This window comes from Ralstonia pickettii, assembly GCF_001699815.1.
Lineage (GTDB): Bacteria > Pseudomonadota > Gammaproteobacteria > Burkholderiales > Burkholderiaceae > Ralstonia > Ralstonia thomasii.
In genome coordinates this window covers 55,727-112,100 of sequence record NZ_MCGB01000092.1, presented here as the reverse complement: position 1 = coordinate 112,100, position 56,374 = coordinate 55,727, and the positions used below count along the sequence as shown (strand labels likewise).

55 protein-coding genes and 2 pseudogenes (2 of these 57 cut by a window edge) are annotated in these 56,374 nt (G+C 65.1%); 23 read left to right on the top strand and 34 right to left on the bottom strand.

The window, feature by feature from the left end:
- The 9 genes from BEK68_RS19570 to BEK68_RS19530 form a co-directional block, all read right to left on the bottom strand.
- Positions 1-662 carry the 5' end (the start) of an MATE family efflux transporter gene (locus BEK68_RS19570; protein WP_012430239.1) on the bottom strand. The gene continues 706 nt to the left of window position 1, outside the view, so the window shows 662 of its 1,368 coding nt (coding positions 1-662); its start codon is at positions 660-662; its stop codon lies off the left edge, out of view.
- Entirely contained in the window at positions 659-1,273 is a 615-nt protein-coding gene (locus tag BEK68_RS19565) for a DUF2239 family protein (protein ID WP_012430238.1), read from the bottom strand. Before BEK68_RS19565 ends, BEK68_RS19570 begins: the two co-directional genes overlap by 4 nt.
- A 110-nt stretch (positions 1,274-1,383) precedes the next feature.
- A complete protein-coding gene (locus BEK68_RS19560; protein WP_024542589.1) occupies positions 1,384-4,137 on the bottom strand; it encodes a nitrate reductase in 2,754 nt (917 codons plus the stop codon).
- A 293-nt stretch (positions 4,138-4,430) separates the two neighbouring features.
- The gene (locus BEK68_RS19555; RefSeq protein WP_012430236.1) at positions 4,431-5,663 is read right to left on the bottom strand and encodes an NAD(P)/FAD-dependent oxidoreductase; all 1,233 of its coding nucleotides are present in this window, start codon (positions 5,661-5,663) and stop codon (positions 4,431-4,433) included.
- Between the two features lie 39 nt (positions 5,664-5,702).
- Positions 5,703-6,041, bottom strand: coding sequence for a nitrite reductase small subunit NirD (nirD, locus tag BEK68_RS19550; protein ID WP_012430235.1), 339 nt, complete (start codon positions 6,039-6,041; stop codon positions 5,703-5,705).
- 26 nt (positions 6,042-6,067) lie between these two features.
- On the bottom strand, positions 6,068-8,623 hold the full coding sequence (nirB, locus tag BEK68_RS19545) for a nitrite reductase large subunit NirB (protein ID WP_012430234.1): 2,556 nt from the start codon (positions 8,621-8,623) through the stop codon (positions 6,068-6,070).
- 14 nt (positions 8,624-8,637) lie between these two features.
- On the bottom strand, positions 8,638-9,960 hold the full coding sequence (locus BEK68_RS19540) for an MFS transporter (protein ID WP_012430233.1): 1,323 nt from the start codon (positions 9,958-9,960) through the stop codon (positions 8,638-8,640).
- A 384-nt stretch (positions 9,961-10,344) separates the two neighbouring features.
- A complete protein-coding gene (locus BEK68_RS19535; protein WP_012430232.1) occupies positions 10,345-10,638 on the bottom strand; it encodes a hypothetical protein in 294 nt (97 codons plus the stop codon).
- A gap of 161 nt (positions 10,639-10,799) precedes the next feature.
- The gene (locus tag BEK68_RS19530; RefSeq protein ID WP_012430231.1) at positions 10,800-11,054 is read right to left on the bottom strand and encodes a GlsB/YeaQ/YmgE family stress response membrane protein; all 255 of its coding nucleotides are present in this window, start codon (positions 11,052-11,054) and stop codon (positions 10,800-10,802) included.
- Positions 11,055-11,262: 208 nt separating this feature from the next.
- Here BEK68_RS19530 and BEK68_RS19525 point away from each other — a divergent pair, with 208 nt between their 5' ends.
- The 4 genes from BEK68_RS19525 to BEK68_RS19510 all read left to right on the top strand — a co-directional run bounded on the left by BEK68_RS19525 (position 11,263) and on the right by BEK68_RS19510 (position 14,932).
- A complete protein-coding gene (locus tag BEK68_RS19525) occupies positions 11,263-11,823 on the top strand; it encodes a GbsR/MarR family transcriptional regulator (protein WP_009240564.1) in 561 nt (186 codons plus the stop codon).
- A 15-nt stretch (positions 11,824-11,838) separates the two neighbouring features.
- A complete protein-coding gene (locus BEK68_RS19520; RefSeq protein WP_012430230.1) occupies positions 11,839-13,212 on the top strand; it encodes a cytochrome ubiquinol oxidase subunit I in 1,374 nt (457 codons plus the stop codon).
- Positions 13,209-14,240 (top strand): cytochrome d ubiquinol oxidase subunit II, encoded by a 1,032-nt coding sequence (locus tag BEK68_RS19515; protein ID WP_004627546.1) that lies wholly within the window; start codon positions 13,209-13,211, stop codon positions 14,238-14,240. The genes BEK68_RS19520 and BEK68_RS19515 overlap by 4 nt, the downstream gene beginning before the upstream one ends.
- Positions 14,241-14,500: 260 nt before the next feature.
- A complete protein-coding gene (locus tag BEK68_RS19510) occupies positions 14,501-14,932 on the top strand; it encodes a PGDYG domain-containing protein (protein ID WP_012430229.1) in 432 nt (143 codons plus the stop codon).
- A 4-nt stretch (positions 14,933-14,936) separates the two neighbouring features.
- Here BEK68_RS19510 and BEK68_RS19505 read toward each other — a convergent pair whose 3' ends face one another.
- Positions 14,937-15,866 (bottom strand): hypothetical protein, encoded by a 930-nt coding sequence (locus tag BEK68_RS19505; RefSeq protein WP_012430228.1) that lies wholly within the window; start codon positions 15,864-15,866, stop codon positions 14,937-14,939.
- Positions 15,867-16,050: 184 nt separating this feature from the next.
- Between BEK68_RS19505 and BEK68_RS19500 the strand changes: the two genes are divergently transcribed.
- A complete protein-coding gene (locus BEK68_RS19500; RefSeq protein ID WP_012430227.1) occupies positions 16,051-16,947 on the top strand; it encodes an oxygenase MpaB family protein in 897 nt (298 codons plus the stop codon).
- A gap of 11 nt (positions 16,948-16,958) precedes the next feature.
- On the opposite strand, the gene BEK68_RS19495 is transcribed toward BEK68_RS19500, so the two are convergent.
- Positions 16,959-18,539: an MDR family MFS transporter gene (locus BEK68_RS19495; protein ID WP_012430226.1), complete on the bottom strand. Its 1,581-nt coding sequence runs from the start codon at positions 18,537-18,539 to the stop codon at positions 16,959-16,961.
- A gap of 90 nt (positions 18,540-18,629) precedes the next feature.
- Positions 18,630-19,577 carry a LysR family transcriptional regulator gene (locus BEK68_RS19490; RefSeq protein ID WP_012430225.1) on the bottom strand — a complete coding sequence of 316 codons (948 nt, stop codon included), beginning with the start codon at positions 19,575-19,577 and terminating at the stop codon, positions 18,630-18,632.
- Positions 19,578-19,704: 127 nt separating this feature from the next.
- On the opposite strand from BEK68_RS19490, the gene BEK68_RS19485 reads away from it, so the two are divergent.
- On the top strand, positions 19,705-20,331 hold the full coding sequence (locus BEK68_RS19485; RefSeq protein ID WP_004627558.1) for an FMN-dependent NADH-azoreductase: 627 nt from the start codon (positions 19,705-19,707) through the stop codon (positions 20,329-20,331).
- A 143-nt stretch (positions 20,332-20,474) separates the two neighbouring features.
- Here BEK68_RS19485 and BEK68_RS25840 read toward each other — a convergent pair whose 3' ends face one another.
- Entirely contained in the window at positions 20,475-20,621 is a 147-nt protein-coding gene (locus tag BEK68_RS25840) for a hypothetical protein (RefSeq protein ID WP_012430224.1), read from the bottom strand.
- 425 nt (positions 20,622-21,046) lie between these two features.
- On the opposite strand from BEK68_RS25840, the gene BEK68_RS26405 reads away from it, so the two are divergent.
- A complete protein-coding gene (locus BEK68_RS26405; protein WP_004627564.1) occupies positions 21,047-21,178 on the top strand; it encodes a hypothetical protein in 132 nt (43 codons plus the stop codon).
- A 37-nt stretch (positions 21,179-21,215) separates the two neighbouring features.
- On the opposite strand, the pseudogene BEK68_RS19480 reads toward BEK68_RS26405, so the two are convergent.
- The 3 genes and pseudogenes from BEK68_RS19480 to BEK68_RS19470 form a co-directional block, all read right to left on the bottom strand.
- A pseudogene (locus BEK68_RS19480) lies at positions 21,216-21,575 on the bottom strand (peptidase S1); the annotation flags it as partial.
- Between the two features lie 111 nt (positions 21,576-21,686).
- Complete coding sequence (locus BEK68_RS19475; RefSeq protein ID WP_049768053.1) at positions 21,687-22,781, bottom strand: protease pro-enzyme activation domain-containing protein; 1,095 nt, start codon at positions 22,779-22,781, stop codon at positions 21,687-21,689.
- Between the two features lie 48 nt (positions 22,782-22,829).
- Positions 22,830-23,888 (bottom strand): hypothetical protein, encoded by a 1,059-nt coding sequence (locus BEK68_RS19470; RefSeq protein ID WP_012430222.1) that lies wholly within the window; start codon positions 23,886-23,888, stop codon positions 22,830-22,832.
- A gap of 889 nt (positions 23,889-24,777) precedes the next feature.
- On the opposite strand from BEK68_RS19470, the gene BEK68_RS19465 reads away from it, so the two are divergent.
- Entirely contained in the window at positions 24,778-25,119 is a 342-nt protein-coding gene (locus tag BEK68_RS19465) for a DUF1488 family protein (protein WP_004627574.1), read from the top strand.
- A gap of 76 nt (positions 25,120-25,195) precedes the next feature.
- On the opposite strand, the gene BEK68_RS19460 is transcribed toward BEK68_RS19465, so the two are convergent.
- From BEK68_RS19460 to BEK68_RS19450, 3 genes are all read right to left on the bottom strand, one after another.
- Positions 25,196-26,893, bottom strand: a complete 1,698-nt coding sequence (locus tag BEK68_RS19460) for an AMP-binding protein (protein ID WP_012430221.1) — start codon at positions 26,891-26,893, stop codon at positions 25,196-25,198.
- Positions 26,894-27,042: 149 nt separating this feature from the next.
- Positions 27,043-27,564, bottom strand: a complete 522-nt coding sequence (locus BEK68_RS19455; protein ID WP_004627577.1) for a hypothetical protein — start codon at positions 27,562-27,564, stop codon at positions 27,043-27,045.
- A 144-nt stretch (positions 27,565-27,708) separates the two neighbouring features.
- The gene (locus tag BEK68_RS19450) at positions 27,709-28,593 is read right to left on the bottom strand and encodes a LysR substrate-binding domain-containing protein (protein WP_012430220.1); all 885 of its coding nucleotides are present in this window, start codon (positions 28,591-28,593) and stop codon (positions 27,709-27,711) included.
- Positions 28,594-28,723: 130 nt separating this feature from the next.
- On the opposite strand from BEK68_RS19450, the gene BEK68_RS19445 reads away from it, so the two are divergent.
- Together BEK68_RS19445 and BEK68_RS19440 are read left to right on the top strand one after the other, a co-directional pair.
- On the top strand, positions 28,724-29,482 hold the full coding sequence (locus BEK68_RS19445; RefSeq protein WP_012430219.1) for a sulfite exporter TauE/SafE family protein: 759 nt from the start codon (positions 28,724-28,726) through the stop codon (positions 29,480-29,482).
- Between the two features lie 17 nt (positions 29,483-29,499).
- The gene (locus BEK68_RS19440; RefSeq protein ID WP_004627584.1) at positions 29,500-29,778 is read left to right on the top strand and encodes a hypothetical protein; all 279 of its coding nucleotides are present in this window, start codon (positions 29,500-29,502) and stop codon (positions 29,776-29,778) included.
- A 233-nt stretch (positions 29,779-30,011) separates the two neighbouring features.
- Here BEK68_RS19440 and BEK68_RS19435 read toward each other — a convergent pair whose 3' ends face one another.
- From BEK68_RS19435 to BEK68_RS19420, 4 genes are all read right to left on the bottom strand, one after another.
- The gene (locus BEK68_RS19435; protein WP_012430218.1) at positions 30,012-30,518 is read right to left on the bottom strand and encodes a redoxin domain-containing protein; all 507 of its coding nucleotides are present in this window, start codon (positions 30,516-30,518) and stop codon (positions 30,012-30,014) included.
- A complete protein-coding gene (locus tag BEK68_RS19430; protein ID WP_024542563.1) occupies positions 30,515-31,768 on the bottom strand; it encodes a sialidase family protein in 1,254 nt (417 codons plus the stop codon). The genes BEK68_RS19435 and BEK68_RS19430 overlap by 4 nt, the downstream gene beginning before the upstream one ends.
- Entirely contained in the window at positions 31,768-34,086 is a 2,319-nt protein-coding gene (locus BEK68_RS19425; protein WP_012430216.1) for a TonB-dependent receptor, read from the bottom strand. Before BEK68_RS19425 ends, BEK68_RS19430 begins: the two co-directional genes overlap by 1 nt.
- Positions 34,087-34,168: 82 nt before the next feature.
- A complete protein-coding gene (locus BEK68_RS19420; RefSeq protein ID WP_012430215.1) occupies positions 34,169-34,570 on the bottom strand; it encodes a DUF2946 domain-containing protein in 402 nt (133 codons plus the stop codon).
- A gap of 187 nt (positions 34,571-34,757) precedes the next feature.
- Here BEK68_RS19420 and BEK68_RS19415 point away from each other — a divergent pair, with 187 nt between their 5' ends.
- The 6 genes from BEK68_RS19415 to BEK68_RS19390 all read left to right on the top strand — a co-directional run bounded on the left by BEK68_RS19415 (position 34,758) and on the right by BEK68_RS19390 (position 40,716).
- A complete protein-coding gene (locus BEK68_RS19415) occupies positions 34,758-35,939 on the top strand; it encodes a hypothetical protein (protein WP_012430214.1) in 1,182 nt (393 codons plus the stop codon).
- An 83-nt stretch (positions 35,940-36,022) separates the two neighbouring features.
- A complete protein-coding gene (locus BEK68_RS19410) occupies positions 36,023-37,045 on the top strand; it encodes a TraB/GumN family protein (protein WP_012430213.1) in 1,023 nt (340 codons plus the stop codon).
- Positions 36,981-37,586 carry a PfkB family carbohydrate kinase gene (locus BEK68_RS19405; RefSeq protein WP_249262943.1) on the top strand — a complete coding sequence of 202 codons (606 nt, stop codon included), beginning with the start codon at positions 36,981-36,983 and terminating at the stop codon, positions 37,584-37,586. The genes BEK68_RS19410 and BEK68_RS19405 overlap by 65 nt, the downstream gene beginning before the upstream one ends.
- Before the next feature lie 82 nt (positions 37,587-37,668).
- Positions 37,669-38,001 carry a YnfA family protein gene (locus tag BEK68_RS19400; RefSeq protein ID WP_012430211.1) on the top strand — a complete coding sequence of 111 codons (333 nt, stop codon included), beginning with the start codon at positions 37,669-37,671 and terminating at the stop codon, positions 37,999-38,001.
- 146 nt (positions 38,002-38,147) lie between these two features.
- On the top strand, positions 38,148-38,465 hold the full coding sequence (locus BEK68_RS19395) for a hypothetical protein (RefSeq protein ID WP_012430210.1): 318 nt from the start codon (positions 38,148-38,150) through the stop codon (positions 38,463-38,465).
- Positions 38,466-38,565: 100 nt separating this feature from the next.
- Complete coding sequence (locus BEK68_RS19390; RefSeq protein WP_012430209.1) at positions 38,566-40,716, top strand: ATP-dependent helicase; 2,151 nt, start codon at positions 38,566-38,568, stop codon at positions 40,714-40,716.
- A 25-nt stretch (positions 40,717-40,741) separates the two neighbouring features.
- Here BEK68_RS19390 and mdtD read toward each other — a convergent pair.
- Positions 40,742-42,110: pseudogene (gene mdtD, locus BEK68_RS19385) on the bottom strand (multidrug transporter subunit MdtD).
- Between mdtD and BEK68_RS26250 the strand changes: the two are divergent.
- From BEK68_RS26250 to BEK68_RS19375, 3 genes are all read left to right on the top strand, one after another.
- Positions 42,004-42,234, top strand: a complete 231-nt coding sequence (locus BEK68_RS26250) for a hypothetical protein (protein WP_249262944.1) — start codon at positions 42,004-42,006, stop codon at positions 42,232-42,234. The pseudogene mdtD and the gene BEK68_RS26250 overlap by 107 nt on opposite strands.
- A 116-nt stretch (positions 42,235-42,350) precedes the next feature.
- Entirely contained in the window at positions 42,351-43,736 is a 1,386-nt protein-coding gene (gene fumC, locus BEK68_RS19380) for a class II fumarate hydratase (protein ID WP_012430207.1), read from the top strand.
- A 100-nt stretch (positions 43,737-43,836) separates the two neighbouring features.
- A complete protein-coding gene (locus tag BEK68_RS19375; protein ID WP_012430206.1) occupies positions 43,837-44,883 on the top strand; it encodes a sensor domain-containing diguanylate cyclase in 1,047 nt (348 codons plus the stop codon).
- 1 nt (position 44,884) lies between these two features.
- Here the strand turns inward: BEK68_RS19375 and speD are convergent, their stop codons facing one another.
- From speD to BEK68_RS19350, 5 genes are all read right to left on the bottom strand, one after another.
- Entirely contained in the window at positions 44,885-45,310 is a 426-nt protein-coding gene (speD, locus tag BEK68_RS19370; protein WP_004627613.1) for an adenosylmethionine decarboxylase, read from the bottom strand.
- Positions 45,307-45,495 carry a hypothetical protein gene (locus tag BEK68_RS19365; RefSeq protein WP_004627616.1) on the bottom strand — a complete coding sequence of 63 codons (189 nt, stop codon included), beginning with the start codon at positions 45,493-45,495 and terminating at the stop codon, positions 45,307-45,309. The genes speD and BEK68_RS19365 overlap by 4 nt, the downstream gene beginning before the upstream one ends.
- On the bottom strand, positions 45,492-46,937 hold the full coding sequence (locus tag BEK68_RS19360; RefSeq protein ID WP_012430205.1) for a DUF4178 domain-containing protein: 1,446 nt from the start codon (positions 46,935-46,937) through the stop codon (positions 45,492-45,494). Before BEK68_RS19360 ends, BEK68_RS19365 begins: the two co-directional genes overlap by 4 nt.
- Positions 46,938-47,024: 87 nt before the next feature.
- Positions 47,025-48,074, bottom strand: coding sequence for an SPFH domain-containing protein (locus BEK68_RS19355; RefSeq protein WP_004627620.1), 1,050 nt, complete (start codon positions 48,072-48,074; stop codon positions 47,025-47,027).
- A gap of 49 nt (positions 48,075-48,123) precedes the next feature.
- Positions 48,124-48,522, bottom strand: a complete 399-nt coding sequence (locus BEK68_RS19350) for a DUF350 domain-containing protein (RefSeq protein ID WP_012430204.1) — start codon at positions 48,520-48,522, stop codon at positions 48,124-48,126.
- A 177-nt stretch (positions 48,523-48,699) separates the two neighbouring features.
- On the opposite strand from BEK68_RS19350, the gene BEK68_RS19345 reads away from it, so the two are divergent.
- Together BEK68_RS19345 and BEK68_RS19340 are read left to right on the top strand one after the other, a co-directional pair.
- Positions 48,700-50,277, top strand: a complete 1,578-nt coding sequence (locus BEK68_RS19345; RefSeq protein WP_012430203.1) for a polyamine aminopropyltransferase — start codon at positions 48,700-48,702, stop codon at positions 50,275-50,277.
- Positions 50,277-51,899, top strand: a complete 1,623-nt coding sequence (locus BEK68_RS19340; RefSeq protein ID WP_012430202.1) for an NAD(P)-binding protein — start codon at positions 50,277-50,279, stop codon at positions 51,897-51,899. Before BEK68_RS19345 ends, BEK68_RS19340 begins: the two co-directional genes overlap by 1 nt.
- 23 nt (positions 51,900-51,922) lie before the next feature.
- Here BEK68_RS19340 and BEK68_RS19335 read toward each other — a convergent pair whose 3' ends face one another.
- On the bottom strand, positions 51,923-52,195 hold the full coding sequence (locus tag BEK68_RS19335; RefSeq protein ID WP_012430201.1) for a hypothetical protein: 273 nt from the start codon (positions 52,193-52,195) through the stop codon (positions 51,923-51,925).
- Between the two features lie 420 nt (positions 52,196-52,615).
- Complete coding sequence (locus BEK68_RS19330) at positions 52,616-53,332, bottom strand: dienelactone hydrolase family protein (protein WP_012430200.1); 717 nt, start codon at positions 53,330-53,332, stop codon at positions 52,616-52,618.
- A gap of 185 nt (positions 53,333-53,517) precedes the next feature.
- Between BEK68_RS19330 and BEK68_RS19325 the strand changes: the two genes are divergently transcribed.
- A complete protein-coding gene (locus BEK68_RS19325) occupies positions 53,518-53,880 on the top strand; it encodes a DUF1304 domain-containing protein (RefSeq protein ID WP_012430199.1) in 363 nt (120 codons plus the stop codon).
- Between the two features lie 218 nt (positions 53,881-54,098).
- Complete coding sequence (locus tag BEK68_RS19320; RefSeq protein ID WP_004627634.1) at positions 54,099-54,578, top strand: YbhB/YbcL family Raf kinase inhibitor-like protein; 480 nt, start codon at positions 54,099-54,101, stop codon at positions 54,576-54,578.
- Between the two features lie 32 nt (positions 54,579-54,610).
- Here BEK68_RS19320 and BEK68_RS19315 read toward each other — a convergent pair whose 3' ends face one another.
- The 3 genes from BEK68_RS19315 to BEK68_RS19305 all read right to left on the bottom strand — a co-directional run.
- Positions 54,611-55,135: a hypothetical protein gene (locus BEK68_RS19315; protein ID WP_012430198.1), complete on the bottom strand. Its 525-nt coding sequence runs from the start codon at positions 55,133-55,135 to the stop codon at positions 54,611-54,613.
- Between the two features lie 74 nt (positions 55,136-55,209).
- Positions 55,210-55,995 (bottom strand): hypothetical protein, encoded by a 786-nt coding sequence (locus BEK68_RS19310; RefSeq protein WP_012430197.1) that lies wholly within the window; start codon positions 55,993-55,995, stop codon positions 55,210-55,212.
- A 125-nt stretch (positions 55,996-56,120) separates the two neighbouring features.
- A protein-coding gene (locus BEK68_RS19305; RefSeq protein WP_012430196.1) for an NmrA family NAD(P)-binding protein crosses the window boundary here: on the bottom strand, positions 56,121-56,374 show its final stretch. It continues 637 nt past the right edge of the window; only the last 254 of its 891 coding nucleotides appear in the window; the start codon falls outside the window, past its right edge — the gene reads right to left on this strand; the stop codon is at positions 56,121-56,123.

The window sequence follows — 56,374 nt, the reverse complement described above, 5'->3', positions numbered from 1 at the left end:
GGATGGTTGCGGCGGCGCAGGAAGAATGCGAGCCACACCAGCGCGATCGTGAACGAAATGATGGTCGCCGCGGCGCCGCTTGCCACGCCCAGTTGCGGCAGGCCGAACCAGCCGCGAATGAAGGTCGGCGTCAGCACCAGCCCGATCGACGTCGACAGCGCGAGGGTGCGCAGCGGCGTGCGCGTATCGCCCACGCCGCGCATCATCGCCGTGGCAAGCAGGTAGACGAACAGGCCCGGCATGGCATAGAGCATGACGCTGGCGTAGAGCGTGGCGTCCTGCAGGATATCGGCCGGCGTGCCGAGCCAACCCAGCAGCGCGTTTGCGAACGGGCCTCCCAGCAGCGCCACCGCCAGGCCCACGATGAAACCCACGGAGAGCGTGGTGCCCGCAACGGTCTTGACCGCCTCGGGCTTCTTGGCGCCCCACGCCTGCCCGATCAACACCGCCGCTCCCGACCCCAGCCCGATGATGAAGGCGATGAAGAAGAACAGGATCGGGAAGAACGCTGACACCGCAGCCAGCGCCTTCACGCCCAGCATGTGGCCCACATAGACGTTGTTGAGCGTGCCCGACAACGATTGCAGGATGTTGGCCAGGATCAGCGGGCCGAGGAATGCAATGAATGTTCGCCACAACGGGCGAGCAGCAGGCGCTGTCATGCAGCCTCCTGTTGGGGATTGAAGGCCCGGCTCGCCAGCTCGCGCGCAAAGTCGCGCACGTCGGCAGGCCAGGAATGTGTGAGGGATTCGAACGCGACGGCATCTGCGGCAAACAGGGCGCGCGTGGCCTCTTCAAAGCCCGCGGCATCGCCCGCCATGGCCGACATGAAACGGTACGCCGCCTCCTGCGCAACGCGGCGGCGGTCGGCGCCTTCGGCAGCGCGGCGCGCGTCTTCCACGAGCTTGCGCAGCGTGACCGACGCCCCGCCCGGCTGCGCGGCCAGCCAATCCCAGTGGCGCGGCAGCAAGGTGACCTCGCGGGCAATCACGCCCAGCTTGGGGCGGCCAGGGCCACGCGGGCGACTTTCCGACTCAGCGGGTTGCGTGGCAGACGGCGCGGTTGAATCGAGACGGGCAAGCACGTCTCCTACCGTGCCGCGCAAGTCGAATTCCACCGGCTGTGCGGTGGTGTGGTCGAACACCAGCACCTGCGATTCAGGGTGTGCATCGACGTGGATCTTGACGACCCGGGCGACGTCGCGGACGGGCCCAGCGGCCAAGCGCCGGGTGCCGGCAAATGCCGTGCACGCGTGGATTGCTGCGGCAACCATGAGAAACGCTCCTGCTGAAGTTTCAACAGGAACAAATTCTACCCGGGTTTAATTGAGTGTCAATATTACCCGGGCAGAAAGCAACTGTCGCGCGCAACGTGACGCAAGCGTCATGCCGCCTGCTGAACGCGCGCCTCCACCAGCAACCGCTTGAGTTCCGGCACGCACGAGCCGCAATTGCCGCCCGCCTTCAGGCAGGCCGTGATCTCGCCGGTGGATTGCAGGCCCTTGGTGCGGATGGCATCGCAGATGGTGTTACGGCCCACGCCAAAGCACGAGCAAACGGTTGGCCCCACGTCGACGCCGGCTTCGATCGGCTGGCCAAGCAGCACGCCCGCACGATCGAGGTCTTCCAGGCGCTCTTGTGCGAACAGGCCAGCCAGCCAGTTGCGCGACGGCAGATCCGGGCGCGGTGAGAGAAACACGCAGGCTTCGATGCGATCGTCCACCACGTGCACGGCGCGGTAGACACGCGCGGTCGCGTCTTCGTATTCGAGCCAGTCGGCGTGCGGGTCAGTCACGCCGAGCAGCGTGCGCGCCCAATCGTGTACGGAGCCAAGGTGCTGGCGGCCGGCCAGCTCATAGCGCAGGAACTGCTTGCCCTGAATCCGCGTCCACCAGGTTGCATCGTCGGTGTCCAGTGCGCGCCGCGAGAGCACAAAACCGTGCCACGCCACATCAAACGGCTCGACCATCACCGGCGTGTGCTTGAACTCCGGCTCGCCGGACACCGGGTCGACCACCGGATTGACGACCGCACCCACGCGCGCATCGGAAGCAAACTGGCCGTTCCAGTGGATCGGTACGAACACGCTGCCGCGCGCGATACCGCCCGTCATGCGCACACGCGCCACCACACTGCCCCAGCGCGACGACACGCGCGCCAGGCCGCCTTCGCGCACGCCGGCCAGCAGCGCATCGTGCGGGTGCAGATCGACGAACGGTTCGGGCACGTGATCGGCCAGCCTGGGCGCGCGGCCGGTGCGCGTCATGGTGTGCCATTGGTCGCGCACGCGGCCGGTGTTGAGAATGAGCGGATATTCACCATCTGCCGCATGCGCGGGCGCACGGGCAGGCGTCGGCACGAAACGCGCGCGACCATCGGCGTGGGCGAAGCGGCCATCGCTGAAGAGCCGCGCTTCGCCGTTGCCCGACGTTGCGACGGGCCATTGCACCGGCGACATGCCGTCGTATGCCCCGGCGTCGAGCCCGGCCAGGCCGCCGAGGTGGAAGGCGCGGCGGACGCCGCTCGCATCGTTGGCGTAAGCGGACAGGCGCGCGTGCTCGTCGAACACATCGCGCGGGCTCTTGAAGTCAAAGCCGTCGTAACCCATGCGGCGTGCAACGTCGGCGATGATGTCCCAGTCCGCACGTGCCTCGCCGGGGGCCTGCAGAAAGGCGCGCTGGCGCGAGATGCGGCGCTCGGAGTTCGTCACCGTGCCGTCTTTCTCGCCCCAGCCGAGCGCGGGCAGCAGGATGTCGGCCAGCACGGTGGTGTCGGTGGCTTCAACGATGTCGGAAGCGACGACGAGTTCGCACTTGGCCAGGGCGCGGCGCGCCTGGTCCGCATCGGGCAGGCTGACCACGGGGTTGGTGCCCATGATCCACACGGCCTTGACGCGCCCGTCTTCAATGGCCTTGAACAGGTCGACCGCCTTGAGGCCCATCTTGTCGGCCATGCGCGGCGACGCCCAGAACGTCTGCACGAGGTCGCGATGCGACGGATCATTCAGCTCCATATGCGCGGCCAGCATGTTGGCCAGACCGCCCACTTCGCGGCCACCCATCGCATTCGGCTGTCCGGTAATCGAAAACGGCCCCATGCCCGCGCGGCCGATGCGGCCGGTGAGCAAGTGGCAGTTGATGATGCTGTTGACCTTGTCCGTGCCCGCCGTCGACTGATTGACGCCCATCGAGAAGGCGGTGATGGTGCGCTCGGTATCGGCAAACCAGCTGTAGAAGGTGAGCAGATCGTCGAGCTTGAGCTTGCAGGCCTTGGCGACGGCTTCGACGTCGTCGCTCTCGGTGCCGGCAGCTTCCAGCGCGGCGTCCGGGCCGTTGGTGTGCAGCGTGACGAAGTTCCTGTCGACCACGCCGCGCCGCGAGAGAAACGACAGCAGGCCGTTGAACAGCGACACATCGGTGCCGGGCTTGATGGGCAGATGCAGATCGGCCAGCTCGCAGGTGGCCGTGTGGCGCGGGTCAACCACCACCACTTTCATCTCGGGCCGCGCTTCCTTGGCGCGCATGATGCGCTGGAACAGGATCGGGTGACACCACGCCGTGTTCGAGCCCACCAGCACGATGAGGTCCGCCGTTTCCAGATCGTCATAGCAGACGGGCACGAGGTCTTCGCCAAACGCGCGCTTATGCCCCGCCACGGCCGACGACATGCATAGTCGAGAGTTCGTATCGATGTTGGCGGTGCCGATGAAGCCCTTCATCAGCTTGTTGGCGACGTAGTAGTCCTCGGTCAGCAACTGGCCGGAAACGTAGAGCGCGACGGAATCCGGACCGTGCTCTTCGGCGATGCGGCGAAAGCCTTGCGCGACGGCGTCGAGCGCGGTGTCCCACGAGACGCGCTGTAATGGCGCCGGCTTGGTGAACTCCGGAGCGTCCACGTCACGCGAGCGCTCGCGCATGGCCGGGTAAAGCAACCGGCCGTCCAGGCTCACGGTCTCGCCCAGCGCGGAGCCCTTTACGCACAGGCGCCCTGCGTTGGCTGGGTGCGTCGGATCGCCTTGAATGCTGACACTGCCATCCGCTTGCGGGGTCGCGAGCACGCCGCAGCCGACGCCGCAGTATGGGCAGGTGGTGCGCACGGCGTCCGTTACTGGGTGAATGGGGATGGTCGTCATCGTCATCTCTGTATTGCTGTGCGTATGGAGTACATCCCTTGTTTCATCCCCTGCCGGGGCTGACTCACTTTTCTTTGTCTTGCCAAAGAAAAGTAAGCAAAAGAAAGGCGCGCCCGAGATGGCGACTTCCCCTTGGATTTTTGTAACCGGGCGGGGAAGGAGGCAAACTCGCTTCGCTCAGACAAGCCTCCTTCCTTTTTCCGCCCGCTTACAGAAATTCAAGGCGCCATCTAGGGCAGGAACGGCCAAACCGGCTGCGTGCAAGCGGTGTTGCCGGTTTCGTGTCTTGTAGGTGTTCATTACGCCGCCTCCGCTTCGCAGAGCGCGCGGCCAAACAACAGGCGCTGGCGGATCGACGTGATGGGCACCTCGCGTTGGATCAGGTCGAAGTACCACGGGCCGTCGGCTACATCGCCGTAGAGGACTGCGCCGACGATACGGTCTTCCTTCAGCACCAGGCGCTTGTAGACGCCGCGGCGCGGGTCGCGGAGCACGATGTCTTCGGTGCCGTCGCCGCCGATGAAATCGCCTGCCGAATACAAGTCCACGCCGGTGACCTTCAACTTGGTGGCCGTGGCCTGCTGGACATAGCGGCGGTGCCCTGCGCCGGCCAAATGTGCGGCACACACGCGGGCCTGGTCCCAGATGGGTGCAACGAGGCCGAACGTTGCGCTGCGGTGCTGCACGCATTCGCCCACGGCGTAGATGCGCGGGTCGTAGGTCTGCAGCGTGTCGTCAACGATGATGGCGCGTTCGCAATGCAGGCCGGCCGCCTTGGCAAGCTCGATGTTCGGGCGCACGCCGGCCGTCATGACGACGAGGTCGGCGGGGATCTCGGTGCCATCCTTGAAGCGCACGGCGCTCACGCGGTCGGTGCCCAGCAGCTCCGCCGTGTGGGCGCCCAGCAGGAAGCGCAGGCCCTTGGCCTCCAGCGCCTTCTGCAACAGAAGGGCGGCCGGCTTGTCGAGCTGGCGCTCCATCAGGCTGTCGGGCAGGTGCACCACGGTCACGTCCATGCCCTGGCGCATGAGGCCATTGGCGGCTTCGAGCCCCAGCAGCCCACCGCCGATGACGACTGCATGCCGATGATTGCGCGCGGCTTCCAGCATCGTCTCCACGTCCTGGATGTCGCGGAAGGCGATCACGCCAGGCAGCAGATGCCCCGGCACCGGCAGGATGAACGGACGCGAGCCGGTGGCGATCAGCAGGCGGTCATAGCGCATCTCCACGCCGTCTCGCGAGCGCAGCGTGCGGCGGGGGCGGTCGATGGCGACGACCGGGTCGCCGGCGTGCAGCGTGATGTGGTTCTGGTCGTACCACTCGCGCGTGTTGAGCATGATGTCGTCAACCTGCTTTTCGCCGGCCAGCACAGGCGAGAGCAGGATGCGGTTGTAGTTGCCGTGCGGCTCTTCGCCAAACACGGTGATGTCGTACAGGTCCGGCGCGAGCTTGAGCAATTCTTCGACCGTGCGCATGCCGGCCATGCCATTGCCGATCACGACCAGCTTGGGGCGTACGGTCTTGGCGTTCATGCTGCCCTCTCCTGAAGGTTGTCGGTCATTGGAATCGGCTCATGCCGCTACCCACACCTTGCCGTCTTCCACCTTGGTCGCGTAGGCGTGCACGGAGTTGGCCGGCGCTTCCAGGCACTCGCCCGTGGTCAGATCGAAATGCTGCTTGTAGATCGGCGATGCGACGACGATGCGCTCACCCAGGTTGCCGACCAAGCCGCGCGAGAGCACGGCGGCGTCGGAGTTCGGATCGTAGTTGCCGATGGCGTACACGCCTTGCGTCGTGTTGCCGCCGACACGGAACACCGCAACCTGGTCACCTTCCACCAGCGCGCAGACGCCGGTGTTGGGAACGATGTCGTCCAGGGCACAGATCGGGGTCCAACGGGATGCTTGCATGGCGTCCTCCTCTTCCTCTATCAGGCTCAAGCGGCCTCAGCAACAACAGGAATGCGCACGGGCCGCGTCTTGGCACGCTCCTCGACCGTGGCAGGGCGGATCTGGCCACGCTCCTCGACGAAGACGACATTCGCATCCTTGGCTTCGCTGTTGACGAAGTGGCGGAAGCGCTTGCGCACGTCAGGGTTCGTCACGGCCGTCTTCCATTCGTCCTGGTAGGTATCGACCACGTGCTGCATCTCGGCTTCGAGTTCGGCCACGATGCCCAGCTTGTCGTTGATCACCACATCCTTCAGATAGTCGAGACCGCCTTCGAGGTTGTCGCGCCATGTGCTGGTGCGTTGCAGGCGGTCGGCCGTGCGCACGTAGAACATCAGGAAGCGGTCGACATACTTGATGAGCGTTTCCTGATCGAGGTCGGCCGCCAGCAGTTCGGCATGGCGGGGTTTCATGCCGCCGTTGCCGCACACATACAGGTTCCAGCCTTTCTCGGTGGCGATGATGCCGACGTCCTTGCCCTGCGCTTCGGCGCATTCCCGCGTGCAGCCGGAGACGCCAAACTTGATCTTGTGCGGCGAGCGCAGGCCCTTGTAGCGGTTCTCCAGCGCAATCGCAAAACCCACTGAATCGCCCACGCCATAGCGGCACCACGTCGAGCCCACGCACGACTTCACCGTGCGCAGCGATTTGCCGTACGCGTGACCCGACTCGAAGCCGGCCGCGATCAGCTCTTCCCAGATCAGCGGCAACTGCTCCAGCCGCGCCCCGAACAGATCGACACGCTGGCCGCCCGTGATCTTGGTGTACAGGTCGTATTTCTTGGCGACCTGGCCCACGGCGATCAGGCCGTCTGCCGTCACCTCGCCGCCGGGCATGCGCGGCACCACGGAGTACGTCCCGTCCTTCTGGATGTTGGCGAGAAAGTAGTCGTTGGAATCCTGCAGGCTGGCGTGCTCTTTCTTGAGGACGAAGTCGTTCCAGCACGAAGCAAGGATGCTCGCGACGGCGGGCTTGCAAATGTCGCAGCCCATGCCGCTGCCATGCGCTTCCAGCAGCGCCTCGAACGACTGGATGCGGCCCACGCGCACCAGGTGATACAGCTCCTGACGCGAATACGGAAAGTGCTCGCAGATGTGGTTGTTGACGGCCAGGCCTTGCTTCTTCATCTCGGCTTTCATCACCTGCGTCATGAGCGGCACACATCCGCCACACGAGGTGCCGGCCTTGGTGGCATCCTTGAGCGCGCCCACGGTGGTGGCGCCGGCGCACACCGCCTGGCACAGCGCGCCTTTCGATACGTCGTTGCACGAACAGATCTGCGCGCTATCGGGCAGCGCATCCACGCCCAATGCGGGGCGCGCATTGCCATCGGCCTGCGGCAGGATCAGGAATTCCGGCGCCTCGGGCAGCTCGATGCGGTTGAGCATCATCTGCAGCAGCGTGCCGTATTCCGCCGCATCGCCCACCAGCACGCCGCCCAGCAGGTACTTGCCGTCTTCCGACACCACCAGCTTCTTGTAGATCTGCTTGCGCTCGTCGGTGAACTGCACGCTGCGGCTGCCCGGCGTCACGCCCTGCGCATCGCCCAGGCTGGCGACATCCACGCCCATCAGCTTGAGCTTGGTGCTCATGTCGGCGCCGCTGAACTCCGACGCATCGTCGGCGGCCAGGATCTGCTTGGCGGTGATGCGCGCCATCTCGTAGCCGGGCGCAACCAGGCCGTAGATTTTGCCGCCCCACAGCGCGCATTCGCCAATCGCGTAGACGTCCGGCGCCGAGGTACGGCATTCGGAGTCGATCACGATGCCGCCGCGCTCGCCCACTTCCAGCCCGCAAGCGCGCGCCAGTTCGTCGCGCGGGCGGATGCCGGCCGAGAAGACGACCATGTCCGCTTCCAGGTGCGTGCCGTCGGCAAAGTTCAGGCGGTGCGTCGCGGTTTCGCCATCAACGATCTCCGACGTGTTCTTCTGCGTGTGGACGGTCACGCCGAGGTCTTCGATCTTCCGGCGCAGCATGCGGCCGCCGCCGTCATCCACCTGCATCGCCATCAGGCGACCGGCAAACTCGACCACATGCGTTTGCAGGTTCATGTCGCGCAGCGCCTTGGCGCATTCCAGCCCCAGCAGCCCGCCGCCGATCACGACGCCGGTCTTGGCGCGCTGGCCGCATTCGGCCATCGCTTCGAGGTCTTCGATGGTGCGATAGACGAAGCAGTCCTTGCGGTCGCGGCCCGGTACGGGCGGCACGAACGGCGACGAGCCCGAAGCGAGGACAAGCTTGTCGTACGGCAGCACCTCGCCGGTCGAGGCCGTCACCGTTTTGGCGGTGATGTCGATGGCCGTGGCGCGGGCGTTGAGCTTGAGCACCACGTCGTCGCGGTCAAAGAAGCCCGGCGCCACGAGCGAGAGCTCTTCCGCCGTCTTGCCCGTGAAGAATTCCGACAGGTGCACGCGGTCGTAGGCGGGGCGCGGCTCTTCGCACAGCACCGTCACCTGGAGGTGATGGCCCGGAGCATGCAGCAGGCTTTCCAGAAACTTGTGGCCCACCATTCCGTGGCCAATGACGACGATCTTCATGGTCATGGTGATGTCCTCTTTCAGGCGTTGCCGGCGGCGGCCAGCGTGTTGTCGTACAGCGCTTGTTCGCGTGCCTTGTGTTCTGCCGAGAAACGCACGGCAATGGCGCAGATAGCTGACAGCGCCACCAGCACGCCGAGGATGGACAGCGTGGCCTGCGTATCGGCCATGCCCTTGAGCAGGAAGCCCGCCGCCACCGCGCCGGCGTTGCCGCCCGCACCGATGATGCCGGCCACACCGCCGAGCGCACGGCGGTCAATGAACGGCACCAGCGCATACGTGGCACCGCATGCCATATGCGTGAACAGGCCGAAGCCCAGCATCGCAAGAATGGCCACCGGCACGCTGCCTGCATGGGCAAAGCCGAACAGGCCCAGGCCCTCGCCCATCATCAGCACGCACAGCAGTTGGGTGCGCGCATCCAGGCCACGCTTGGCGGCCACGCGGTCCGACACGATGCCGCCCAGCGCGCGGGCAAACAGCGCCAGCAGGCCGAAGCTGGCCGCGGCCATGCCGGCAGCCGAGAGCGACAGGCCGAAGTGATCGACGTAGTAGGTGGCGGCGATGTTATGGATGAAGATCTCCACGCCAAAGCACGCGCCGTAGGTAATGAACAGCAGCCACACCCGGTAGTTGCCGGCGGCGGCCACAAAGCTGCCCCAGCCGCCCTTCTTGCCGCCTTCGATGGTCTTGCCGGCGGCGCGCAGTGCGCTGAAGTTGCCTTCCGGGCAGTCCTGCGTATAGCGCCAGTACAGCGCCGCGACGAGCAGCATCGCCACGCCCGGCACCACCATGGCCAGGCGCCAGCCCATGCTCTGCGTCACGCCCATCATCACGATGGCGGTCAGCAGCAGCGGCATCGTGCCTTGCGCCACACCGCCGCCTGCGTTGCCCCAGCCGGCCGCCGCCGCGTTGGCGGTGCCCACCACGTTTGGCGCGAACATGACCGACGTGTGGTACTGCGTGATGACGAAGCTCGCGCCAATCGCGCCGATCGCCAGGCGGAAGAACAGGAAGGTCTCGTAGCTTTGCGCAAGTGCCACGCCCAGCACGGGGATGGCCCCCAGCAGCAGCAAACCGGTATAGGTCTTGCGCGGGCCGAAGCGGTCGCACAGCGGGCCGACGATCAGCCGCACCAGGATCGTCACCGCCACCGCCGCGATGTTGATGTTGGCGATCTGCCCCGGCGTGAGGTGGAACTCGCCCTTGAGCACCGGCATGAGCGGCGCGCAGGCGAACCACGCGTAGAAACACACGAAGAACGCGAGCCACGTCAGATGGAAGGCGCGCATCTGCGGCGTACGCAGGCTGAACAGGTCGATTCGGGTGGCTTTGCCGGTCATGTTGAATCCCAATCAGGGGCCAAAAAAAAGAAAGGCGTCCGAGAGCCCGGCTGCACTAGCCAGGGTCTGGGACGCCGTTGTCCAAGTAGCCCTGAGCACCAGGGCCTTCACCACGAAGAGCACGGATCGCCTTTGATTCGCGCAATGGTGCTACGCAACAGGTATGCCAGGCTCACAAAGCCTTGTCCTATCGCGGTTTACAGGAAATTGGCCAGACACCGGCCAGGGCGCGTGCCTCACACACGGGCACCGCACCGCACGCTTTCGGTGCAGACACGATTCGGGATGGTGCGGCACAGCAAATGCGTCGGCCGCCGCCAAGGGCGACCGGCGCATCTCGTGCATGACCGATAGGAAGGGAAGCTGCCGGATCAGGTTTCGGCGTCAGTAGCCGTGCGTCACGATCGACAGCACCGAGAGATCCGGATGCGTGCCGTCGACAATGCTGCGCGCCACGTGTACGGCTTCCTCCATGGCCTCTTCGGGGCTGCGGAAGGTATCGTCGCCATCTGCGTGAAAGGGCACGACATGACCGGGCAACTGTGGATCGGCGCCGGGGTGGCACACGTAGCCGGTGTAGGTGTAGCGCAAGGAGTTTGCCCGTGTCGGGCTTGGAACAACGTGAATTTCGAACCCTTCGTAGAGTTCTTGCGGTGCGGTGGTGAGCTGGTCAGACATGGTGGCCTCGCCGGGTTAGCGTGTACCGGCCCCGCCGGCGCTTGTGGCGCGGCGCGGCTGCCCTTGGTTCAACCAGTCTAGGTGATGCGGTGCATGTTGAAATCCGGCGGTTGGATGACATGCGCATCCACCGCCGTTCTTGGCGCCGGTGCCGGCTCGCGCTATGCGCGCTTGATTAGCCGGATGATGAACAGCAGGATCACCGCGCCGATCACCGCCGTGATGATCGAGCCGATCCACCCGCCGCCCAGCGAGATGCCGAGCACCCCCGCCAGCCATCCGCTGATGAACGCACCGACGATGCCGACCACGATGTCGACGAAGATGCCGAAACCGCCGCCCTTGACCAGGATGCCGGCCAGCCAGCCCGCCACCGCGCCAATGATCAACCAGGCAATCAAACCATGTGAGGCCATGTTTGCGCTCCAGAGAATGTGCGTTTTGAGGGACGTTACCGCATAGGCATAGTAGGCGAAGACAGCACAATCGCGATGTGCGTTCGACGGGGTTTTTGCAATTGCGTCGGGCTCAATCTGAGCATCCCGCGACAGCGCGCCACATTGCACTGCAGGGCAGGACGCCTAAAATTTCAGAAATTCCTGAAAATTGAGAAAGATCAAAACAATGCAACTCTCTCCCTTGAAACAGCGCTTCGTCCTGCATTTCGGCGAGATGGGCAGCCGCTGGGGCATCAACCGCACCGTCGGGCAGATCTACGCGCTGCTCTATGCTGCGCGCGAGCCGATCAACGCGGACGAGATCGCCGAGTCGCTGGGCTTCTCCCGCTCGAACGTGAGCATCGGGCTCAAGGAGCTGGAGTCGTGGAAGCTGGTGCGGCTGTCGCACAAACCGGGCGACCGGCGCGAATACTTTTCGGCCCCTGACGACATCTGGACCATCTTCCGCACGCTGGCGGAAGAACGCCGCAAGCGGGAGATCGACCCCACGCTTTCGCTGCTGCGCGACGTGATGCTCGAATCCCCCACGGATCCGGATGACCGCCACGCGCAAGCGCGCATGAAACAGATGTACGAGCTCATCACGCTCATGACCAACTGGTTTGACGACGTGCAGAAGCTCGACGCCGAATCGCTGCAGCAACTCATGAAGATGGGCGCCAAGGTGCATAAGTTGCTGGAAATGAAGAACAAGCTTGCCGTTGTCGTTGGCGGCAAGTCCAAGTAGCCCCCGAGAAAGCCCATGTCACTCGATCCCGTTGTCCTGGCGCGCATCCAGTTTGGCGCCAACATCACCTTCCACATCCTCTTTCCCACCATCAGCATTGCGCTGGCGTGGGTGCTTCTGTTCTTCAAGCTGCGCTATCGCAAGACCGGTGACGAGGCCTGGATGGCCGCCTATCGCCTTTGGGTGAAGGTCTTCGCATTGACGTTCGCGCTGGGCGTGGTATCCGGCGTGACGATGAGCTTTCAGTTCGGCACGAACTGGCCTGGCTATATGAATACCGTCGGCAATATCGCCGGGCCGCTGCTGGCGTATGAAGTGCTGACCGCGTTCTTTCTGGAAGCCAGCTTTCTCGGGATCATGCTGTTCGGCACGGGCCGTGTGAGCCCGCGCATCCACACATTCGCGACATTCCTTGTCGCGTTGGGCACGACCATCTCAGTGTTCTGGATCATCGCGCTCAATTCGTGGATGCAGACACCCGCCGGCTACGTGATGATCGACGGCCGCGCGCATCCGCAAAGCTGGCTGGCGATCATCTTCAACCCGTCGTTTCCCTACCGGTTCACGCACATGCTGCTGGCTTCGGGGCTGACGGTGTCGTTCCTGCTGGCGGGGTTGTCCGCTTACCGCTGGCTGCGCAACGACCGCGGTGGCGACGTGCGTGCGGCGCACAAGACCGGCGTGGTGCTTGCCGCCATGCTCATCCCGTTGCAGATTGCCGCCGGAGATGCGCACGGCCTGAATACGCTGGAGCATCAGCCTGCCAAGCTGGCCGCGATCGAAGGCATCTGGCAAACCGAACGCGGTGTGCCGGCCGTGCTGTTCGGCATTCCCGATGCAGCAACGCGCAGCAATCGCCACGAGATCGCGGTGCCGAAGGTGGCATCGCTGTATCTCACGCACTCGCTCGACGGCGAAGTGCGGGGGCTCGATCAGTTCGATCAGCATCCGCCCGTGCTGCCCGTGTTCTTCGCCTTCCGCCTGATGGTGGGCGTTGGCTTGCTGATGCTGGCGGTGTCGTGGACCAGCGCCTGGCGCCTTCGCCGCAATGGTGAACTGCCGCGCTGGCTGGCGCGCACCCTCGTCGCCATGACGTTCTCCGGCTGGGTGGCGGTGGTGGCCGGCTGGTACGTGACCGAGATCGGCCGGCAACCGTGGCTTGTCTACGGCGTGCTGACCACCGCGCAGGCCGCCTCATCCGTGCCCGCGCGGATGATCGGCAGCACGCTGGCGATGTATCTCGCGCTGTACGCGTTCCTCATCGCCTCCTACATTGGCGTGGTGTTCTATCTGGCCCGCAAGGCCGGCGGCGCCATCGACCCGACCGATGCCGACATCCCCGGCAAGCACACCTCTGAACTTTCCGCGCCCGTCGCGAGCCACGCATGAGCACCATTCCTGACCTCACCCAACCCGCCGGCTGGCTGCCGGTGGTCTTCATGGCCCTGATGGGGATCGCCGTGCTGGCCTACGTCGTCCTGGACGGCTACGACCTGGGCGTCGGCATCCTGCTGCGCCGCGCCGACGACGCCGAGAAGGACACCATGATCGCCTCCATCGGCCCGTTCTGGGACGCCAACGAAACCTGGCTCGTGCTCGGGGTCGGGCTGTTGCTGGTGGCGTTTCCGGCCGCGCATGGCGAGATCCTGGGCGCGCTGTATCTGCCGGTGGCGCTGATGCTGTTCGGGCTCATCCTGCGTGGCGTGGCATTCGACTTTCGCGTCAAGGCACGCGCGCACCACAAGCCGTGGTGGAATCGCGCGTTCTATGCCGGCTCTGTCATTGCCACCGCAGCGCAGGGCCTGATGCTCGGGCTGTACATCACCGGCTTCCAGTACGACGCGGCCAACGTCATCTTTGCGATCTGCACGGCAGGCGGCCTGATTGCCGGCTACCTGCTGCTGGGCGCCACGTGGCTCATCATGAAGACGGAAGGCGCGCTGCAGCTGCGCGCGGTGCTGTGGGCACGCGGCAGCCTCTGGTTTACCGCGTTGGGCGTGGCCGCCGTGTCGCTGGCGACGCCGTGGGTCAGCACTCGCGTATTCGACAAATGGTTTGCGCTGCCGAACATCATCCTGCTGGCGCCCGTGCCGCTGGTGACAATCGTGCTGTTCCTGCTGATCGACTGGGTACTGCGCCGCCTGCCGCAGCAGATTGCGAAGGGCGATGAACACCTCGTCTGGGCGCCGTTCGTCGGCACCGGCGCCATCTTTCTGCTGGCCTTCAACGGCCTGGCCTACAGCCTCTTCCCGTATCTCGTGGTGGACCGGCTCGACATCTGGCAAGCGGCCAGCGCGCCGGAATCGCTCGAGTTCATGCTGGTGGGCGTGGCCATAGTGCTGCCGACCATCGTCGGCTACACGATCTACTCGTACAAGGTGTTCCACGGCAAGGCGACGGAGTTGCGGTACTACTGAGTCAGCTACGAGCGCAGATACTTCCGCCCGGTGCTGTCTTGACGCTCGACTAGCCTTGCGGCCGGCGCTGCGGCAGCACCCACAACATCGCGCCCACGGCTTCCGCCTGCGAGCGCGTGCAAGTCTTTTCAAACATGGCTCGCAGTTGCCAGCGTACAGACGACCGAAGCGGTAGATCATCGTCTGCCGATAGGCGACCATTTGCGCTACGCTTACGACCTTTCGCCCGACCTCGCCTTCATTGCCTTCTGCGTCACCTCATGCCTACCCTGCAACACGTCGACCTGCGCACGGACCCCGCCGCCCGCCCTTTTGTGAAAGACGAGACCGTCCACGTCGACTTTGCCGCCCAAGCCGGCGAGCTGATGAGCCTGGAAGGCCCGAACCGCTACGCCCCTGGAGATGCACTGATCACCGGCTCAACCGGCGACCGCTGGGTCGTTTCGCGCGAGCGTTTCGATGCGAAGTACGTTCCCGCCGATGCATCGTTCGCGCATGGTCAGGCTGGCGCTTACCGCAACCGCCCCAGCGTGGTGCTGGCCAAGCAGATGCGTGAAGCGTTCTCGTTGGCGCGGTCCGAAGCCGGTGACGTACTGCATGGCCACCCCGGCGACTGGGTGCTCCAGTACGCCCCCGGCGACTACGGCGTCGTGCAGGCGCAGCGCTTCGCCAAGGTCTACCGCCCGGCCTGAAGCGCTACTGCGCCGCCTGCTGCTGGCGCTCGACTTCGTGGTGCTTCATCTGCAGGTAGTCCTGCCGCTCCACTTCGTGCAACTGGCGTGCGTACTGCTCGGTGGCGTTGAACCACGTGTTCAGCCGCTGCTGCAAACGCTTGTCCGGCGGCGCAGACAGCGACTTCAGATACGCATCGATGGCGAGGTAGTAGCGCATCGTGTTGCGCTCAAGCAGGCCGCGCACGCCGCCCACGAATTCGGGCTCCGCACCCGGCGACGATTCCGCCGTCTTGGTGAACCCGACCTTGCCGCTGCCCACGGTTGCAAGGTACGTGCGCATCGCCAGTCGACCGGCCGCGCCGTAACCATAAGCGTAGGTCAGGTGCAGAAACGTGTGGTTGCCAGTGCCCGGCGCGGGAATGGCCTCCAGCATGATGTGGTAGTCGCGGGTGCTGAGCGGGCCGGAAGCCGCGCTGAGTTCAACGCGAAAGTAATCCGCACTGCTGACAACAGGGTGATAACCAAACTCAAGGCGATAGCTGGCGGAAAGCGAGTCTTCTACCTTGCGGCCGAGGTTCACGTTGAGCACGCTGCTGTCTGCGCCGTGCGTGGCGTGGCAGTACTTGATATTCAGATGCAGGATGAGCACGTCGCACCAGTTGGCAGCACCGTGCTCCGGGTCGCCCAACGCGCCCTTGACGGTGGCAAACGGGTAGTCGAGCACGCTATAGATGTCGCTCTTGAGCCGGTCGGGGGCTTCGGTGGATTCCAGTACCAGCGGGCGATGGAACACGTTATCGGCCAACTGTGGCGCCACGCTCTGGTATTTGTCGCGCAAACCTTGCGCGTTGTCTGCCGCGCGCCCGGGGAGGCTCAGGCATAAGCCGACCAGCAGCGCACTCAGGACAAGCCAGTCCAACCAGGCGGTATGTCGGTGGGGGGTCATAGGCATCGCGTTCTCGTGGGACTGTTCTCCATTCTAGGAGGGGCGGATAAACATGCCGTCGCAACAAATGGTCCTGCACACGCACATCGGCCATGCGGCGTTCTGTCATCACGGCGGGCACCGGGTGCTCCGGTGCGGGTCGGTAGAATAAATACTTCTTCGCCTCGTGCTTCCCAGCACTTTCGGCACCATGCCCTCGCCACTCGTCGCCATTCGCGAACGCATCGCCAACCAGGTCCGCGGCCTGACGCGCGCCACCGGCAGCCTCACCCTCGACATTGCCTCGCCGCCGGGCGACCCGGGCCTGTTCGGCCCCGACGCGGTCTGCTGGAAGGTCCATGCCGATTTTCCGGCGATGATGGCCGGCGGGATCAGCGCGCTGTTGTTGCAAGCGCTGCACCCGCGCGCGCTAGCCGGCGTGTGGGACCACTCGAACTTTCGCGAAGACCTGCAAGGACGCCTGGGCCGGACCGCACAGTTTGTGGCCGGCACCACGTATGGCAGCCGACACGATGCGCTGGCGCTCATCGACCGCGTAAAGACCATCCACGACCGCGTGCAAGGCATCGCGCCCGATGGCCGGCCGTACTCGGCCAACGACCCCGACCTGCTCACCTGGGTACACGTGGCCGAGATGTCGAGCTTCCTGGCGGGCTATCTGCGCTACGCGGATGCCAGCCTGAGCGGCGCGCAGCAGGATCGTTACTTTGAAGAGACCGCGCTGGTGGCCGAAATGCTCGGCGCGCAGGACGTGCCGAAATCGCGGGCGGCGGTCCAGACCTATCTGCATGCGATGCGCGCCGAGCTGGTGGCCAGCGATCGTACGCGCACGGTGGTGGAAGTCTTGATGACGTGGCAGGCGCCGCGCCCGGGGTTGCGCCCGGCGGTCCGCCTCTTCCTGGATGCGGGCATCCAGTTGCTGCCGCCGTGGGCAATACAAATGCTTGATCTCAAGCGGCCGCCGCTGCAGGCGGCGTTTGCGTCGGCGGCCATGCGCACCGTGGCGCCGACGCTGCGTTGGGCACTCTACGAGGGCAGCGTGGCGCGCCGCGCTCGACGGCGGGCGCTGACGCCTGCCACAAGCTAGCGCGGCCAGCCTTACTCGACAGCCTCGGCAAGCGACACCTTGCCGCGCAGCGCCTTCTCTTCCAGCCGCATGACCAACAGCGGCGAAATAACCGACACCGCAGCGGCAAAGAAGAACAGATGCCGGAACGCGCTCTCGCCTGCGCGCTGCAGGGCCTGGGCATCGGCACCGCTGCTGGCAAGCGCGGCATGGAAAAGGTCCATCAGCACGTCGCCACCGGCCGCTACCTGCGCTTCGGGCGCAGCCTGACGCAGCAGCGCAATCAGCACGGACGTCAGCACCGCCACACCCACCGCGCCACCCAGCAGGCGCGAGAAGGCGGTCAGTGCCGTGGCCAGACCCACCGTCTGCGGCGACACCGCATTTTGCGTGGCCACCAGGCCGGTCGGGAACTGCACGCCAATCGACAGGCCAAGCACGATCATCGCCAGGGTCAGCGCCAACACGCTGTGCGGGTCCAGCAGACCCAGCGATGCCACGGCAAACGGCACCACGCATGCGCCACCCAGCATCAGGGGCTTGTAGCGACCGCTGTGCGTCATCCATTTGCCGGCAATGAAGGCGCCAAGCGGAATCGACAGCGTGAGCGGCACGAGGCGCAGCGCGGCGGCATCGGGGCTGGCACCCGCCACCATCTGGAAGCGCAGGGGCATCAGCACCGACGTGGCGATCAGCTGGAAGAAGCACAGGAACAGCGCCAGGCAGCAGATCGTGACGGTACGGACCCGGAACATCGACAGCGGAATGATCGGCTCGACGGCGCGGTTCTCTTGCCAGACAAACGCGCCCAGCAGCACCACCGCCGCCGCCAGCAGGCCAAGGTTTTCGGGCTGCGTGAGCGGCGTGCCCTGCCCCACGCGGGTGATCATCAGCAACAGCGCTGTCAGGCCTCCGGCAAACAGCACCACGCCGGGCACGTCGATGGGGCGGCGCTGATGCGCCACCGGCAGATGCCGAAGCGTGCGGCGCACGACGAACAGCGCGACGATGCCCAGGGGCAGGTTGATCCAGAAAATCCAGCGCCACGAGAGGTAATGCGTCAGATAGCCACCGATCACCGGTCCGGCGAGGCTGGCCATGGCCCACATGCCGCTCACGTAGCCCTGGTAGCGGCCACGCTCGCGCAGCGGCACCACATCGGCGATCGTGGCCTGCGATACCGAGATCAGACCGCCGCCGCCCAGCCCCTGCAGCACGCGTGCAAACAACAGCATCGGCATGCTGGTCGCCACCGCACACGCCACCGACGCCAGCACGAACAGCACGATGGCCGTCGTCAGCATGGCGCGGCGGCCGTAGAGGTCACTCAATTTGCCGTAGATGGGCGTCACCACCGTGGACGCCACCAGATACGCCGACACCAACCAGGCCATCAGCGCAAAGCCGTTGAATTCGCCCGCGATCACGGGCAAGGCCACCGCAACGATGGTTTGCTCCAGCGCGCCCAGCAAGATGGCGAGCATCAGCCCGCCCATCACTGCCATCACCGGAATTTCAGGCACGGGTAGCGCATCCAGCGGGCTGGATGCCGACGCGATGGGCGCAGTAGGCGTGTCTGGCTTGGGCGGTTCAATGCTCGGGCGGGAGGACATGGGAACGTGCGCGCATGCCGCTCAAGGCATCCGCGCCAATGGGAGAAGCGAAGCCGTTGATGATACTGCCGATTCGCAATCGTTGCAGAGTCAACGATCGGGCTGCCGAACGATGTCCTCATAGCAGCGACTGACATTTGCCGTCATGCCGGGCAACTCTTCTGCCAGGAATTCGATAAACACACGCACCGCCGGCACCAAGCCCCGGCGTGACGGAAACACCGCGTGAAACTGGTGCACCGGCAAGCGGTATTCCGGCAACAGCACGACAAGCCGGCCATCACGAACCGGCTCCGCGCAGAGGTTGAACGGCAGTTGCGCAACGCCAATGCCGGCCAGCGCCGTCTGCCCCATCAGATACAGGTCGTCCGTCACCAGCGCGGGGGTGTATTCGATATCGACCGCACCGCCTTCGGGAGCGGTCAGGCGCCAGCGCGTCCGCTCACCGGCCGCGCCGTCGACGCCCACGCCCATCACGCCGCGCATCGACTCCGGCGTCTCGAAGGGCCCATGCTCGGCGACAAACGACGGGCTGGCCACCAGCACCTGGTCGCTCACGCCAAAGCTGCGCACGACGAGGTTGGAATCGTCCAGCGTCGAGCGCACGCGCAGCGCCACGTCGTAGCCGTCGCCGATCACGTCGACACGGCGGTTTGTCACGTCCAGCTCAAGGCGCACATCGGGCTGCGCGCGCAGGAATTTCGACAGCACGGGCGCGATGAACACATGCGCCACGCCCACCGGACAGCTCACGCGCAGGCGGCCGGAAGGTTTTTCGCCGGCGTGCTCGGCCACCTCGAAGGCAGCGCGGGCGGCCTGGGTCATCGATTCGCAATGCGTAAAGAACGCCGAGCCCACGTCCGTGACATGCACGGCACGCGTTGAGCGCTGCAGGAGCCGCACCCCCAGACGTGTTTCCAGATCCGCCACGCGGCGGCTCACGCGCGATTTCGGAATCCCCAGCGCCCTGGCGGCGCCGGAAAAACTGCCGTGCGTCACCACGCTGGCAAACAGGACGAGGTCGTTCAGGTCTTCCATGGCGGTTCTCCAAAGCACCCGCGCATTGTCCCACTCATAGAACGATGTGTGTCGATTGGACCCACTACTGGAACTCGCTGCATCGCACTATCTTTGCAGCAACCCACCTTTTTCCTGGAGAGACACCATGCAAGTCCTTCACATTGATTCCAGCATCCTCGGTGACGCCTCGGCTTCGCGCCTGCTGAGCGCCGCCATTGTTGACGAGCTGCGCCGCGAAAACCCCAGCGCCACCGTCGTCCACCGTGATCTGTCGGTCGAAGCGATCCCCCACCTGGACGGCGCCATTGCCGCCGGCTTCCGCGCCACGGGCGCCGATGATTTTGACGACGCGACCCGCGCAGAGCATGCACGCTCAGAAACGCTCGTGAATGAACTGCTCGCCAGCGACGTGATCGTGGTCGGCGCGCCGATGTACAACTTTTCGGTGCCCAGCCAGCTCAAGGCCTGGATTGACCGCGTGGCGCAAGCCGGCCGTACGTTCAAGTACACGGAAACGGGCCCGGTCGGACTGGCCGGTGGCAAGAAGGTGATCGTTGCGTCGACGCGCGGCGGCATGTACTCCGCCGGCCCGGCCGCCGCCATGGATTTCCAAGAGGCCTATCTGAAGACCGTGTTCGGCTTCTTCGGTATCACCGATGTGCAGTTCGTGCGTGCAGAACGCCTGGCGATGGGCCCGGACGCCCGCGCACAAGCCCTGGAAGCCGCACACGCCGCCATGCGCGACGTTGTGAGCCAGGCCGTGGCAGCCTGAGCGAACACGGTTGCGGCGCAACGGGACGCGCCGCAACCGGCCTCGCACAATGCCAAACGGGCGCCAGCAGCAATGCGGCGCCCGTTTTCGTTTTTACTGGCGTGGCAAGAAGGTTGGATCGGCGCAGATGGCCGATCGGCAAATCACTCGTCGCGGTGTTCGCGTGCCTGGTGCATGGCTTCGAGCAGACGGCGCGTACGCAGCTTGTTCCACATGACCGGCACGACGATCGCAGTGGCGATCAGGCACGGAGCAGCCCAAGCGATGGTGGATTCCAGAACATTGGTCATGATGCGCCCCCCGATGTGTTGCCGATGCGCGCTGTTGGGTGGCGCGCATCGCGTGGTCCCCGCAGGGCTTTGGCCCTGACATCTATATGGACGGCTATCGGCGCTGTGCGTTCAAACCTGAAGCCCAACGTTTGCCGTTTGGTGTATTTCCCGCCAGTCTCGACGATCTGTCAATAGTGGGGCGATAAGTTCGTGGAACATTGTGGCGCTGCACTGACAGTGCCCGAGCGCGCCGATGCTGCTCCACAGTCTGATCGCAAAGGTAACGGCAAATTACGGTGGCCCCGGCACACCCGTGGCCAACGTGGGGCGGGCCGTCGACTACCGGCCTTGGCGTCACAGTTTTTCTTACAAACGGTAAAGCGCGGTTGCGAAGCGTTTCCATACAGTGAGGCCAAGTCCAACGATCACCACGGAGCCTCATCATGAAACGCACCATCGCCCTGCTCATCCTTGCTGCTGCCGCTACCTCTGCGCTGAGTGCGTGTGTGGTGGTGCCGGCCGGCGGTTATTACGATCGCCCGCATTACTACCACCCGTACTACCGCGGCTATTGATCCGCAAACTGCGTGGCGCGGCCGGCATGTCCGCCCCTCAGGCCTTGCGCGCCTGCAGCATGCGGATGCGCGCGACGGCCTGGTGGTCGGTCGTGGCGGCGTCATAAAGGCGCGCCAGGTCGGCCTTCAGTGCCGTGCGCGAACCGCCGTCCAGGTACACCATGTGCCCCGACGGATAGAACCCCGCCGACAGGTTCTTCCGCACATCGGCATCCAGCAAGGGCATCGCCTTCAGGTCAAGCATGGTCTGGTAGAACGGCGTGACGAAGTCGTAGTAGCCGTTGGCGGAGAAGACTTTCAGATCCACGTTCAGGCTCATCGTGGCGGCCAGGTTGCCGGCCGTGTAGAGCGCGACGTTGCCGTTGGCATCGAGCCCTTTCTGCGCGCCGGTCGGCGCTGGCGCCGCCGCATGCCAGCGCGTACGGGCTGGAGGCAGGGAAGTCCGCGTGGTCCACGCGATCGGGCTGACCGTCGGTGGAGCCGCTGTCGCCCGACGCAGTACACACCGTCACACCCATCGTTGCGGCGCTCTGCAGCGCGGCGTGCATGGCCTGCGGCGTCCAGGCGCTTTCGGGGGCGCCCCCAAACTGATGGACACCACCGAAGGCCGCAGCTTGGTTTCATGGATGGCGGCGTTGATGGCCTGCACGAAACCGGCGTCGGTATTGACCGTGAAGTACACGGCCAGCGTGGCGCCCGGCGCAGTTGCGCCTCCCACCTCCAGGTCGAGCACGACTTCGCCGTCGGGCCCGCTCGGGTCGCCGGTTGGGCGGTTTGCGCCCTGCCCGACGGGCACGGCCGTCACCGTCGGCACGGGCACGCCCAGCTCCTGGAAGTACGCACGCAGACCGTCTTCCCGGTAGCCGCCGCCGCGTTCGATAAACGCAATGCACTGGCCCGCGCCGTCGCCCTGCGGAAAGCCGTAGAGCTGCGCGAGCTGCATCGGTGTGTACGACGCGGTGGGGACCGCACGCGCGGGCCGGATGCCTCCCGGCTCAGTCGACCCGGCAGGCAGCGGCACGAAGCGGCAATGCGGCTGCGCCTGTGGGCGCGAGTCGAGCCCCAGTGCGGCAACAACCACGTCCTGCAATGACTCCGGCAACCGCAGCGGGCCGGAACGCCCGCGGTATTCGCAATCGCCATGTGCCACGCGGTGCAGGTGCGTATCGAACGCGCGGCAGAACTGTTCGACGGAGCCCTCGAGCGTGACGGTGGCGGCGGCCACGTTCACTTCAACCACTTGCAGACTGTGTTCGCGAGCAAAGGTGCGGACGGCATCGATGTCGTCCGAAGTGGCGCCAAACTGAGCAGCCCATTCTTCGCGGGCCAGCGGTGTGGGCGGCGGCGTCCCGGCGGCATGCGCGTGAACAAAGCCCGACAGGCGCGCATCGAGTTCAGCCTCGTTCGGCCGGCGCAATTGCACAAGCGCCCGGATCTGCTCCGCCGGGTGCGCATCGCCGAGGATGCGTTCGTCTTCAGAAATCGTGCGCTCGCTGCCGCGCAGGGGGTGCCGGACCGTGGGCCATCTCCATGTAGGTAGGTGGCCCGTGCGTCGCAACCGGCGTGCCGCGGCGCTGAGGGTGCCGGCAGGATGCGGCGCCACCTCCCACCACGTTAGGCGATGGCTTGTCCGCTTGATCTGCGGGGTTCGTCAGTCGGCGAAATCGGCGCTGCCAGCGCCTTCTGCGGAATGCTGCGGCTTGCCTTCGGCAAAGGCACGGCGAATCAGCGCGCCGCATGCCGCGCTGCGCACATAGGCGCGTGGGCCAAGGGTCTCGCGCACGAGCATGCCGTAGTACCGCTTGTCAGCGGTGATCCACGGATAGAAGCCGAACGCCCCGGCCGAACTGAACGCGCCGTCGCCGCCGGGCTGATCCTCGATCCAGTAATTGAGCGCGTAATGCCATGGCAGCGCGGCGGGCGTGCTGACGGCAGTTGGGCATGTGCCGGGCTCGGTGCAGACGGCATGCTGGCCGAGCATCCTGCCGAGCTGGTATTCGCCGCGGATGAGACGACGCAGGAACTGGCCGTAAGCAGCCGGCGTGGCGATCATTCCGCCACCCGGTTCGGGCGCGAGATAACGGATGCCGAGCGGCTTGCCGGCATCGCGCAGGCCCGGTGCATTGGCAAGCTGGTGGTCGAGGTCATTGTTGAGCGCTTCGGCATCGGCGCGGCCCAGGCCGAGATCGATCAGCAGCTTCTGATCATGACCGCCGTTGTAGCTGAAACGCCCGACATGCCCGGGCGTGAAGGTCGCGTTGCGACCGCGCGCAAAGCAGCTTTGCACGGTGTCATTGCGATTGCACAGCAATGGATTGAGCCCGTCGTAGCCCGAGCGCATGGTGAGCGCGTCGATTTCGGCGGGTGTGGGCTTGCCTTGCGCACGCTCGACCACGTAGGCGCCAAATATCCATTTGGAGGCCGATGCCAACCGCACCGTCTTGTTGGCGCCGATGCGCTGGCCCTGCTGCCCGTGAATCAGCTCGCCGTGGGCGTCACCGATTTCCCAGTAGTAATCGCCTAGACGCTGACAACTGCCGGCATGCGCCAGTGTTGATTGCACCGCGGCACGGCGCGCTGCCAGACTCGGCGCAGCGGCGTGGGCGGCGGCCCCTGCCACCAATGCAGCCCATGCCACCAGAACGGCACGCCCCCCTTGCCCGAACTCTGCGAACGCCCTGTTGCTCCGGGCGCGTCTTGCTTGCGTCATGTCGATGTCCTGCTCTTTCTGTGTTGCCTTGCTAGCCCGGCGGCACTGTAACGCAGGTGCGTGGCATTTCGCTGTTTTACGCTCGGGCGCTTGTTGCTGTGCAGTCTTGCAACAAGTCATCCACGAAACGCGCGTGACTGTATCGGTGGCACCTTGCAGGCAGGTTGCGGGGCGCCATCGTCATGCGTTTCAAACGTAAGCGTTTGCGCATCGATTAATCATCTTCGCAGGTGATGAATATCACTTCCTATTTGAACCCCCAATATGTCCTAAACCTACCGTTTATGAGCCAAATGGAGGATAAGAATCATGCCAAGGGGCGCTGGCGGTCTGCAGAGAGTGTCCTAGAATGCAACCGAAGAAAAGTAGATTTAAATAAAAGTAAATACGCGGCAGCGGCGAGCTTTCGGGAGCGGCCATGGGAACAATCAAACGGGAAACAGCGGGCTTGACTGCCCGGCTGGGGTGGGAACGTCACCCTGCCAATTGGCAGATGATTCCTACGCGTCGGCGCCTTTTTCAAACACGTCTTCCGGCGACGCGCGCCTCCACCATTCTGCTCTGGCTGCTGGCCATCTCGATTACCGTAGGTGTCGGACTGCTGCATCGATTGTGGTAGCCATAAAAACATAACGGAATTTTGTACGGGGAAGGTCGCAGCGCTAGAGCGAACACGCAGTCAACCACCGAATTGACAGACCGGCATAACGGCACCGAGGGACAGTCCGACCCGCTTCACTGGGTCAATCGCATCCGGACGGATTCAACGTCTGGAGCATCGTCATCCCTCCATTCGGAAATCACGCTCCTGCATGTGACCATTGCGCCGCGAAAGCGGCATGTGGGGCACGTCATTCAACCGGCGCGCCTGATCAATGGGGGGAGCATCATGAATATTTCATTCACCGGCAAGACGTTCAGGTCCGTAGGCGACCTGTTCTTCCAAGCCATCGTCGACGGCAAGGTCGTCAGCTGTTTCGTCACCTCCGAAGCGCTGTCGCTCTGCGATTGCGCGCATCAGAAGATCACGGCCGAAGAGGTCTATCGCAATTACCGCGACTGGATCGAGTTGGCTGCATCGGACCTGATCCGTGCAGGTTCGCTCGCGCCGGTCATTGTGCGCGGCCGCGACCTGGCCGCTTCACGCGCATCGTTGCCGCACGGTGGCGTGCCGGCCTACGACCTGGACCGCGCACGTCAATTGCGCCTGGTTCCTCGCTCGTCGCGCTGATATCAATCAGCGCTGGCGCAGCGGAACGTGCGGTCGGGGGGCCGCACGTTCCGTAGGTGCCAAAGCTCAACGCGGGTCAATCGCCCGGGAAATCCTCTTCCCAATATTCCTGCAGGTTGCGCACGCCAGCGGTGTTCTCGCTGCGCGCGGCTTCACGCATGCGCAGTTCGACTCGCCGGATCTTGCCCGAGATGGTTTTGGGCAGATCGGCAAATTCGATGCGGCGCACGCGTTTGTAGGAAGCCAATCGGCTGCGGCAAAATCCGAGGATGTCCCGCGCCAGTTCCGGGCCGGCCTCGTGCCCCGCACGCAGTACCAAGAAAGCCTTCGGCACGGCAAGGCGCAGCGGGTCGGGGCTCGGCACGACGGCGGCCTCCGCGATGGCAGGGTGTTCGATCAGCACGCTCTCCAGCTCGAATGGGCTGACACGGTAATCCGATGCCTTGAATACGTCATCGGCGCGGCCCACGTAGGTCAGGTAGCCGCTGGCATCGCGCGCGGCAATGTCAGAGGTGTGATACACGCCGCCGCGCATGGCTTCGGCGGTTTTGTCGGCGTTACCGGCGTAGCCTTCCATCAGGCCGGTCGGGCGTGAATTCAATTCGATGCAGATCTCGCCCTCTTCCGCTTCGTGGCCGTCGGGGTCGCGCAGCGTGATGCGATATCCCGGCAGCGGCCGACCCATCGAGCCTGGCTGGACGCGCTGCCCCGGGCTGTTGCCGATCTGGCAGGTCGTTTCGGTCTGACCGTAGCCGTCGCGGATGGTGATGCCCCACGCCGCGCGCACCCGTTCGATCACCTCCGGGTTGAGCGGTTCGCCCGCGCCCACGAGTTCGCGCAGGGCGGGCTTCCACGCGGCCAAGTCTTCCTGGATCAACATGCGCCACACCGTGGGCGGTGCGCACAGCGTCGTCACCTTGGCCCGGCAGAGCACATCCAGCACTGCTTTGGGCTCGAAGCGCGCGTAGTTGTAGATGAAGACGGTGGCGCCGGCATTCCACGGCGCGAAGAAGCAGCTCCACGCGTGCTTGGCCCAGCCGGGCGAGCTGATGTTCCAGTGCACATCCCCCGGGCGCAGGCCGATCCAGTACAGGGTGGACAAATGCCCGACCGGATAGCTCGCATGCGTATGCATCACGAGTTTGGGTTTGGACGTGGTGCCGGACGTGAAATACAGCAGCAACGGATCGCTCGCCTGCGTGGGCGCGTCGGGGGTGAATTCGGCGGAGGCATCGTAGGCGTCTTCAAAGCGGTGCCAGCCGGCCGGCGCCTTGTCCGTACCGACCGCAATGCGTGTGAACGTGCCCGATACGGCGTCGAGCTTGGCGCAATCTGCCCCGCCCACCACCACGTGGCTCACCTCCCCCATGGCAATGCGTTCGCGCAGGTCTTCTGCGGTGAGCAGCGTCGTGGCCGGGATGATGACCGCGCCGATCTTGATGCTGGCGAGCATCACGTCCCATAGCCCGGGCACGTTGCCGAGCATGAGCAGGATGCGGTCACCGCGCTGCACGCCAAGCGCCCGCAAGTGGTTGGCCACGCGCGCCGAACGCTCGGCCATCTGCGCAAACGACAGCCGCGTCTCGTTGCCCTGATCGTCGACCACCCAGAGGGCGACGGCATCGTTGCCGCGCGCCATGGCGTCGAAATAATCCAGCGCCCAGTTGAAGCGGTCCAACTGGGGCCATGCAAAATCGCGCACAGCGGTATCGTAATCCTCACGGTGCGCGAGCAGAAAGTCGCGGCACCGCAGGAAGGCGTCCAGCGATGTCATGCCTGTCTCCTGAGGTTTGGAGCGTGTCGTGCACGCTCTGACAGCACGCGCCTCGTCCGGGCGCTACGGAAACGCACCTGCAACCGACATCGCCACTTATAGGAGGAATTCGCCCGCCAGACCAGCCCGGATTCTCCCGAGCCATGCACTCATTGCGAGCGCGGCGGAAAACGCAGCGAGCGACCACCGCCCAGGCTTAGCCACGCCCAGGCCGTTGCAGCCACGACCACGCCCAGCACGACGATCCATTGAGCGCTGACGAGCATCAGCTCGATCGTGCCGGCCATGTCCGGCAGAATCTGCGGCCAGGCGGGCGCAAGCCAGCCGTCGGCGTCGAACCATGCGCCGCGTCCGGCACCTGTGGCGAGTTCCACCGCCAGCAGCGCCGCATTGACGGCCGCGAATGCCATGCCGCTGTGTGTCAGCAGGCGGCTGAACACCGGCAGTTCATACAGGGGCTTCATATATTGGATGTGCCGCGTGAGCGACCACGCGCACACGATGAGCAACGCAACGCTGATGGCCACCATGGGCGCCGGGCTGCGCAGGCACACGCCCAGCGCGATCCACGCCAGCGCATTGATCTCGTGGCGCCGATAGATGCGCAGCGCACGCGCCGCGTGCAGCAGGCCGATCGGCGGAACATCAGGGGGAACACCGGCAGACGCCATGATGTGCTCCATGAGCGGAGGGTTGGTGCGGCGCCGCACGTCCTGTAGCTGGGCAGCCCGCAACTGCTTGCAGTGTACCGACGCGTTTTCACCGGCGCGAGTTCAAACAGCATCCTTCCGCCAAATGACGGACGCGCACCGCGCTCAGGCCTCGCGCAAATGCTCGATCAACTGGCGTGCGAAGACGGGCAGGTCATCGAAATGGCGCACGCAGATCCGCAGCAGGCGCGTCGCCCAGGCGTCGGTCAGGCGCACCCGGCGGATGCCCATGGAGCGCTGCAGGCGGATCGCCGCATGCTCGGGAATGACGCCCACGCCCACGTTGCGTTCCACCATGCGGCAGACGGCGTCGAAACTGCGTAACCGCACGCGGTATTTGAGCCGATGGCCGGCGCGTGCAGCATGCCCCGCCAGATACGCCTGCAATGCGTTGTCGCCCGTCAGGCCGACAAAATCTTCCTGCAAGGTTTCAACGAAGGCCAGCTCACGGCGCTCGGCCAGCGGGTGTTCGCGCGCGGTCACCAGCACGAGGCGGTCGTGGCGGAACGGAAAGGTCTCCAGCCCCGACAAGTCGACCGCATCGTTGACGATACCGATGTCGGCGCGCCCCTGCGCAATCGCTTCCACAATTTCGTGGCTCACCAGCTCTTCCAGGTCGACGTCGACCTCAGGATGAGCGGCCAGGAAAGCGCTGAGCGTTTCCGGCAGGAACTCGGTCATGGCGGCGGTGTTGGAGAGCAGCCGCACGTAGCCCTTCAAGCCACGCGCGTATTCGCCCAGCTCACCGCGCATGCGGTCCATCTGCTGCAGGACGACGCGAGCGTGGTGAACCAGCGTGCGGCCGGCAGCGGTCGTTTCCACACCGCGACGATTGCGGGTCAGCAACGGCGCGCCCAGTGCGTCTTCCATGCCGCGGATGCGCGCGCTGGCCGATGCCAATGTCAGGTGCGCGCGTTCTGCCCCCGCCGTGATGCTGCCGGCTTCGGCGGTATGGAGGAAGAGTCGGAGGTCGGTCAGATCGAAGCGCACGATACATCTCAAAGTGGCAGGAGCCTCAGTCTCACACTGAGGCTTGGTCAATGTATCGCAGATTGCAGCGTGGCAACCAGTGTCCGAAACTGAGGCATCTCACAACACAACATCCCCAACTTCGCCCCCAATGGAATCTGCCACGCTGCTGCTTTTTGGCGCGGGCCTGCTCGCCGGCATGATGAATGCCCTGGCGGGCGGCGGCTCGTTTGTCACCCTGCCCGCGCTCATGTTCGCAGGGGTTCCGTCGGTGTTTGCCAATGCGTCGAGCACGGTCGCGCTGCTACCCGGCGCGGCCACGTCGGCGTGGGCGTATCGCGCGGACTATCGCGGGTTCGGGCACGTCTCGATGCGCGCCATGGTGGGGATCAGCCTTGTGGGGGGGCTGTTCGGCGCGCTGCTGTTGATGAACACGTCGTCTCGCGCGTTCGATTTCATCGTGCCGTGGCTGCTGCTGGTCGGCTCTCTGGCGTTCACCTTCGGCAAACAGGTCGGTGTATGGCTGCGCCAGCGTGTGCAGATCGGGCGGACAACGCTGCTGGTGGCGCAAGGTGCGCTGGCCATCTATGGCGGCTATTTTGGCGGCGCAGTGGGGATCATGATGATGGCGGTCTGGGCACTGTTCGGCCACGACGACATCAAAGCACTGAACGCCTCACGCACCTTGCTGGTGGGCGCGACCAACCTTGTGGCGGTGGCCTGTTTTGCGCTGGCAAACATGGTGTGGTGGCCGCAGACGCTGGTCATGCTGGTGGCCGCCGCACTGGGCGGTCATCTCGGCGCGCATGTTGGCAAGCGTTTGCCGGTGCCGGTTGTGCGGGCGTTGATTTCCACTTTCGGCTTTTCGATGACGGCGCTGCTGTTCTGGCGCGCCTGGTCGCACGCTTGAGCATGAGGAGAAACGCCATGTCGCACATGCAGCCTCATCCGACACGCCGCCCGCCCGCGCCGCGCGCCTATCGCTATCCGCTGTCCCATCGCGCCACGCTCAGTGCCTGGCACGCCCACATTACCGAGACCCCATCTGCCGAACCGGAAATAGCGGGCGCGCAAGCGGTGTTCTACATCGCGCGCAGTGTTGCAGTCTTGCTGGCCGCCGTGGCCGTGGGCCTGGGAGCCGCATCCAATGACGCGGAACGCCCGTCCACGGCATACCCCTCTTCTTCGCAGGCGACAACGCGCTGAGGGCGCGCTAATATCCGCCCCGCCGCAGCACAGACCGGTATCGACCGGACAAAGAAAAAGCCCGCGGGCCGGGGGGCGGGCGGGCTTAACATCTTCAGCCTTTGACGACGAAAGATGGTCGGGTGTGCTTTGTGAACGAGCAATGCGCCGGAATTCACAAAGCGGGGCCATTATAAAAAGTGCACGCCCCCCGCCATACCCCAACAACGAGGGGGGTCCGCGTCGTTTTCCGATTAGTCCCTGAGCGCTGTATCCAGTGCCTGCGGCGTCAGCAACCCGCTCGACGCGTGGCGCTTGCCGTCGGGGCGCAGGATGATGGTGCGCGGCATCTCGCCCTGCCAGCCGGGGTCGAGCGCGGCGCGCAGGCGCTCCGGCATGTCTTCGGCATTGGTGTACTGCGGCACGCGGGCGAGGCCGATCCTGCCGTCGCGGGCCAGCGGCGCCAGTGCGCGGTTGAGCATCTCAGCCTGGTCAGGGCCGTCCATCGACACCATCACCACATCCACAGTCTGCTTGGCAGTGCGCCGCCATTGCGCAATGCGCGCGATGTTCTCGCGGCAGTAGCTGCATTCCAAGGACCAGATTTCGACGATCAGCGGCCGCGCGTGTGGCGTCTGAAGCAAGGTCGGCACATCGCGCGCATGCAGCGGCTGGAACTGCAGCGCGCCTGCGGCCTGCGCGGTAAAAGCGGCGGCAGATAGCGCCAAGCCCATCGCAAAGGATTTCCATCGGGTATTCATTTCGATGCCTCCAATGATGGATTGGACGGACTGACATTGCTGATATCGATCAGCCGATAGCCCTCGGCCTGCGTGCGCCACGACAGGTAAACATGGCCATCGCGCGCGAGCAGTTGCGGATGATCGCTCCCACTATCGGTGTTTGCCGCGCTGGCGGGCGCTGTCCAGTGCGCGCCGCCGTCGGTCGATCTGCGCAGCAGGATCTGCATGCGGTCGTCGGCAAACTGTTTCCACGCCAGCCACAGGGCGCCGTCTGCCGCGAGCATCGCTGGGTGCGATGCCTGTGCACCGGCTTGTGCCGAACCGCCAAAGGCCCATGCGCCGCCGATTGGCTTGCCGTCTGCCGAGAGCCGGCTGTAGAACAGGCCGGGCTTGTCTTGCAGCACCGAAAACCACGCCATGTGCCGCACACCATCGGCCGTAACGGCCAACGCGGGGCCATGGTGCGGACACGCATCGACGCGCCACTCCGAAAACGTCGCGCGCGTGATGGCAAGCGGTGTGTTACCAATGGGTAATGTTGCCAATGCGTGGTCGCGGATCTGCCCGGCAAACACATTGCGCCACAGTGCGAGCATGTGGCCATCGGCATCGGGGGCAAGCGCAATGCGGCAGCATTCGCAGGTCTGGTCGATGACCTTGCGCTCGGGCGCAAAGGTGGCGCCGCGGTCAGTCGAAACGGTGTAGTAGACCGCCGCTCCGGCGTACGGCTGTTTGGCCGCTTGTGCAAGCAGCAGGTCGCGCTTGTCGATCCACGTGACGAAGATGCGGCCTGCGCCGTCGACCGCGATCGAATCGAAGCGGTGCGTGATCGGCTGGCGGTCGTGGTGGACGGTGACCGGCGCACTCCACGTCCTGCCGCCGTCAAGCGAGCGCGAGAAACGCACGAAGCCCGTATAGGGCGCGTCGAGCGGGCGCGACCAGCTCACATACAGCGCACCGTCCGGGCTGGCGATAACCTTCGGGCGGTTCTCGCCGTCGGTGTAGATCGGCTCGGGTTGCGGGTTCACTCGCTGCGGCGCGGACAGTGTCTTGCCGAGATCGCCGGACGACGCTACCACCACGTGCTGCCCTTCCGCCCACGTCACCCACAGACGCCCAGCTTTGTCGAACGCGGCCGTGGTGGCGAGCTGCGGTTTTGCGGCAGGCTTGGCTGCCATGGCACCGTGATCGTGGCCTTCGTGCGCGGGCGCCACCGTTGCTGCGAGCGTCAGCAGCGCACCGGCAACGAATCGAGGAATCGACTGCATTACAGACGCCATTTCAGTTGTCCATAGAAGGTGCGCGACGGATACGGGTGGTACACGAAGTACCGCCGGTCGGTCAGATTGTCGACGCCCAGCGCCAGCGTGATGTGCTTGTCGATACGGTAGCTAGCCTTGAGGTCCACGGTGAAGAAGCTGCTCGTGCCACCGTAGACGTTCGGCAGCACATCGGTGTTGTCGAGCGTGCCGTACTGCCGCCCGGAATACCGCACGCCCGCGCCCACCGTCCAGTCAGGCGTGGCATGCCAACTCGCAAAGAGATTGGCGCGCACCCGCGGCATGCGCGGCCAGGTCTTGTCGACGTAGGTCGGGTTGGCGGCGTCGGCCAGCGTCTTCGATTGCGTGAAAGCGACGTTGGCTTCAACGTCCACGCCGCGCACACCCGCATCCTGCAGAACCTCCTGCCCCGAATACGCCAACTCGATGCCGCGCGTGCGCACGCGATCGACGTTCTGCACGTTCGTCACGTTGGGCGTAACGGTGATGTTGGTCTGCGTGTAGATGCTGTCGCGCACGTCGCTCTGGAACAGGCTGGTACGCAATACGCCGTAGGGCACAGCCTGCTCGACGGTGAAGTCGAAATCATTGGCGCGCTCAGGTTTGAGGTTCGGGTCGTTGTTGACGATCGTGTTGCCGCTGATCGTGCCCTGGAACAGCTCCGCCACCGTCGGAAAGCGCACGGCGCAGCCATACGACAAGCGCAGCAGCGTGTCTTGCGTGGCCTGCCATTGAATGGCCGCCTTGGGCGAAAACGCGTCTTCGGTACGGCTGGCGTAGCCCAACGCGCTCGTGCCGTTGCCGAGCTGGCCGTTGTAGGCGCGCCAGCTTTCGTAGCGCAGGCCCAGTGTGGCCAGCCAGCGCGGCGCAAACGCCCACGCGTCCTGCAGGAAGACGGCCTGCGTTTGCGTGTCGCCCTGGTAGCTGGATTTGAGCGTGGATAGTGTTTCCGTTGACCAGTTGCTCGCGTTGAAGGTCTGGTTGCGCAGGTGGTATTGGTCGTAGTGGTAGCCGGTCGTGAAGGTATGGCCGGACACCGTGGGCGACGTCGCCTTGATGTCGAAGTTGGACCAGCCCGTGCCGTCGCCGTAGAACACCGTGCCGGGCCCATTGCCGGCCGCCGTGTTCGACGCGCGCAGGATGTCACGTGAGACGTTGTAGGCCGACGCGTTGGTGTCGATCTTCCAGCCGCCGATCTTGCCCTTCACGCCCAGGCCGTAGAGCCAGTTTTCCTGGTCGCCGTTTTGCGGGGCGAAGGTGTTCGGGGCGATCGTGTACGGCGTGCCGTTGATCAGCACATTGCCGCCCGTGACGGTGTTGCCGGCGGCATCGCGCAGGAAGCTGAGCGCCTGATCGTTGAAGTGGTTCTCCCAGTGGCCCAGCGTGAGCGACGCCTCCAGGCTGTCGCTGAATACGTAGCCGAATCGCAGCGTCTCTTGCAGTTGCTGCGTACGCTCCAGCATCTGCGGCCCGAGAATCACGCGCGGCTGGCCATTGGGGCCGAGATCCTGCCGCGCACCCGTGACCGGCACCGGCGTGCCGCCTGCGGTGAACCGGGAGTTGGGCGTGGCGTATTGCATCGGTTGGCTGTCGTTCTCCAGCCGGTCGACTGACAGCGCATACCAGAACTTGCCGATGCGGTCGCCCAGCGATGCGCTTTCGTGGTTTCCGGTGACGTTGCGCGAAAAGCCGTAGGCATCGTTGTAATGCTGGCTCATGATCTGCGTCTGCGCCGCGGCCTCGAATTTTTCTGGGCGGCGCAAGGTCATCGCGATGGTCGTCCCCATCGAGTTGCCAGGCAGCAGCGCCGAGAACGGCCCATACAAAATATCGACGCGCGCAAGTTCATCCGGCCCGACCATGGACCAGCGCGGCGGGTAGCTGTAACTGGAGCCAAGCAGGTTCGAGAGCAGGATGCCGTCGGCATACAGCAGACCGCGTGCGCTTTGGATCTCGTTGAAGTCGCGGCCGGCGAAGATGGAGTTGCGGTCGCCAATGAAGCGGCGGCGCACCATCACATTGGGCTGGTATTTGACGGCGTCTTCGGCAGTGACGACGTTGCGATCGGCCAGTTGATCGGCTGTGACGCTTTGCACGACCGCCGGCGTATTGCGGGCGAACGGCGCGGGGTTGGCGTTGGCCCGCACCACGGTGGGCGCAAGTTCCTGCGTGACGGGCGCGGGCACGGATGCCGCATCCTCGGCAGCGAAAGCAGACAGTGGTGCTGCTGCGCTCAGCGCGAGCGCAGCGCGGCACACGAGCGTGCGCTTAAGGGCGGCGGCCCCAGCGCGCTTGTGGAATGACATCGGAAAGGTCTCCGGATTGCGATGGCGTCGGCCCAAACGGGGCCGAACGCAAAGGCGCCACGGAGCAACCTCCGCAGGCGCGTCAGATCGACAACGACGGAGAAACAGGAGGCGCGCGCGACCCGGCCACGCGCAGCGCACTGCGCGCATACACGGGCGCCGGGGTGGCCGGCTGCCGCACGCGATAGACGAAATGGGCAGAGGGAACATCCAGCGCTGGAACCGAGGCCAGCGCCAGCCCGGCTGCAAACCCCGGGCAATACAGGCAGTGCGCCACGCCGTGGTGGGCGGTCGAATCGTCGGCAGAGCCATCGCCTTGCAGATCGATAGCAACCTGCACGGTGCTGCCATGCGGTGCCGTTGCGCTGCACAGCTCGACGTCAAGCGTGCCCGTGGCCGCCGCGCGTGCGGAAGCGAGCACCGGCGACAGTACGTTCAGTACGATCGCAAGCCAGACGAGGAAGAGCCAGCGGCGATGGAGCATGGATGGGCAACGTCAGAATGTGTGGAGTATAGCGCTGCACACAGTTCCCCGAATTGCCTGCGGCACAGTGCCGCGCAACGGCAAATCGACGGAAATCGACTGGCACTTCGATCGGAATTAGCCTTAATTATTGGATCGACTATAATTTATACCGATTTCCATAATCAGGTCTAAAACAGGGCTTCCCATGGATTCCGACACCGATACCGGACGCTTCAGCTTCCACCGCCAGGACCTCGCCAACACGCTGTGCGACAGCCTGGAAGGCAAGGGCCTGGCCGATGCGCGCTCAGGCCTGTTCCTGGCGGCGCCCCGGCGCACCGGCAAAAGCACGTTCCTGCGCGAAGACCTGGTGCCGGAGGTCGAACGCCGCAAGTGGATCGCCATCTACGTGGACTTATGGGCCGACCGCGCACGCGATCCCGGCCTGCTGATCGCCGACGCCATCAAATCGAAGCTGGCGCAGTTCGACGGCCCGATCGCGAAGCTCGCCAAGCAGGCCGGCATGGAGAAGGTCGACGTGTTGCGCACGTTCACGTTCAACCTCGGCAAGATCGGGCTGCCGCCGGGCATTACCCTGGCCGACGCGCTCGATGTGCTCTACAAGGCGGTGCAGCGGCCGGTCGTGCTGATCATCGACGAGGCGCAGCACGCGCTGTCCACGGAGGCCGGCACCAATGCCATGTTCGCGCTCAAGGCCGCGCGGGACCAGATGAACCAGGGCGTGGACGAACCGCGCCTCTTCCTCGTCTTTACGGGGTCGAACCGCGACAAGCTCGCCAACCTGCTGCTCAATCGCACGCAGCCGTTTTTCGGCTCGCGCGTGACCAACTTCCCGCTGCTCGGGCGGCCGTATGTGTCGGCGTACACGGCGTGGGTCAACCAGCATCTGGCGCCGGACAACCAGTTCAAGGAAGACGACATGTTTGCCGCCTTCCAACTGGTCGGGCACCGGCCGGAGATGCTCAAGGGCATCGTCAGCGAGATCGCCCTGGAGCTGGGTGAAGCCGCCAGCCTGGGCGAGCTGCTCAAGCGCGGCGCGCAGGGTTTTCGGGACCGCATCTGGGGCGAGATCGAAAGCGACTACAGCGCGCTGACGGAAATCCAGCGTGCCGTGCTGGCGGTGCTGATCGAGCGCGGACAAGGCTATTCGCCGTTTTCGGAAGACTCGATGAAGGCATATGCGGCCAAGCTCGGCCACAGCGAGTTTTCCACTGCCACGGTGCAGGCCGCGCTGGACGCGCTGCGCGACAAGAACCTGATCTGGAAGGAGTCGCGCGGCGCCTACGCGCTGGAAGACGAAAGCCTGGCACTGTGGTTTAGCGAGACGCGCGGTGCGCATGCCGTGCCGCCCAAATTGAGCACGTAGTGGGCCTGATCGTCGCGTGGGACGCAATGGCTTGCGCCCGCTACACTGGACAGACGACACAACAATATTCGGGGAGCAGCCAAATGGCACGCAATCGCACCACGTGGCGCGCGCTCACGGCCGCGTTTTTCCTATTGACGGGCGTCGGCACGGCTGCCGCGCAAGACACCACACCCGTACAGGCACCGGCACCGACCCCGAACTGTCCGCCACCCGCCTCAAGCTTCATCCCCAAAGACGGTTGGACCGCCGCCGCGCAACGCGCGACCGACCACGGCCTGCTCTGGCGCATCGAAAAGAACGGTCACACCTCGTGGCTCTACGGCACGATCCACGTTGCGCGGGCCGACTGGATGCTGCCCGGCCCCACCGTGCGCAGCGCGCTTCAGCAGGTTGACAGCATCGCGCTCGAACTCGACCTGCTCGACAAGGACACCGACCGCACGCCGCTAACCGCGCAAAACAGCGCAGAAGACCGCCGGCTCCTGACCGGCCGTCGCGGCGAGCGCTTCAACAAACTGCTCTCCGCGGCTTGCCTGCCCGACACGGCCCTCACGCAGATCCGCAAGTTCCAGCCGACCATGCAACTGGCCTCGCTGGCGGTGCTGGGGGTACGCACAGACGGGCTCTATCCGGATTTCGGCATCGACCTGTTTCTCACCACCTACGCCAAGAGCGTGCACCTGCCGATCGTGCCGCTCGAAACGCTGGCGCAGCAGGTGCGCGTGCTCAACGAGATCGTGCCGAAGAACGAGGTTGCGCAGCAATTCGATACCGTGCTCGACGCGATTGAATCGGGCGAGGCGCGCACGCAGACGCTCACGCTCGCCAATGCCTGGGCCGACAGCGACCTCAGCACGCTCGAGCACTACCCGCAGTGGTGCGATTGCCTGAAGACGGCGTCGGATAAACGCGCATTCCAACGCTTGGTGACGCACCGCAACCGCGCCATGGCCGAGAACATTGCGCGCGTGCACAACAGCGGCCAGCGCGTGTTTGGCGCTGTGGGCGCGTTGCATATGATCGGGCCCAAAGGAATTCCTGCGCTGCTGGCGGCGCGCGGATACAAGGTCACGCCGGTGTTGCCGGCGATCACACCGCGCTAGCGCGTACGCGTTTTCCGGTCAGCGCTTTTCCGGCGGCGTCGATCCGACAGCCGCTGCCAGTTCGGCATGCGCGGCCAAGTCCGCGCGGCGATGGGCGCCCCCCCACTACGCGCCGCTGCTGGTGCGCATGGCCGCCATCACATCGGTCATCAAGGTATCGGATGAAGATTTGCGCCAACTGTTTCCCGGTGATGCCGATCCGCTCACCACGCTGCGCACCCTCGCGCCGCAAGCCGACATCCTGCTCACGCTCGGGGCCGACGGCATGGAATGGCTGACAGCGGCGCACGGCGGGCAAGACGATGCGCGTATCACCCAACCGGCCTTTACCGTGCCGGTGGCGGACACCGTCGGCTGCGGCGATGCCGCGATGGGCGCCTGGCTGGCGAGCCAGCTGCAGTCGCCCGGGGCGCCCGTGCAGGCGCATCTGCGCCAAGCTGCTGCGGCGGCCGCCCTCACCGCCACGCGTGCCGGCGCATTCGCGGGCACGCAAGCCGAAATCGATGCGTTGCTGCAGGCGCATGCCGCCTCGCCCGCCTGAGGTCGCCTGAGACCGCGTGGCAGCGCGGCGCTGCATGCCACAATCTGCGCCATCTGCGTCTTGATCGCTTCGAGGGGCCGTTTTGGAACTGCTTCGTATTGCCGTGCTGTTTGCCTTCACCGCCGTGGCGGAAATCGTCGGTTGTTATCTGCCGTGGCTCGTGCTCCGGCAAGGCAAGCCGTTCTGGCTCCTGCTGCCGGCGGCCGCCTCGCTCGCGCTGTTTGCGTGGTTGCTGACATTGCACCCGGCTGCGGCCGGCCGCACCTATGCGGCATACGGCGGGGTGTATATCGCCGTGGCGCTTGTGTGGCTGCGTCTGGTCGACGGTGTGGCGCTCACCCGCTGGGACGTCGGCGGCGCGGCTATAGCGTTGACGGGGATGGCCGTGATCGCCCTGCAACCGCAGGCCAATTGATCGGATTGCGCACGATATTTAGGTTTTCCTGAGCGAAACGGAACCCTAAGCCGCCGCCACGATCGGAGGGTGGATCATGGCTACGGCCATCGCGCTACGCGCCGGTCGCCCCTCACCCAACCGCTTTTTTTGTCCTGGAGGCCGCGATGCCTGCCATCACCCTCAAACACCTTGTCGTGGCCACGATGCTGATGACCGCAGCGATGACCGCCTCGGCGCTCACCACGTCAACGTTCACCTTCACCGATCAGGACCTGCAAGGGATGCTTGCGCACAGCCAGCCTCCGCAGCCGATCCAGCCGGCCAAAGCCACCGAATCGGCGTCTCATGACCGGCTCCGCGTCGGCCTGAGCGATCCGGGCACGCAACTCGTGCTGCCCTGGTTCCTGGCGGATCTGGTGGATGCGGTCAACCGGCGGGCATCCCCGCAGGACTTCGCGAAAAAGCTGCGGGACGGGATCTGATCGGCCACCGTCGCCGGCCTTCCGTCCGACGCGCTCACTTTCCGCAGGCAGGCATCACAGTGCTGTATATTCATACAGTTATTTTTTGTGACGCCCTGCCGTGCTTGCCGCCTCCCCCACCCCAGACACCGCCAATGCGCCGGCCACGCCGGGTTACCTGGCCCAGCTGAACGACCAGCAGCGCCAGGCAGTCGAGTTCGGTATCTCTGGAGCGGACGCGGCGGAAACCGGGCCGCTGCTCGTGCTGGCCGGCGCAGGGTCCGGCAAGACGCACACGCTGGGCTGGCGCGTGGCGCATCTGGTGGCCAACGGCGCCGATCCGCAACGCATCCTGCTGCTGACGTTTTCCCGCCGGGCGGCGAGCGAACTGTCGAACCGTGCCGGCCACCTGCTGGCGCGAGCCATGCAGGGCGAGCGATCGAACAACGCCCTCAATTCGGCCGGCACGTCGTACAAGACCACGCTGCCCTGGGCGGGCACCTTCCACGGCATCGGCGCGCGCCTGCTGCGCGAATATGCCGAGCGCGTGGGCCTCGCCCCCGATTTCACCATCCATGACCGCAGCGACTCGGCCGATCTGCTCAACGTCGTGCGCCATGAGCTGAACCTGTCGACCAAGGAACGCCGCTTCCCGCTCAAGCAGACCTGCATTGCGATCTACTCGCGCGCCATCAACGCCGAGAGCCCGCTGAACGCCGTGCTGAAGCACCATTTTCCGTGGTGCGCGATGTGGGAAACGCAATTGCGCACGCTGTTCGATGCGTATGTCGAAGCCAAGCAAGCGCAGCACGTGCTCGACTACGACGACCTCCTGCTCTACTGGCACGCGATGGTGTCCGACGCCGAACTGGCGGCCGAGATTGGCGCCCGTTTCGACCACATCCTCGTCGACGAATACCAGGACACCAACCGGTTGCAGTCATCCATCCTGCGTGCGTTGCGCCCGGACGGCCGCGGTGTGACCGTGGTGGGCGACGACGCGCAATCGATCTACGCATTTCGCGCGGCGACGGTACGCAACATCCTCGATTTTCCGCGCCACTTCTCGCGGCCGGCGCACACGGTGCTGCTGGAGCGCAATTACCGGTCAACGCAACCGATTCTGGATGCCTCCAACGGCGTGATGCGTTTTGCCACGGAGCGCTTTGCCAAGACGTTGTGGACGGACCGCGCATCGACGCATCGGCCGCGCTTGATTTCAGTGCGTGACGAGGCCGAGCAGGCGCGTTGCGTGGCTGAGCAGGTGCTGCATCACCGTGAAGGCGGGCTGACGCTGAAATCGCAGGCGGTGCTGTTTCGCACCGCGAGCCACAGCGCGCCGCTGGAGATCGAACTCACGCGCCGCAACATCCCGTTCGTGAAATACGGCGGCCTCAAGTTTCTGGAGGCGGCACATGTGAAGGATGTGCTGTCGGTACTGCGCTGGGCCGAGAACCCGCGCAACCGCATTGCCGGGTTTCGCGTGATCCAGTTGCTGCCAGGTGCAGGCCCCGCCACGGCGGCACGCGTGCTCGACGCCATGGCGGAAGCGGCGGACCCGATTGCCGCGCTGCTCGCCTACGAGCCACCGGCGCGGCTGGCCGGCGACTGGTCTACGCTGATGGCGCTCATGCAAACCCTGCGCGTGCCCAAAGACAGCCTGGAATGGGCTGGCGAACTCGAAGCCGTAGGCGCTTGGTACTCGCCGCACATGGAGCGCCTGCACGACGACGCGGCCGTGCGCCAGGGCGATCTCGACCAGCTCGCCCGCATGGCCGCAACGTACGCCACCCGGGAGCGCTTCCTGACCGAGATGACGCTCGACCCGCCCGAGTTGACCAGCGATGAATCGGGCGACCCATACCGCGACGAGGACTACCTGATCCTCTCGACGATCCATTCGTCGAAAGGTCAGGAATGGAAGGCGGTGTATGTGCTGAATGCCGTGGACGGCTGCATGCCGGCCGATCTGGGCGCCGGCTCGCACGAAGAACTGGAAGAAGAACGCCGGCTGCTCTACGTGGCGATGACCCGTGCGCGTGAGCACCTCGACATCCTGGTGCCCCAGCGTTTCTACGTCACCCAGCAAACACCCAATGGCGATCGGCACATCTACGCGTCGCGCACGCGCTTCATTCCGCCTGCGCTGCTGCCGCTGTTCGAAGCCTGCGCATGGCCGGAACCGGAGCCCGGTGCAGACCCCGCAGCCGAGGCGCGTGCCGCGGCCAAGGTCGACCTGAGCAAGAAGATGCGCGGCTACTGGAAAAAGTAGTCAGCCCGGTCGCCGAAGCGGGCGTTCAATGCACTTCCATCTCGGGCCGCTTGACGACGTGCGTTGACTCGAAGCGCGAGAGCTGGGCAAAGATCCACGCAGCCGCGCAGGTCATGACGCCCACGCAGACAAACGTCTTGTGGAACGCCGCCAGCGTGTCGCGCCCTTCCGGTCCGGCGGTGAAGTCGGTAAAGCCCGTCAGCAACGCGCCGGCTGCGGCCACGCCCAGGCTCATCGACAGCATCATCACCATCGAGAGCATGCTGTTGCCCGCGCTGGCCAGGGGGCCCGTCAGGTCCTTGAGCGTGAGCGTGTTCATGGCCGTGAACTGCATCGAGTTGAACGTGCCGAAGATCGCCAGTTGCACGATGCGCAGCCACACCGGCACGTTGGGCGTCATCACGGCAAAGCTGGCCATCATCAGGCCGACCATGACCGTGTTGACGGACAGCATGCGGCGATAGCCGTAGCGCTTGATGGCCCAGGTGCCCAGTGGCTTGGCGGCCATGCCGGCTGCGGCCACCGGCACCATCATCAGCCCCGCCTGCAGCGGCGTGTACCCCAGGCTCACCTGCAGCAGCAGCGGAATGAGGAACGGCATCCCGCCGCTGCCGATGCGTGCAAACAGGTTGCCGAGCACACCAATGGAAAAGCTCGGAATACCGAACAGCGTGCGCGGAAACAGCGGCCCGGCCACACGCCCCGCGTGCAGCCAATAGGCGGTGAGTGCGGCCAGACCGAAGACCAGCAGCACCAGCACCGTCGCGTGCTGGAAGCCGAGCTCCGACAGCCCGTCGAGCGAAAACGATACCGCCGCCATGCCGAAGGCCAGCATCAGATAGCCGGACCAGTCGAAGCGGCTGTCGTCTTCTGCGTGCACATCGGGCATCACCTTGAGCGTGACCAGCGCGCCGATCACGCCCACGGGAATGTTGATCAGGAAGATCCAGTGCCACGACACGGCTTCCACCAGCCAGCCCCCCCAGCGTCGGGCCGATCAGCGGGCCGATCAGCCCGGGGATGGTGACGAAACTCATGGCCGGCAAGAACTGCTCGCGCGGCACCACGCGCAGCACCGTCAGCCGCCCCACGGGCATCAGCAGCGCGCCGCCCACACCCTGCACCACGCGCGAGGCAATCAGCATGGTCAGGCTGCGGGACTCCGCGCAGAGCAAGGAACCAATGGTGAAGAGAAAGATGGCAGCAAAGAACATCTTCCGCGTGCCGAAGCGATCGGCCAGCCATCCCGACGCAGGCATCAGCATGGCGGTCGTCAGCGTGTAGGCGATGATGACCGACTGCATCTTCAGCGGGCTTTCCGACAGGCTGCGTGCCATGGCCGGCAACGCGGTGTTGACGATCGTGGAATCGAGCGTCTGCATGAACAGTCCCATCGCCACCAGCCAGAGCAACGGTTTCAGAGAGGTGTCGAGGGAGGCGGAGGGCGTGGTGGGCATGGGGCGGGGGCAGAACCGGCAGATGTGCGACGCAGCCGTCATTGTGGCGTGCCTGGCCTGAGCCCGCAAACGCTGATTCCCGCTCGACAGGCGTATCCGCCCTACGGCCGACAAGGGCACTGCGCTCTGCCTATACTGAAGCGTTCATCTCAGTCTCCTCGTGCCCTCGCTCCTGCCATGACCACCCGTACCGAACGCGACACCTTTGGCCCCATTGAAGTCCCTGCCGACCACTTGTGGGGCGCACAAACGCAACGCTCGCTGCAGAACTTCGACATTGCAGGCGACCGCATGCCCCGCGAGCTGATCGACGCGCTCGCCCGCATCAAACGTGCCAGCGCCACCGTCAACCAGCGGCTCGGGCTGCTGTCCGCAGACAAGGCCAACGCCATCGTGGGCGCCGCCGATGAAGTCATCGCCGGCAAGCACCCGAACGAATTTCCGCTGGTGGTCTGGCAAACGGGTTCGGGCACGCAGACCAACATGAACATGAACGAGGTGCTCGCCAATCGCGCCAGCGAGCTGCTCGGCGGGGAACGCGGAGAAGCACGCCTCGTGCATCCGAACGATGATGTGAACCGCAGCCAGTCGTCCAACGATGTGTTCCCGACCGCGATGCACGTGGCTGCCGTAACGGCCATCACGCACCATCTGATTCCATCGCTGCGCACGCTGCGGGAGACCCTCGCCAAGAAAGCTGCCGACTTCAACGACATCATCAAGATCGGCCGTACGCACCTGCAGGATGCGACGCCGCTCACGCTGGGCCAGGAGTTCTCCGGCTACGTTGCACAGTTGCAGCACAACGAAACGCACCTGAACGCCGCCCTGCCACACCTGTGCGAACTCGCGCTGGGTGGCACGGCGGTCGGCACCGGCCTCAACGCACCGGCCGGTTATGCTGAACAGGTGGCCGAAGAGCTGGCGCAACTGACCGGCCTGCCTTTCATCACCTCGCCGAACAAGTTCGAGACCATGGCGTCGGCCGATGGCCTTGTGCATGCGCACGGCGCGCTGAAAACGCTGGCAGCCAGCCTCACCAAGATCGCCAACGACATCCGTTGGCTGGCCAGTGGACCACGCAGCGGGCTGGGAGAAATCTCTATCCCTGAGAACGAGCCGGGCTCGTCGATCATGCCCGGCAAGGTCAACCCCACGCAGAGCGAAGCGGTGACGATGCTGTGTGCGCAGGTCTACGGTAACGACGTCGCAGTGAACGTGGGCGGTGCGTCGGGCAACTTCGAGCTGAACGTGTTCCGCCCGATGATTGCCTACAACTTCCTGCACAGCGTGCGCCTGCTGGCCGACGGCATGCGCAGCTTCAACGATCACTGCGCCGCGGGTATCGAGCCGAACCGCGACCGTATCGACGAGCTGGTACAACGCTCGCTGATGCTGGTGACAGCGCTCAACCCGCATATTGGCTACGACAAATCGGCGCAGATCGCCAAGAAGGCGCACAAGGAAGGCACCAGCCTGCGCGAGGCCGCGCTGGCGCTTGGCTATGTCACCTCCGAGCAGTTCGATGCGTGGGTGCGGCCGGAGAACATGGTTGGCCGCTAAGTAAACTATCATGGGCCCGCGGCTTGCTATGCGCGGCCTATCCCTTTTCCTTTTCCATTGCCCGTTTCAAGAGCGCCGGCCCGGCCGGTGCGCCTTGCGCATGAAACCCGCTCCCATCCCCACGAACGAACCCGAACGTCTTGCCTCGCTGCAAGACATGCTGTTGCTCTCCACACCCGACGAGGAGTTGTTCGACCGCGTCACGCGCACGACCAAGCGCGTGTTCGACGCCCCGATTGTGCTCGTGTCGCTCATCGACGCCCAGCGTCAATGGTTCAAATCCTGTATCGGCTTGAACGTGCGCGAGACCGGGCGCGACATCTCGTTCTGCGGCCATGCCGTGGCCGAAGACCAGATGCTCGTCATTCCAGACACCAAGGCCGACCCGCGCTTTGCCGACAACCCGCTCGTGACGGGCGCGCCGCATATCCGCTTCTATGCTGGGCGGCCGGTCAGGAATCTGTCTGGCTATGCCGTGGGCACGCTCTGCGTGCTCGACAAGAAGCCGCGGTCGTTTGACCAGGCCGAGCGGGAGCTGCTCAATGACCTGGCCAGTTGGGTGGAATCGGGATTTCGCGAGCGCGAACTGAGCGAAACGCAGCGCTCCATCCTGACCGAGCTGCAGATTGCGCGCCACGAAAGCCTGACGGATCCGATGCTGGGCATCTGGAACCGGCGCGCCGCGATGGAACTGCTCACGCGCGAGTGCGGCCACGCGATGCGGTACGGGCAGCCGCTTTCATTGCTGGTGGTGGATGTTGACCACTTCAAGCGCGTGAACGATACCTACGGCCACCCCGTGGGCGATGCGGTCTTGGTTGAGATCGCTCGCACGCTGCGGGTGAATTCGCGCCCCATCGATGCAGTGGGCCGCTACGGCGGCGAGGAATTCCTGGTGGTTCTGCCCGATACGACCACACTGCAGGCCAGCGACATTGCGGAACGCCTACGCAGCGCGGTGGAGTCGCTGGAGATCGCCACGCCGGAAGCCAACATCCGCAGCTCCATCAGCGTAGGCCTGGCAAGCTGCGAGCCGGAGAAGAACCTGTGCACGCCGACAGACCTCATCATGCGTGCCGATGCCGCCCTGCTGGCCGCCAAACGGCTGGGGCGCAATCGCGTGATATTCGACGGACAGCCGGTGTAGATCAGTGGGGCGCGGGCTCGCCGCCGCGGCGGGCGACGCGCACGTCAACCCGTTCCGGCGCCAACGCGCGCTCGAACACGGCGCGCGCGGCATGCGTTGTGCCGGTGCCGCACATGAACGCGTCGATGGCGGCAAACCCGTGCTCGGGCCAGGTGTGAATCGAAAGATGCGATTCGGCGAGCAGCAACACACCGGTCACGCCGCCCTGCTCGCCACCGGGCAAACCGGCGCGCACGGAATCGAAGCGATGCAGATGTGCATGCAGGATGGTCGCACCCAGTGCGTTGGCAGCATCGCGCAGTGCGGTTTCCAGTGTGGCCGCATCGCGCAACAGCACAGGCGCAACGCCATACAGATCGAGCAGCAGATGCTCGCCCACGGCGGCGGGTGCTTCTTCCACAGAAAGCGCTGCATCGGTGCGCGTCACTTGTGGCCCCCGCTAAAACCACCGCCATAACCGCTGCCGCCCGATGAGCCGCCCCAGTAAGACGACGACCCGCCCGAGCTGCTGCCGTACGACGGCGTGCGCGGCGCGGCAAAGCCGGCCTTCCAGTCCATATAGGTGGCGCCAATCACCACGGCCACGGCATAGAGAACGAACCAGTTCTTCATTCCCCGCCCCCAATCTTGGCGACCAGCCACGCGGGCACCAGCAACAGCAACGCCGCGAAGAACGTGATACCAAACACCGAGCCCGGCGCCATGAAGAACGGCACGAGGTTCAGCAGACCGAGCAGCACACAGGCGACCACCGCCACCGTCATGTAATTCGACGACGCCTTGGCCGGCTCGGCGACAACCTTGCCGAACCAGGCCTTGATCTGCGCGGCACTCACGGGCGTGCTCTTCGACCACGTGAGCTCATGCGCGTCGCTCTCCGCAGCCAAGCTTTCCCCGCCGGCGGTGTATTCAACAACGCGCGTCTGGTCACCTGTTTGCACGCGCCAGTTGAAGGCCCCGGCGGCGTAGGTCACGCGCGAGGTGTAGTCCTCGTCGCGGGCGTAGACCTTGCCGTCGAGCACCGCGGTGCGCCCGTCGTTCCGGGTGGGCCAGCGGTCGAGCACGTTGGCGCGGAACCAGCCGTCATCGGTTTCGACCATCCAGCTGAAACCGCGCTTGGGCGTGTACAGCAGGTATTCGAACCATTCGCCGCCGCCGTCGACCACCGCGCGGCGCATCACGCCGATCACCTGCCATTGCAGGCCATCGATGAGCGCCTTGTCGCCCAGCTCCAGCGTGGTGGCCACCTGCGGCACCGACCGTGCGCGCGCGATGATGTCGCCGCGCGGCGTGGCCGCATCGATGGCCGCGCCGCAGCCGGGGCACAGCACGTGGCCCGTTACGCCGGGGCTGAATGGGATCGATGTGCCGCACTGCGGGCAATCGAGATTCGTCAGCTTGCCCGGAATGCGGCCGGCGGTTTCCTTGATCTCGGCGTCGGTGCGCAGAAGCTGGCACTCGAGCACATCGAGCGTGGTGGCTTCGCCCACGTAGAGCGCTGGCGCCGTGCCATCGGAGTAGTCCAGCGTGATGAAAGCGTCTTCGCGGCGGCCATCGGCCACACGCGCGTGCCAGCCTTCGCCCACGCGGAACGGCAATTCGCCCTGGCCGCCGGTGCAATCGGCTTCGCGCACGTCGGACAGCGTGAACTGCTTGCCCTCGGCATCGTACAGCTGCCCCGGGCGCAGCCCCTCAAACGCGACCGCATTGGCAGGCGTACCGCGCGCGAAGGTCATCGTGACTTGTCCGGACGCTTCCGCCAGCCAGCCATCGGAGCCGTCGTCAAACAGCACGTACCACTCGTTCCAGAAACCCGCGTCGTAACGCAGCTGGATGCGGCCGACAATTGTGAACGCCTTGTTCTTGTAGCGCCCGGTGGTGCCGATCTGCACGCGTGCGTAGTCCTCCAGCACGGCGGACATCTTGCCGATGTCGGAAAGCGTCTCGCCGTCGCGCAGCAACGTGCTCTTGCAGAAGCTGCACACCGCCATGACGGCAGCTGCAGACTTCAGTTCCACCGGCGCGCCACACGCCGGGCAGTTGGCATGAAACATGGTCAGGTCGTTCGATTGCGCGAAAAATGGCGCAGAAAAACGGGCGGCTTGCGGTGCCGCCCGGTCATCCGATCAGCGGGCCGGGGCTCAGCCTCCGGTCAGCGCCTTCAGCACGGCAGCCTTGCCGGCATCGAAGTCCGCTTGCGTGATGAGGCCCTTGTCGAGCAGTTCCTTGAGCTTGGCCAGGCGTGCGGTGGGGTCGTCCGCTGCCGGAGCAGCTGGGACGGCGGCGGCAGATTGCGCTGCAGGAGCAGCCGCACCGCCAGCGTTGCCCTGCACAGCGGTACGCAGGCTGTCGGCCATCGCCTGGCCCATTGCCAGCCCTGCCGCCAAACCCGCACCCGTACCGGCGATGCCGCCTTCGTTGCGTGCCGCCAGCGGCAGCGATTCGGCCGTCTGGTATTGCGTGAAGCGCTGCATGTCGCCGGTCATGTCCATGCTGATCCGGCGGTCCAGCGCGGCCTGCAGTTCGTCCGGCAGCGTGACGCTGGACACCTGGAAGCTGTCGAGCGCCAGGCCGTACTGCGTGAACTGCGGCAGCAGCGCCTCGCGCACCTTGTTCGACATCAGCATCTGGTTGGCGGCCAGGTCCAGGAAGGGCACGCCGGATTCGCCAAACGCCGTCGCCATCGCACCCATGATGACGGGGGCGAGTTGCGCCTCGACTTCATCCACGGTGTAGATGTCGCGTGTGCCGCTCACCTGCTGGTAGAAGAGCTTCGGATCGGCCACGTGGTAGGCGTACACGCCAAAGGCGCGCAGGCGGATCATGCCGAAATCCTTGTCGCGCACCGTCACGGGCTGCGGCGTACCCCAGCGGCGGCCCAGTTGCTGGCGCGTGCTGAAGTAGTAGACGTCGGACTTGAAGGGGGACTCGAACAGCTTGTCCCAGTTCTTCAGGTACGTGAGAACGGGCAGCGTCTGCGTGGTCAGCTTGAAGGTGCCGGCGCCAAATACGTCGGCGATCTGGCCTTCGTTGACGAACATCGCCATCTGCGAGTCGCGCACGACCAGGGTGCCGCCGTTCTGGATTTCCATGTCCTGCATCGGATAGCGCCAGGCGAGCACGCCGTCTTCGCTCTCCGTCCATTGCAGGATGTCGATGAACTGCTTCTTGATGAAACTGGACAGGCTCACAGCAGACTCCTTCGCGATGACTCGCGGGGCAGGAACAATCAGGACAAGGTCACGACAGGCACGCGGCGTTGATCACGCCAACGGCCAGCGCGCTCACGCCAAACAGCATACCGGCGGCGATGTTGTTGTGCTCGATCTGCAGCCGGTAGTCCGGCATCAGCCGCGTGAGCACCAGGAAGACGATCAGCTGCACCACCGACGCCATCACCGCCCAGAACAGGAACGGCACCAAGCCATCGGCATGCGTGATGCTCGACGCAATGGTCAGCACGAAGCCGAGCAGCGCACCGGACAGCGACAGCGCCGCCGCAATATTGCCTTCGCGGATCAGCTTGAACTCGTCATACGGCGTCAGGCGCAGATAGACGAAAAAGAAGCCGGAGAACACCACGGCGCCCGCCAGCAGGTGCGAGGCATAGGCGATCACGGGAGCGGTCATGTCGGGCATGGGTAGAGGCCGAGCAGTACATAGGTGGCGCCACTATAGCGGCTGATGCGCCGCTTGCGTACCCCCCGATGCAGCCCCGCACCAGGCGGCTCGCAGGCCGGGAAAAAAGGCGGCACAATCGCGCTCGCCTTGGCATCCGCCGTTTGTTAACGCCCCTTCATTTTCCACCCCCGCAGCATGTCGACGCCGCAGCCTGACGCCACATACGAACCTACGCAGCCTTCGGGCCGCGGCAATGCCTTGCTGGTCCTCGCCGTCTTTGTGGTGGCCTCGTGCGGGCTCGCTTACGAATTGATTGCCGGGGCATTGGCTTCGTACCTGCTGGGCGATTCCATCCTGCAGTTCTCTTCCATCATCGGCGCCTATCTGTTTGCGATGGGCATCGGCTCGTGGCTCTCGCGCTACGTGGCCGATGACGCGCTGCTTGCCCGCTTTGTCGATCTGGAATTGCTGGTCGGGCTGTTTGGCGGCGTGTCTGCCGCGGCGCTGTTTGCGTTGTTTGCGCTGGAATCGGCGCCGTTCCGCCTGGTGCTGTACGCGCTGGTGACGGTGATCGGCGTACTGGTCGGCATGGAGATCCCGCTGGTGATGCGCATGCTGCATCGGCGGCAGGCAAAGTTCTCCGATCTCGTCAGCCGCGTGCTGACGTTCGATTACCTTGGCGCGCTGGCGGTGTCGCTGCTGTTTCCGCTGGTGCTGGCGCCGCGCCTGGGGCTGGTGCGCACCGGCTTCCTGTTCGGCCTGTTCAATACCGCGATTGCGGTCTGGACGCTCTGGCACTTCCGCGCCGAGCTGGCGCTTTCGGCCCGCATGCGTACCGCGATGGCGTGGCGCGCCGGCGCGGTAGCGGCAGCATTGCTCGCGGGCTTTGGCGCGTCAGACAAGCTCACGCACTGGTCGGAGCGCGCGCTCTTTGGCGACGAGATCATCCACGCGATTTCCTCGCCGTATCAGCGGCTGGTCGTCACGCGCTGGAAAGACGACCTGCGCCTGTACATCAACGGCAACCTGCAGTTTTCCTCGCGCGACGAATACCGCTATCACGAGGCGCTGGTGCTGCCTGCGCTCGAAGCCGTGCGCGGTGCGCGGCGCGTGCTGGTGCTGGGCGGCGGCGACGGACTCGCGCTGCGGCAGATCCTGAAGTACCCGCAAATCGAGCACGTCACGCTGGTCGACCTGGACCCACGCATGACGAACCTGTTCTCGCACGCCGAGGCATTGGTTGCGCTCAATCAGCATGCGTTCAGTGACCCGCGCGTGACGGTGGTCAACGCCGATGCTGCGCAATGGATGCAGACCGCCACCGACATGTTCGATGTGGCCATCGTCGATTTTCCGGACCCGTCCAACTTCAGCATCGGCAAGCTGTATTCGGTGCCGTTCTATCGACTGCTGTCGCGCCATGTGGCGGATACGGGCCTGGTTGTCATTCAAGCCACGTCGCCCTATTTCGCGCCGCGTTCGTACTGGTGTGTGGATGCGACGCTGAAGGAAGCCGGTTACCGCACGTGGCCGTACCACGCGCTGGTGCCGTCCTTTGGTGAATGGGGCTTCATCCTGGCCGCACCGGGCCGCGCGGATTTCCAGCCACCCGCCTCGTACCGCGTGCCGACACGCTTTCTGGATGCCGACACCACGCATCAGATGTTCAGCTTCGCGCCCGACATGCCGCGCCCGAAAGTAGAGCCGAACCGGCTGAACAATCAATCGCTGGTGCGGTATTTCGAAGAAGACTGGCACGGCGTGCTGCGCTGATGGCAACGCGACGCAGCTTTCTTGTGGGCGCAGCTGCAGCCGGTGTGGCTGCCGCGGGTGCGGCTTCGTGGGCGGGCTTTCGCGCCTTTACTGAAATCACGCCCAGCGTGCGCATGCCCGGCCAGACTGCCGGCCATCAACTGCGCGACCTGCGCGTGCTGCCGGCACCATCGGAAACGCGGCGCGTGGGCGTTGCCATCTGCGGCAGCGGCATTGGCGGATTAAGCTGCGCGTGGCGGCTGGCAAAAGGCGGCCGGCGCGACGTGGTTGTCGTCGAGGGACCGGAGCGCTATGGCAATGCCGCGGGCGGTGCGTTCGGCACGCAGCGCTTCCCCACGGGGGCGCATTATCTGCCACTGCCGTCGATGGAATCGACGCACGTGCGAGAGATGCTGGCCGACTTTGGCGTCATCGAGCGCGACCCGTTTGCCCTGCGCCCGACGTACGACGAACGCGTGCTCGTTCACGCGCCCGATGAACGCCTGTGGCTCGGCAATCGCTGGCAAGACGGCTTTGTGCCGCACGAAGGCATTACCGAGGCGGAACGCGCCGAGCACACCAGGTTCTTCGCCCACATCGACCGGCTGCGCCAGACCACCGGTGCCGACGGCCGCCGCGTCTTCGCCGTGCCGACGGCGCTCTCGTCCGCAGACCCAGCTTGGCGCGCGCTAGACGCACTCACCTTCCGCGACTGGCTGCACCGCGAGGGCTACCGCGCCGCCACGCTGCACTGGTATGCCGATTACTGCTGCCGCGACGATTACGGCGCCACGGCGGATCAGGTTTCCGCCTGGGCCGGCATCGCCTATTTCGCCAGCCGCGGCGGCATGGCAAGCAACGCCGAGCAAGGCACCGTGCTCACGTGGCCGGAAGGCCTTGACTGGATGGCCAAGCGGCTGTTCGAAGCCGCCGGATTGGACGAACCGGGCCGTTTGCTGCAGGGCAGCGCCGCGCGCATCGGTACGACGAACGAGGCCAGCGCACGCGTCTTTGCCGATGTGCTGCAAGCGGATGGCCGCGTCGTGCGCCTGCTAGCCGATCACGTGGTCAGCGCGATGCCGCTGCACGTTGCCAAACACATCGTCGACGGCTTTGACGTGCCCGCCGCCGAGTTGCCCGAAACCGCACCGTGGCTGCTCGCCAACCTGCTCATCGACGGCTTTCCGCCCGAACACGACGACACGCCGCTGGCGTGGGACAACGTGGTCTATCGCGGCACGGGCCTGGGATATGTGGTCGCCAATCACCAGGACATTCGCGTCGGGCCGCCCGCGCAGAGCGTGTTCACGGCCTACGTGGCGCTGTCGGACATGACACCGAAGGCCGCGCGTGAATGGCTGCTGAAGGCATCGCCGCAAACGCTGCTCGATCGTGCGCTGGCCGATCTCGATACGGTGTACGGCATCCGCCTGCGCACGCAGATCCGCCGGGCCGACCTGACGCTACGCGGCCATGCGATGGCGATTCCCACACCGGGCTTTCTCTCCAGACCCGGCATTGCGCGCCTGCGTGAGAGCGCCGGGCCGATCCACTACGCGCATGCGGACCTGTCCGGCTATTCCGTGTTCGAAGAGGCGGCGTGGTGGGGCGATCGGGCGGCCCGGCGCATTCTGGGCAACTGATTGCCCGCGCCGCCGCAGGGCATCTAACGCAACCGTTCGACCTCGGCCATCAGTTCCCACGTGGCTGGGTCGATATCGCTGCGCTCAAGTGCCAGCGACAGGTATGCCCCGATCATGTCGACAAACCCGCGCGCGAATGCGGGCGGATAGGCGCCGCCCGTGTACTCCATCAGTTGCTGCCGCAGCAGGCGCGGCCGATGCTGCCCGAACTCGCACACGTAGGCCTGCGTTCGGCAGAGGAAGGTTCGCGCTTCCAGCGCACCGTCAAGGTAGACTCGGCGTTTGGTGAGTGTCATTGGCGGCTCCCGAGTCGTAACGGAACGGGGCACAGCCAAGGTGGAGAAGGAAAAGACGCGGGGCGACGCCCGCCGAACACAACAGTCATGGAGCCTCCTACGGATAGCAAAAGGCCCGACTAATCGCTGCTAAACGAGGGTGGCGGGCCCGACGACAGGGTTAGCAGACCGGCCCGTAGGACGCCGGCGACCCGAAGGTCCCCTGCCCGGCCCGCCGAGGTAAAGGCGTGCGCGAGCACGGACGTAAAAAAACCGCACGAGGCGGCCGTCCGGCCATACGGTAAGAATAGGCTGCTAAACCCAGCTGTCGTTGGTGCGGCAGCGCCAAGAATTATAGCGGCGGCAACAGCGCAGCCCACATGCGAAATTGCAGCATTTCGTGAGCGCGCCGTACCGCCAATCTCGCCGTCCTGCGTGCGCTTACCCCTGACGCGGCCACAGCGTGCGGCCGAAGAACGTCAGCGCGCGGTCCCACGCATGTTCGGCCCACACCGGGTCGTATTGCGTGATGGCGATGCGGTTCTCGCCCACGGCCGTTTCATTGGCGAAGGCGTGATGCGCGAGATAGCGGTGGAAGTCCACATCGACGCCAGCATCGACGAGCTTCTTTTCCAGCGCATCGACGCCTTCGATCTTGAAGGCGGTGTCCTGCGTGCCCCAGTGGCCCTGCACCGGCACCTTGATCTTCGAGGCGTCGATGTATTCCAGCGGAGGATAGCCGTACCAGACCACGCCGGCATCCGCCTCCGGCACGTTGCTCAGCGTCAGGAGCGTCAGCGCGCCGCCCATGCAGTAGCCCGTCACGCCCACGCGGCCGCAGGTCTGCTTGAGGTATTGCACGGCGCCGCGCACATCCTGCGTGGCCGCGTCGCCAAAGTTCAGGTTGGTCATCAGGTGGTGCGCTTCTTCCTCTTCCACCGTCATGGTGCCGCGATAGAGGTCGGGCACCAGGGCCACGTAGCCCGCGCGCGCGAGGCGGTCGGCCACGCCGCGAATCTGGTCATTCAGGCCCCACCACTCCTGGATGACGACAATGCCCGGGGCGCCCTCTGCCTTGGCCGGCTTGGCCAGATAGCCCTGGAGTTCCTGCCCATCCGGGCGTTTGAACGTGATCATGGATCCTTGCGATGCGGTCATGCGATGGCTCCTCTGCCTGGAACGAAAACGCACAGCATAGTCCTGCCAGATGAAATTTGCAGGCGGCGCGTCGGCGGGGAACGGGCTGCGTGCGCCTTAGCCCTGCCGATACCCCTCCATCAGGGAGCCGATACGCGGCACAAAGTCTCTATCATGGCGGCACGTTCACACCCTGATTGCCTCCCATGATCAAAACCCTCGGCCTCATCGCCTACCTGCTGGTGCTGCTGATCCACGTCTACATCGTCGTACTCGAGATGGTGCTGTGGAAGACGCGCGGCCCCAAGGTATTCCGCATCACGCCGGAAAAAGCCGCCGAAACCGCCGCCATGGCGTCCAACCAGGGCCTGTACAACGGCTTTCTGGTAGCCGCACTGGTCATTGGGCTGATCGCACCAGACCCCGCCATCAACGCCGCGTTTGCGCTGTTCGGGCTGATCTGCGTGGCGGTGGCCGGCATCTGGGGCGCCGTCACGGTCAACAAACGAATTTTCTTTGTGCAGACGGTGCCGGCCGCGACTGCGTTGGCGCTGGGGTGGTTCGCCTGAAGGCAATGGGTGCCGCGGCGGCGGCAATCCTTGTCTGCCCCGGCGCCGCGCACTAGCTTGAAAGGAGTCAGGAGCGCGTTCGACTGGATGCGCTCTCGCCGACCGGGACCTCGCACATGCCGCCTGCATACCGCCGAATGATCCGAATGCTGGGCAGGGCGTCACTGCTGGCAACCGTGCTGTGTGGTTCCTCCAACTCCGCTCAAGTGAGGCACGCCATGACGCTCGCCTTGACCTCTCCGGCCTTTGCCGCTGGCGGCGAAATCCCCAGCCGCCTGACATGTGAAGGCGCGGACACATCGCCGCCGCTCGCGTGGACCGGCGCCCCGGCAGGCACACGCAGCCTGGCGCTGATCGTCGATGACCCCGACGCGCCCGACCCCGCAGCACCCAAGATGACGTGGGTCCACTGGGTGCTCTACAACATCCCGCCCGGCACCACTTCGCTGGCAGAAGATGCATCACGCAAGGGACTGCCTCCGGGTGCTCGCCCCGGCAACAACGACTGGCAGCGCACCGCTTACGGCGGCCCCTGCCCGCCCATTGGGCGTCATCGCTACTATCACAAGCTTTACGCGCTGAACGTGGAACTACCGGAGCTTGGCGCACCCACCAAGGCCGAACTGGAGCGCGCCATGCGTGGCCACGTGCTGGCTGAAGCCGAGCTCGTCGGTACCTACCAGAAACACAAACCCTGAGCCGCTACGTCAGGAAGTCAGGCGACCTAGTGTCAAGGCTTGGCAACCGCGCCCTTGCGGAACACCGCATACGGCACGCCCTGCTCCGGGTGTGCCGTCGTCTCGTTGATGAAGCGCTCGACATCAGGCACGTCATGCAGCGCCGTCATGAACGGCGCCAACACGTAGCCCGGCGCCACACAGCCCTGCACCAGCATCCACCGCTGCCATACCGTCACCCACAGCGTGGTGTTCTGCTGCCATCCCGGCACGTGGATGGACATCCATTGCAGGCGCCGCTTTGCCGTCTCGGCAATCTCATCGTCGTAGGAAAACGCGTTGGGCAAGCGGCAGCGGCCCTCCACCCAGCAATGGTTGCCATGCTCGATGCGGTGGTGCGAATCGCGCTTCCACTCGGCTTCGCTGATGCGCGGGCCGGCCGGTTCAGGGCAGTTGGCCACACCCGACGAGATCTGGAAGAACGGGTCGTGACCGCGGTTCTGCAGGTCGTCTTCGGCGTGCGCCCCAGACGCTGACAACAGCAACACCATTGCAACGCAGCGTAAGTCGATCATCATGGCGGCCTCCTTGGCGGACCCGGCGCAATCGGTTGCTGCAAAGCATAGGTGTTGCGTAACTCAGCGGCCAGGGATCAGCTCAGCGGAATCTCGAAAATCCACTTCAGCGTCCAGCGGTCTGAGGCGCGTGTCAGGCCGCGGCCGATGCCAAAGTTGAAGACGAACGGCTTGCGGTCCACGTCGAACGCCAGGAACACCGTGTGCTGCTGCTCATGCAAAGGCGCGATGTGGTTGATGGGGCCAAGCCCGGCGTAATACTCCGTGCCGGCGCGCACCCCTGTCGCAACCGTACGTGCAATCTTGAAACTGGGCGCGGCCTCCGGCACGCCGCTGCGCCCGTCCCCCGAGAGATTCCAATCGAGCACCGGGTTGACTGCCCAAAGCCAGCGGTCGTTCTGATACCCATAGATGGGTCGCAGTTCTGCCGCGTTCTGGGATGCCTCAAAGCGGCCTGCCACGTGGGCAAGTTCGACGTTGATGCCTGCAAAGTTCCCTACGCCATCAACCGGGCGCATGGGCATCCATTTCACCCGCACCTTCGGGCCGGTCACGTAGAACGTGTTCTCGCGCGTGAGCGTGGTCGGCACATAGAGCCCCAGCTCCAGCGAGGGCGTCAGGCCATACGAGAACTCCGCCGTGGCACGCCAGCCGTGCGGTGTCGTGACTTCGCCTGGATAGCTTGGCGTGCCGATGCCGCTGGGCGTGGTGTTGACGTGCAGCTCCAGCCCGAACTCGCCCGGCGCGTTGATATCACCGGTGTAGACCTGGATCTCGTCAGGCAACACCGCGTGCGCCGGCAGCGCAAATGCCGAGAACACAACCGCCGTTCCAATCGCGCGCGCAATGCGTGCACCCACCATGATGACCTCCGGAGCAATCCCGAGATCATAGTGAGGCGATTGCGTGCAGTGCGAAATAACCGGCGGCCGCAGATACAAATCCGCATAAGAGGCATTCGCATTTGCAGGCGTGGGCTGCGCCCCCGCTAGCTCGAGCTCATGTGCGTCGCGAGCAGCGAGGCAAACACATCGTGCAGCTCGGTCTTGCCGAAACGCTGCTCCGACACGCCTTTCTCCACGTCGATCTGCCCGGCGTTGACCGCATCGTAGAGTTCGGTGAGCAGTTGCACATGGTTCGCGCTCAGACCGGCACGCTGCAGCATCGGCGACCAGGCGGTGCGCGGCACGGCGTCGGCAACAATCTCGCGGCCGACGACAGCGCTGAACGCGCGTGCGACGT

Coding starts and splice junctions, on each gene's coding strand:
- BEK68_RS19565 (WP_012430238.1), bottom strand. CDS start 1,273: ATGGTTGCCGCAGCAATCCACGCGTGCACGGCATTTGCCGGCACCCGG.
- BEK68_RS19560 (WP_024542589.1), bottom strand. CDS start 4,137: ATGACGATGACGACCATCCCCATTCACCCAGTAACGGACGCCGTGCGC.
- BEK68_RS19555 (WP_012430236.1), bottom strand. CDS start 5,663: ATGAACGCCAAGACCGTACGCCCCAAGCTGGTCGTGATCGGCAATGGC.
- nirD (WP_012430235.1), bottom strand. CDS start 6,041: ATGCAAGCATCCCGTTGGACCCCGATCTGTGCCCTGGACGACATCGTT.
- nirB (WP_012430234.1), bottom strand. CDS start 8,623: ATGACCATGAAGATCGTCGTCATTGGCCACGGAATGGTGGGCCACAAG.
- BEK68_RS19540 (WP_012430233.1), bottom strand. CDS start 9,960: ATGACCGGCAAAGCCACCCGAATCGACCTGTTCAGCCTGCGTACGCCG.
- BEK68_RS19535 (WP_012430232.1), bottom strand. CDS start 10,638: ATGTCTGACCAGCTCACCACCGCACCGCAAGAACTCTACGAAGGGTTC.
- BEK68_RS19530 (WP_012430231.1), bottom strand. CDS start 11,054: ATGGCCTCACATGGTTTGATTGCCTGGTTGATCATTGGCGCGGTGGCG.
- BEK68_RS19525 (WP_009240564.1), top strand. CDS start 11,263: ATGCAACTCTCTCCCTTGAAACAGCGCTTCGTCCTGCATTTCGGCGAG.
- BEK68_RS19520 (WP_012430230.1), top strand. CDS start 11,839: ATGTCACTCGATCCCGTTGTCCTGGCGCGCATCCAGTTTGGCGCCAAC.
- BEK68_RS19515 (WP_004627546.1), top strand. CDS start 13,209: ATGAGCACCATTCCTGACCTCACCCAACCCGCCGGCTGGCTGCCGGTG.
- BEK68_RS19510 (WP_012430229.1), top strand. CDS start 14,501: ATGCCTACCCTGCAACACGTCGACCTGCGCACGGACCCCGCCGCCCGC.
- BEK68_RS19505 (WP_012430228.1), bottom strand. CDS start 15,866: ATGCCTATGACCCCCCACCGACATACCGCCTGGTTGGACTGGCTTGTC.
- BEK68_RS19500 (WP_012430227.1), top strand. CDS start 16,051: ATGCCCTCGCCACTCGTCGCCATTCGCGAACGCATCGCCAACCAGGTC.
- BEK68_RS19495 (WP_012430226.1), bottom strand. CDS start 18,539: ATGTCCTCCCGCCCGAGCATTGAACCGCCCAAGCCAGACACGCCTACT.
- BEK68_RS19490 (WP_012430225.1), bottom strand. CDS start 19,577: ATGGAAGACCTGAACGACCTCGTCCTGTTTGCCAGCGTGGTGACGCAC.
- BEK68_RS19485 (WP_004627558.1), top strand. CDS start 19,705: ATGCAAGTCCTTCACATTGATTCCAGCATCCTCGGTGACGCCTCGGCT.
- BEK68_RS25840 (WP_012430224.1), bottom strand. CDS start 20,621: ATGACCAATGTTCTGGAATCCACCATCGCTTGGGCTGCTCCGTGCCTG.
- BEK68_RS26405 (WP_004627564.1), top strand. CDS start 21,047: ATGAAACGCACCATCGCCCTGCTCATCCTTGCTGCTGCCGCTACCTCT.
- BEK68_RS19470 (WP_012430222.1), bottom strand. CDS start 23,888: ATGACGCAAGCAAGACGCGCCCGGAGCAACAGGGCGTTCGCAGAGTTC.
- BEK68_RS19465 (WP_004627574.1), top strand. CDS start 24,778: ATGAATATTTCATTCACCGGCAAGACGTTCAGGTCCGTAGGCGACCTG.
- BEK68_RS19460 (WP_012430221.1), bottom strand. CDS start 26,893: ATGACATCGCTGGACGCCTTCCTGCGGTGCCGCGACTTTCTGCTCGCG.
- BEK68_RS19455 (WP_004627577.1), bottom strand. CDS start 27,564: ATGGCGTCTGCCGGTGTTCCCCCTGATGTTCCGCCGATCGGCCTGCTG.
- BEK68_RS19445 (WP_012430219.1), top strand. CDS start 28,724: ATGGAATCTGCCACGCTGCTGCTTTTTGGCGCGGGCCTGCTCGCCGGC.
- BEK68_RS19440 (WP_004627584.1), top strand. CDS start 29,500: ATGTCGCACATGCAGCCTCATCCGACACGCCGCCCGCCCGCGCCGCGC.
- BEK68_RS19435 (WP_012430218.1), bottom strand. CDS start 30,518: ATGAATACCCGATGGAAATCCTTTGCGATGGGCTTGGCGCTATCTGCC.
- BEK68_RS19430 (WP_024542563.1), bottom strand. CDS start 31,768: ATGCAGTCGATTCCTCGATTCGTTGCCGGTGCGCTGCTGACGCTCGCA.
- BEK68_RS19425 (WP_012430216.1), bottom strand. CDS start 34,086: ATGTCATTCCACAAGCGCGCTGGGGCCGCCGCCCTTAAGCGCACGCTC.
- BEK68_RS19420 (WP_012430215.1), bottom strand. CDS start 34,570: ATGCTCCATCGCCGCTGGCTCTTCCTCGTCTGGCTTGCGATCGTACTG.
- BEK68_RS19415 (WP_012430214.1), top strand. CDS start 34,758: ATGGATTCCGACACCGATACCGGACGCTTCAGCTTCCACCGCCAGGAC.
- BEK68_RS19410 (WP_012430213.1), top strand. CDS start 36,023: ATGGCACGCAATCGCACCACGTGGCGCGCGCTCACGGCCGCGTTTTTC.
- BEK68_RS19395 (WP_012430210.1), top strand. CDS start 38,148: ATGCCTGCCATCACCCTCAAACACCTTGTCGTGGCCACGATGCTGATG.
- BEK68_RS26250 (WP_249262944.1), top strand. CDS start 42,004: ATGATGACCGACTGCATCTTCAGCGGGCTTTCCGACAGGCTGCGTGCC.
- fumC (WP_012430207.1), top strand. CDS start 42,351: ATGACCACCCGTACCGAACGCGACACCTTTGGCCCCATTGAAGTCCCT.
- BEK68_RS19375 (WP_012430206.1), top strand. CDS start 43,837: ATGAAACCCGCTCCCATCCCCACGAACGAACCCGAACGTCTTGCCTCG.
- BEK68_RS19365 (WP_004627616.1), bottom strand. CDS start 45,495: ATGAAGAACTGGTTCGTTCTCTATGCCGTGGCCGTGGTGATTGGCGCC.
- BEK68_RS19360 (WP_012430205.1), bottom strand. CDS start 46,937: ATGTTTCATGCCAACTGCCCGGCGTGTGGCGCGCCGGTGGAACTGAAG.
- BEK68_RS19350 (WP_012430204.1), bottom strand. CDS start 48,522: ATGCCCGACATGACCGCTCCCGTGATCGCCTATGCCTCGCACCTGCTG.
- BEK68_RS19345 (WP_012430203.1), top strand. CDS start 48,700: ATGTCGACGCCGCAGCCTGACGCCACATACGAACCTACGCAGCCTTCG.
- BEK68_RS19340 (WP_012430202.1), top strand. CDS start 50,277: ATGGCAACGCGACGCAGCTTTCTTGTGGGCGCAGCTGCAGCCGGTGTG.
- BEK68_RS19335 (WP_012430201.1), bottom strand. CDS start 52,195: ATGACACTCACCAAACGCCGAGTCTACCTTGACGGTGCGCTGGAAGCG.
- BEK68_RS19330 (WP_012430200.1), bottom strand. CDS start 53,332: ATGACCGCATCGCAAGGATCCATGATCACGTTCAAACGCCCGGATGGG.
- BEK68_RS19325 (WP_012430199.1), top strand. CDS start 53,518: ATGATCAAAACCCTCGGCCTCATCGCCTACCTGCTGGTGCTGCTGATC.
- BEK68_RS19320 (WP_004627634.1), top strand. CDS start 54,099: ATGACGCTCGCCTTGACCTCTCCGGCCTTTGCCGCTGGCGGCGAAATC.
- BEK68_RS19315 (WP_012430198.1), bottom strand. CDS start 55,135: ATGATGATCGACTTACGCTGCGTTGCAATGGTGTTGCTGTTGTCAGCG.
- BEK68_RS19310 (WP_012430197.1), bottom strand. CDS start 55,995: ATGGTGGGTGCACGCATTGCGCGCGCGATTGGAACGGCGGTTGTGTTC.